The sequence below is a fragment of the Streptomyces griseosporeus genome, assembly GCF_014656055.1.
In the GTDB taxonomy this organism is placed as follows: Bacteria; Actinomycetota; Actinomycetes; order Streptomycetales; family Streptomycetaceae; genus Streptomyces; species Streptomyces griseosporeus.
Genome location: NZ_BNBR01000001.1, coordinates 1,987,851 through 2,045,521 on the forward strand (window position 1 = coordinate 1,987,851; position 57,671 = coordinate 2,045,521).

The 57,671-nt window shown below is 72.5% G+C and carries 46 protein-coding genes (2 of these 46 cut by a window edge); 10 read left to right on the top strand and 36 right to left on the bottom strand.

The window, feature by feature from the left end; translation table 11 throughout:
• Together IE308_RS08580 and IE308_RS08585 are read left to right on the top strand one after the other, a co-directional pair.
• Positions 1–757 carry the final stretch of an ATP-binding protein gene (locus IE308_RS08580; protein WP_190217238.1) on the top strand. The gene continues 914 nt to the left of window position 1, outside the view, so only the last 757 of its 1,671 coding nucleotides appear in the window; the start codon falls outside the window, past its left edge; its stop codon occupies positions 755–757.
• Complete coding sequence (locus IE308_RS08585) at positions 754–1,434, top strand: response regulator (RefSeq protein WP_190217239.1); 681 nt, start codon at positions 754–756, stop codon at positions 1,432–1,434. Before IE308_RS08580 ends, IE308_RS08585 begins: the two co-directional genes overlap by 4 nt.
• Positions 1,435–1,461: 27 nt before the next feature.
• Here the strand turns inward: IE308_RS08585 and IE308_RS08590 are convergent, their stop codons facing one another.
• From IE308_RS08590 to IE308_RS08600, 3 genes are read right to left on the bottom strand one after another with little or no spacing between them, the layout of a single operon-like run.
• On the bottom strand, positions 1,462–2,523 hold the full coding sequence (locus tag IE308_RS08590) for an ABC transporter substrate-binding protein (RefSeq protein ID WP_190217240.1): 1,062 nt from the start codon (positions 2,521–2,523) through the stop codon (positions 1,462–1,464).
• Positions 2,524–2,565: 42 nt separating this feature from the next.
• On the bottom strand, positions 2,566–3,432 hold the full coding sequence (locus IE308_RS08595; RefSeq protein ID WP_190217241.1) for an ABC transporter permease: 867 nt from the start codon (positions 3,430–3,432) through the stop codon (positions 2,566–2,568).
• Positions 3,422–4,237 carry an ABC transporter ATP-binding protein gene (locus IE308_RS08600; RefSeq protein WP_190217242.1) on the bottom strand — a complete coding sequence of 272 codons (816 nt, stop codon included), beginning with the start codon at positions 4,235–4,237 and terminating at the stop codon, positions 3,422–3,424. The genes IE308_RS08595 and IE308_RS08600 overlap by 11 nt, the downstream gene beginning before the upstream one ends.
• Before the next feature lie 163 nt (positions 4,238–4,400).
• Between IE308_RS08600 and IE308_RS08605 the strand changes: the two genes are divergently transcribed.
• Positions 4,401–5,093: a response regulator gene (locus IE308_RS08605; RefSeq protein WP_190217243.1), complete on the top strand. Its 693-nt coding sequence runs from the start codon at positions 4,401–4,403 to the stop codon at positions 5,091–5,093.
• 79 nt (positions 5,094–5,172) lie between these two features.
• Here IE308_RS08605 and IE308_RS08610 read toward each other — a convergent pair whose 3' ends face one another.
• From IE308_RS08610 to IE308_RS08635, 6 genes are all read right to left on the bottom strand, one after another.
• Positions 5,173–6,765: a monocarboxylic acid transporter gene (locus IE308_RS08610; RefSeq protein WP_190217244.1), complete on the bottom strand. Its 1,593-nt coding sequence runs from the start codon at positions 6,763–6,765 to the stop codon at positions 5,173–5,175.
• Entirely contained in the window at positions 6,762–7,307 is a 546-nt protein-coding gene (locus IE308_RS08615; protein ID WP_190217245.1) for a DUF485 domain-containing protein, read from the bottom strand. Before IE308_RS08615 ends, IE308_RS08610 begins: the two co-directional genes overlap by 4 nt.
• A 68-nt stretch (positions 7,308–7,375) precedes the next feature.
• Positions 7,376–8,059 (bottom strand): response regulator transcription factor, encoded by a 684-nt coding sequence (locus IE308_RS08620; protein ID WP_110631659.1) that lies wholly within the window; start codon positions 8,057–8,059, stop codon positions 7,376–7,378.
• Complete coding sequence (locus tag IE308_RS08625; RefSeq protein ID WP_190217246.1) at positions 8,056–9,216, bottom strand: sensor histidine kinase; 1,161 nt, start codon at positions 9,214–9,216, stop codon at positions 8,056–8,058. Before IE308_RS08625 ends, IE308_RS08620 begins: the two co-directional genes overlap by 4 nt.
• Positions 9,213–9,767 carry a DUF1453 domain-containing protein gene (locus IE308_RS08630; protein WP_190217247.1) on the bottom strand — a complete coding sequence of 185 codons (555 nt, stop codon included), beginning with the start codon at positions 9,765–9,767 and terminating at the stop codon, positions 9,213–9,215. Before IE308_RS08630 ends, IE308_RS08625 begins: the two co-directional genes overlap by 4 nt.
• Before the next feature lie 207 nt (positions 9,768–9,974).
• On the bottom strand, positions 9,975–12,098 hold the full coding sequence (locus tag IE308_RS08635) for a DNA gyrase/topoisomerase IV subunit B (RefSeq protein ID WP_190217248.1): 2,124 nt from the start codon (positions 12,096–12,098) through the stop codon (positions 9,975–9,977).
• A gap of 443 nt (positions 12,099–12,541) precedes the next feature.
• Here IE308_RS08635 and IE308_RS08640 point away from each other — a divergent pair, with 443 nt between their 5' ends.
• Positions 12,542–12,772, top strand: a complete 231-nt coding sequence (locus IE308_RS08640) for a DUF7455 domain-containing protein (protein ID WP_110631647.1) — start codon at positions 12,542–12,544, stop codon at positions 12,770–12,772.
• Positions 12,773–12,937: 165 nt separating this feature from the next.
• Here IE308_RS08640 and IE308_RS08645 read toward each other — a convergent pair whose 3' ends face one another.
• From IE308_RS08645 to IE308_RS08680, 8 genes are all read right to left on the bottom strand, one after another.
• Positions 12,938–13,765 carry a serine protease gene (locus IE308_RS08645; protein WP_190217249.1) on the bottom strand — a complete coding sequence of 276 codons (828 nt, stop codon included), beginning with the start codon at positions 13,763–13,765 and terminating at the stop codon, positions 12,938–12,940.
• Between the two features lie 180 nt (positions 13,766–13,945).
• Positions 13,946–15,484 (bottom strand): RNA polymerase sigma factor, encoded by a 1,539-nt coding sequence (locus IE308_RS08650; RefSeq protein ID WP_190217250.1) that lies wholly within the window; start codon positions 15,482–15,484, stop codon positions 13,946–13,948.
• Positions 15,485–15,925: 441 nt separating this feature from the next.
• Positions 15,926–16,813 carry a FadR/GntR family transcriptional regulator gene (locus IE308_RS08655; RefSeq protein ID WP_110631642.1) on the bottom strand — a complete coding sequence of 296 codons (888 nt, stop codon included), beginning with the start codon at positions 16,811–16,813 and terminating at the stop codon, positions 15,926–15,928.
• Between the two features lie 163 nt (positions 16,814–16,976).
• Positions 16,977–18,908: an ABC transporter ATP-binding protein gene (locus IE308_RS08660; protein ID WP_190217251.1), complete on the bottom strand. Its 1,932-nt coding sequence runs from the start codon at positions 18,906–18,908 to the stop codon at positions 16,977–16,979.
• 67 nt (positions 18,909–18,975) lie between these two features.
• A complete protein-coding gene (locus IE308_RS08665; protein WP_110631640.1) occupies positions 18,976–19,734 on the bottom strand; it encodes an NUDIX hydrolase in 759 nt (252 codons plus the stop codon).
• A 131-nt stretch (positions 19,735–19,865) separates the two neighbouring features.
• On the bottom strand, positions 19,866–21,782 hold the full coding sequence (locus IE308_RS08670) for a glycogen debranching N-terminal domain-containing protein (RefSeq protein WP_190217418.1): 1,917 nt from the start codon (positions 21,780–21,782) through the stop codon (positions 19,866–19,868).
• Between the two features lie 760 nt (positions 21,783–22,542).
• Positions 22,543–24,294: a DUF4192 domain-containing protein gene (locus tag IE308_RS08675; protein WP_190217252.1), complete on the bottom strand. Its 1,752-nt coding sequence runs from the start codon at positions 24,292–24,294 to the stop codon at positions 22,543–22,545.
• 113 nt (positions 24,295–24,407) lie between these two features.
• Positions 24,408–26,567: a RecQ family ATP-dependent DNA helicase gene (locus tag IE308_RS08680; RefSeq protein ID WP_190217253.1), complete on the bottom strand. Its 2,160-nt coding sequence runs from the start codon at positions 26,565–26,567 to the stop codon at positions 24,408–24,410.
• A gap of 367 nt (positions 26,568–26,934) precedes the next feature.
• Between IE308_RS08680 and IE308_RS08685 the strand changes: the two genes are divergently transcribed.
• Positions 26,935–27,555 carry a hypothetical protein gene (locus tag IE308_RS08685; protein ID WP_190217254.1) on the top strand — a complete coding sequence of 207 codons (621 nt, stop codon included), beginning with the start codon at positions 26,935–26,937 and terminating at the stop codon, positions 27,553–27,555.
• Positions 27,556–28,042: 487 nt separating this feature from the next.
• Here IE308_RS08685 and IE308_RS08690 read toward each other — a convergent pair whose 3' ends face one another.
• The 3 genes from IE308_RS08690 to IE308_RS08700 all read right to left on the bottom strand — a co-directional run bounded on the left by IE308_RS08690 (position 28,043) and on the right by IE308_RS08700 (position 30,151).
• Complete coding sequence (locus IE308_RS08690) at positions 28,043–28,675, bottom strand: hypothetical protein (RefSeq protein ID WP_110631628.1); 633 nt, start codon at positions 28,673–28,675, stop codon at positions 28,043–28,045.
• A 68-nt stretch (positions 28,676–28,743) separates the two neighbouring features.
• On the bottom strand, positions 28,744–29,445 hold the full coding sequence (gene rnhB / locus IE308_RS08695; protein WP_190217255.1) for a ribonuclease HII: 702 nt from the start codon (positions 29,443–29,445) through the stop codon (positions 28,744–28,746).
• 82 nt (positions 29,446–29,527) lie between these two features.
• Positions 29,528–30,151, bottom strand: coding sequence for a TetR/AcrR family transcriptional regulator (locus IE308_RS08700; protein WP_110631622.1), 624 nt, complete (start codon positions 30,149–30,151; stop codon positions 29,528–29,530).
• A gap of 224 nt (positions 30,152–30,375) precedes the next feature.
• Here IE308_RS08700 and IE308_RS08705 point away from each other — a divergent pair, with 224 nt between their 5' ends.
• On the top strand, positions 30,376–31,923 hold the full coding sequence (locus IE308_RS08705; protein WP_110631617.1) for an MFS transporter: 1,548 nt from the start codon (positions 30,376–30,378) through the stop codon (positions 31,921–31,923).
• 404 nt (positions 31,924–32,327) lie between these two features.
• On the opposite strand, the gene IE308_RS08710 is transcribed toward IE308_RS08705, so the two are convergent.
• The 3 genes from IE308_RS08710 to IE308_RS08720 form a co-directional block, all read right to left on the bottom strand.
• The gene (locus IE308_RS08710) at positions 32,328–33,233 is read right to left on the bottom strand and encodes an ADP-ribosylglycohydrolase family protein (protein ID WP_190217256.1); all 906 of its coding nucleotides are present in this window, start codon (positions 33,231–33,233) and stop codon (positions 32,328–32,330) included.
• A 64-nt stretch (positions 33,234–33,297) separates the two neighbouring features.
• Positions 33,298–33,957 (bottom strand): histidine phosphatase family protein, encoded by a 660-nt coding sequence (locus tag IE308_RS08715; protein ID WP_110631611.1) that lies wholly within the window; start codon positions 33,955–33,957, stop codon positions 33,298–33,300.
• Between the two features lie 92 nt (positions 33,958–34,049).
• Positions 34,050–34,655: a YdbC family protein gene (locus IE308_RS08720; RefSeq protein ID WP_110631608.1), complete on the bottom strand. Its 606-nt coding sequence runs from the start codon at positions 34,653–34,655 to the stop codon at positions 34,050–34,052.
• A gap of 170 nt (positions 34,656–34,825) precedes the next feature.
• On the opposite strand from IE308_RS08720, the gene IE308_RS08725 reads away from it, so the two are divergent.
• Entirely contained in the window at positions 34,826–35,359 is a 534-nt protein-coding gene (locus IE308_RS08725) for a TerD family protein (protein ID WP_190217257.1), read from the top strand.
• Positions 35,360–35,380: 21 nt separating this feature from the next.
• On the opposite strand, the gene IE308_RS08730 is transcribed toward IE308_RS08725, so the two are convergent.
• From IE308_RS08730 to nrdR, 3 genes are all read right to left on the bottom strand, one after another.
• A complete protein-coding gene (locus tag IE308_RS08730; RefSeq protein WP_190217258.1) occupies positions 35,381–36,169 on the bottom strand; it encodes a DUF2785 domain-containing protein in 789 nt (262 codons plus the stop codon).
• Positions 36,170–36,250: 81 nt separating this feature from the next.
• The gene (locus IE308_RS08735; RefSeq protein WP_110631599.1) at positions 36,251–39,142 is read right to left on the bottom strand and encodes a vitamin B12-dependent ribonucleotide reductase; all 2,892 of its coding nucleotides are present in this window, start codon (positions 39,140–39,142) and stop codon (positions 36,251–36,253) included.
• A 167-nt stretch (positions 39,143–39,309) separates the two neighbouring features.
• Positions 39,310–39,876, bottom strand: a complete 567-nt coding sequence (nrdR, locus tag IE308_RS08740; RefSeq protein ID WP_110631596.1) for a transcriptional regulator NrdR — start codon at positions 39,874–39,876, stop codon at positions 39,310–39,312.
• A gap of 652 nt (positions 39,877–40,528) precedes the next feature.
• Here nrdR and lexA point away from each other — a divergent pair.
• Complete coding sequence (gene lexA, locus IE308_RS08745) at positions 40,529–41,308, top strand: transcriptional repressor LexA (RefSeq protein ID WP_110631594.1); 780 nt, start codon at positions 40,529–40,531, stop codon at positions 41,306–41,308.
• A gap of 120 nt (positions 41,309–41,428) precedes the next feature.
• Here the strand turns inward: lexA and IE308_RS08750 are convergent, their stop codons facing one another.
• The 4 genes from IE308_RS08750 to IE308_RS08765 all read right to left on the bottom strand — a co-directional run bounded on the left by IE308_RS08750 (position 41,429) and on the right by IE308_RS08765 (position 47,545).
• A complete protein-coding gene (locus IE308_RS08750; protein ID WP_190217259.1) occupies positions 41,429–43,411 on the bottom strand; it encodes an ATP-dependent DNA helicase in 1,983 nt (660 codons plus the stop codon).
• 158 nt (positions 43,412–43,569) lie between these two features.
• Positions 43,570–44,214: a GNAT family N-acetyltransferase gene (locus IE308_RS08755; RefSeq protein WP_373314474.1), complete on the bottom strand. Its 645-nt coding sequence runs from the start codon at positions 44,212–44,214 to the stop codon at positions 43,570–43,572.
• A 14-nt stretch (positions 44,215–44,228) separates the two neighbouring features.
• Positions 44,229–46,076 carry an IucA/IucC family protein gene (locus IE308_RS08760; RefSeq protein ID WP_190217260.1) on the bottom strand — a complete coding sequence of 616 codons (1,848 nt, stop codon included), beginning with the start codon at positions 46,074–46,076 and terminating at the stop codon, positions 44,229–44,231.
• Positions 46,073–47,545 carry an aminotransferase class III-fold pyridoxal phosphate-dependent enzyme gene (locus IE308_RS08765; RefSeq protein ID WP_308440085.1) on the bottom strand — a complete coding sequence of 491 codons (1,473 nt, stop codon included), beginning with the start codon at positions 47,543–47,545 and terminating at the stop codon, positions 46,073–46,075. The genes IE308_RS08760 and IE308_RS08765 overlap by 4 nt, the downstream gene beginning before the upstream one ends.
• Before the next feature lie 282 nt (positions 47,546–47,827).
• Between IE308_RS08765 and IE308_RS08770 the strand changes: the two genes are divergently transcribed.
• On the top strand, positions 47,828–49,057 hold the full coding sequence (locus IE308_RS08770) for a trypsin-like serine peptidase (protein ID WP_190217262.1): 1,230 nt from the start codon (positions 47,828–47,830) through the stop codon (positions 49,055–49,057).
• A 94-nt stretch (positions 49,058–49,151) separates the two neighbouring features.
• On the opposite strand, the gene hflX is transcribed toward IE308_RS08770, so the two are convergent.
• From hflX to miaA, 6 genes are all read right to left on the bottom strand, one after another.
• On the bottom strand, positions 49,152–50,645 hold the full coding sequence (hflX, locus tag IE308_RS08775; protein ID WP_190217263.1) for a GTPase HflX: 1,494 nt from the start codon (positions 50,643–50,645) through the stop codon (positions 49,152–49,154).
• Between the two features lie 169 nt (positions 50,646–50,814).
• A complete protein-coding gene (locus tag IE308_RS08780) occupies positions 50,815–52,323 on the bottom strand; it encodes a M1 family metallopeptidase (protein WP_190217264.1) in 1,509 nt (502 codons plus the stop codon).
• A 91-nt stretch (positions 52,324–52,414) separates the two neighbouring features.
• The gene (locus IE308_RS08785; protein ID WP_190217265.1) at positions 52,415–54,562 is read right to left on the bottom strand and encodes a RelA/SpoT family protein; all 2,148 of its coding nucleotides are present in this window, start codon (positions 54,560–54,562) and stop codon (positions 52,415–52,417) included.
• Positions 54,563–54,909: 347 nt separating this feature from the next.
• Positions 54,910–55,779, bottom strand: coding sequence for a diaminopimelate epimerase (gene dapF / locus IE308_RS08790; protein ID WP_190217266.1), 870 nt, complete (start codon positions 55,777–55,779; stop codon positions 54,910–54,912).
• 121 nt (positions 55,780–55,900) lie between these two features.
• Positions 55,901–56,419 (bottom strand): hypothetical protein, encoded by a 519-nt coding sequence (locus IE308_RS08795; RefSeq protein WP_190217420.1) that lies wholly within the window; start codon positions 56,417–56,419, stop codon positions 55,901–55,903.
• Positions 56,420–56,527: 108 nt separating this feature from the next.
• A complete protein-coding gene (gene miaA, locus IE308_RS08800; RefSeq protein ID WP_110631568.1) occupies positions 56,528–57,466 on the bottom strand; it encodes a tRNA (adenosine(37)-N6)-dimethylallyltransferase MiaA in 939 nt (312 codons plus the stop codon).
• A gap of 180 nt (positions 57,467–57,646) precedes the next feature.
• On the opposite strand from miaA, the gene IE308_RS08805 reads away from it, so the two are divergent.
• Positions 57,647–57,671 carry the 5' portion of a hypothetical protein gene (locus tag IE308_RS08805; protein ID WP_110631565.1) on the top strand. It continues 215 nt past the right edge of the window, so the window shows 25 of its 240 coding nt (coding positions 1–25); it begins with the start codon at positions 57,647–57,649; its stop codon lies beyond the right edge, outside the window.

The following is a 57,671-nucleotide window of genomic DNA, read 5'->3' on the forward strand; positions in this document are numbered from 1 at the left end:
CACCGAGGACGGCGGCGCGGTGGCCACGCTGCGCGACCGGACCGAGCTGGAGCAGCTCGGGCGGGAGCTGGACTCCACGCGCGGGCTGATCGACGCGCTGCGCGCCCAGGACCACGAGCACGCCAACCGGATGCACACGCTGCTCGGGCTGCTGGAGCTGGAGATGTACGACGACGCCGTGGAGTTCGTCGGGGAGGTGGTCGGCGACCACCGGGCCACCGCGGAGCAGGTCACCGAGAAGATCGAGGATCCGCTGCTCGCCGCGCTGCTGGTCGGCAAGGCGACGGTCGCCGCCGAGCGCGGGGTGGCCCTGTGGGTCTCCGACCGCACCCGGCTGCCGGACCGCCTGGTCGATCCGCGCGGGCTGGTCACCGTCGTCGGCAACCTGGTCGACAACGCGCTCGACGCCGTCGCGGGGACGCCGCACGCGCGCGTGGAGGTCGAGTTGCGCGCCGAGGGGCGTACGGCCGTACTGACCGTGCGCGACACCGGGCCCGGGATCCCGCCGGCGCAGCGGGAGCTGGTGTTCACCGAGGGCTGGTCCACGAAGAAGCCGCCGGCCCACGGCAAGCGGGGCATCGGTCTGTCGCTGGTGCGGCGGCTGGCCGAACGGCACGGCGGCAGCGCCACTGTGGGCGAGGCGGAGGGCGGGGGCGCCCAGTTCACCGTCGTTCTGCCCGAGGCGCTGGCCGAGCCCGAGCCGGCGCCCGCCCTGACCCTGTCCGCGACGGCCGCAGCCGAGGAGGAAACCCGATGATCGAGGTCCTGGTCGTGGACGACGACACCAGGGTGGCGCAGGTCAACGCCGCGTACGTGGAGAAGGTGCCGGGCTTCCACGTCGCCGGGGAGGCGCACAGCGCGGCCGAGGCGCTGCGGCAGATGGAGCTGCTGCCGCATCTGGACCTGGTGCTGCTGGACCACTATCTGCCGGACGAGACGGGTCTTGAGGTCGTCTCCGAGATGCGCCGCCGCGGCCACCAGACGGACGTGATCATGGTGACGGCGGCGCGGGACGTCTCGACGGTGCAGGCGGCGATGCGGCAGGGCGCGCTGCAGTACCTGGTGAAGCCGTTCGCGTTCGCCGGGCTGCGCGCGAAGCTGGAGGCGTACGCGGAGCTGCGGCGCACGCTGGACGGCGGCGGCGAGGCCGAACAGGCCGATGTGGACCGCATCTTCGGCGCGCTGTCCGCGCCGTCGGAGCCCGGGCTGCCCAAAGGGCACTCCCCCACCACCGCCGAACTCGTCCGCCAGGCGCTGATGAACGCCGAGGGCCCGCTGTCCGCGCAGGAGATCGCCGAGCGGACGGGGGTGAGCCGGCAGACCGCGCAGCGGTATCTGAAGCTGCTGGAGCGCACGGGCCGGGCCCGGCTGACCCTGAAGTACGGCGACGCGGGCCGCCCGGAACACCGTTACGTGTGGGCGACCCGCGCCTGAGCGGGGGCGGGGGCGGGGCTGGGTTGATCAGCCCGTGGCCTTCTTGACGAACTCGGTCGTGTAGGTCTTGCTCAGGTCGACGTCGGCGTTCTTGATGTTGGGGTTGAACGCCTTGAGCACCTTCTCAACGGTTTCCGGGCCGTTCGCGGGCATCACGCCGTCCTTGGTGAACATCGGCAGGGTGCTCTGGATGGCCGCCGCGTAGAGGGTCTTGTCGCCCTGGGAGTAGTCGGCGGGCATCTTGTCGGCGATCTCCGCGGCGCTGTGGGTGGACATCCACTTGAGCGTCTTGACGAATGCATTGGCCAGCTTCTGGACGGTGTCCTTGTGGTTGTTCACCCAGTCCGTCTGCATGTACAGACTTGACGAGGGGTACGGCCCGCCCAGTGCCGCGTCCGAGCCCTCGGGGGTGCGCATGTCGATCAGGACGCGGCCGGCGTTCTTGGCGAGGATCGTGGCCACGGTGGGGTCGGTCGTCATGCCGGCGTCGATGGAGCCCCGCTCCAGAGCGGAGATGAAGGTCGGTCCGGCGCCGACGGCGACCGGGGTGATGTCACTGGTCCGCACGCCGTTCTTGACCGCGAGGTACTCGGTGAGGAAGTTGGTGGAGGAGCCAAGGCCGGTGACGCCGAGCTTCTTGCCCTTGAAGTCCTTGGGCGACTTGATCTCGTCGGCGGCCTTGTTGGAGACGATCTCGACCTCGCCGGGCGCGTGCGAGAACTGCACGACGGACTCGACGGCCTTGCCCTTCACCTGGAGGTCGAGCGTGTGGTCGTAGAACCCGACGGCCCCCTGGACCTGCCCGGAGACCAGGGCGGTCTCCGCCTGGACGCCGGCGGGTTCGCTGAGCAGCTCCACGTCCAGGCCCTCGGCGTCGAAGTAGCCGAGCCGCTGGGTGAGCATCGCCGGCAGGTAGATGACCTTGTCGAGGCCACCGACCATGATCTTGACCTTGGTGCCCTTGCCGTCGCCCTTGGCGGCGGAGCCGGCCGACGCGGTGGTGGAGGCGTCGTCGGCGCAGGCGGTGAGCGAGGACAGGGCGAGGAGGCCGGAGGCGGCGAGAGCGGCGTATCTGGCGGACTTGCGCATGGGTTCACGTCCTTGTGAGGGTGCGAGGGAGGTCAGGAGGGGTCAGCTGTCGGAGCCGGACGGCTTCCAGCGGAAGATGCGGCGCTCGGCGAAGGTCAGCAGGCCTTCGGCGACGAGTGCGACGACGGCGAGGATGACCATCGCGGCATACACGCCGGCCGCGTTGAAGGTGCCCTGGGACTGGGCGACGAGCAGGCCGATGCCCTTGGTGGCGCCGATGTACTCGCCGACGATGGCGCCGATGAGGGCGAAGCCGAAGCTCACGTGGAGGCTGGTGAAGATCCAGGAGGTTGCCGACGGGATGACCACCTGGAGGGTCACCCTGCGGTCGCTCGCGCCGAGGATCCGCGCGTTGGCGACGAGGTTGCGGTCGACCTCGCGGGCGCCCTGGAAGGCGTTGAAGAACACCGGAAAGAAAACCAGGACGACGGCGGAGGCGACCTTCGAGGCGGGGCCGAGTCCGAACCAGATCACGAAGATCGGGGCGAGGACGATCCTCGGGATCGAGTTGAGCACCTTGATGTAGGGACCGAGGATGTCGGCGAGGAAGGTGATCCTGCCCAGCGCGATGCCGAGGACCACGCCGGCCAGGACGCCGACGAGCCAGCCGAGCAGGGCCTCGTAGAGCGTGAACCAGATCTGCTCGCCGAGACTGCCGAGCGCGGTCCCGTGGGTCACCCAGGTGGCGATCTGGTCCCAGATCTTCGAGGGCATCGAGAAGTTGAACGGATCGATGGTCTGGGTGCGGGCCAGCAACTCCCACAGGCCGAGTACGGCGACCAGGAGGAGCACGCGAGCGGCGGTGACGACCGCCTTGCGTCTGCGGGCGGCACGCGCGCGTGAGTGCGCGCGGTCCGCCGGTGTCTTCGCCGTGTCCACGACGGGTGTGCTGAGCAGCTCAGGCGACATGGGCGGCACCCCTCTCGCGGGTGATGCGGACCTCTTCGCCGAGGGACTCCCAGATCTCGCGGTAGATCTCGATGAACCGCGGCTCCAGGCGCACCGACTCGACCTTGCGGGGACGGGGCAGGTCGATGTCGAAGACGTGCTTGACCGTGGCGGGTCCGGCCGTCATGACGACGACCTTGTCGGCCAGGGCGATGGACTCCTCCAGGTCGTGGGTGACGAAGACGACCGAGGCGCCGGTGCCTTCCCACAGCTCCAGCAGTTCGTCGGACATCAGGGCCCGGGTCTGCACGTCGAGCGCGGAGAACGGCTCGTCCATGAGCAGGATCTGGGGGTCGTTGACGAAGGTCGCGGCGAGGGCGACGCGCTTGCGCTGGCCGCCGGAGAGCTGGTGCGGGTAGCGGTCCTCGAAGGCGGCGAGGCCGACGCGGGCCAGCCACTCGCGGGCCTTCCGCTTCGCCTCGGCCTTGGGGACGCCGCGGAACCGGGGGCCGGCCATGACGTTGGACAGGACCGTGCGCCAGGGGAAGGTGGCGTCCTGCTGGAAGACGAAGCCGACCTTGTCGCCGACGCCGCGCACCGGTTCCCCGGCGACCAGCACCTCGCCCTGGGTGGGCTCCTCCAGCCCGCTGACCAGCGTCAGCGTGGTCGACTTGCCGCAGCCGGTGGGGCCGACGACCGCGACGAACTCACCGCGCCCGATCGTGAGGTCCAGTTCCCGGACGGCCGTGTGCAGGCCGCCGGACGGGGTCCGGAACGTTTTGCTCGCGCCCCGCAGCTCGATGGCGGGGCTGGTGTCTGCGCTCATGGGGCGGGACCGTAGATGTGGCCCGTGCCACAGCAGCAGTCTTGTGAGCACATGCGCTTCTTTTGCTTGCAACGGCCTGTTGTGCTCGTTTTGCTCGCGCTACAACAGCGGAGCCGAAACACGGGCGTAGCCGGCCCGGCTGGCCTTGAGGGAAAGAGGCCCGATGATTGACGTCCTGGTCGTGGACGACGACTTCCGTGTCGCCGAGATCAACGCCAAGTACGTGGGAAAGGTTCCCGGTTTCCGGGTGGCCGCCCGCGCGCACAGCGCCGCCCAGGCGCTGGCGGCCGTCGAGCGCGGCGGCATCGACCTGGTGCTGCTCGACCACTACCTGCCCGACGGGACAGGCCTGCAGCTGGTCCACCGGATGCGGGAGCAGGGGCACGGCACCGACGTCATCATGATCACGGCGGCCGGCGATGTCACCACCGTCCAGACCGCGATGCGGCTGGGCGCCCTGCACTACCTGGTGAAACCGTTCACCTTCGCCGCCCTGCGGGTCCGCCTCGACTCCTATGCCGCCTTGCGCCGCACGGTGGACCGAGTCGGCGGCCGGGGAGTCGCCGGTCAGGAACAGGTGGACCGGATCTTCGGCGCCCTGCGGACCGCGCCTGCGCCGTCCTCGCCCGGGCTGCCGAGCGGTCACTCGGAGCCGACGACCGATCTGATCTGCTCGGTGCTGCACCGCGCGGACCATCCGCTCTCCGCCCACGAGGTGGCCGCCGAGACGGGCCTGAGCCGCTCCACCGCCCAGCGCTACCTGCGCCACCTGGAACAGGCGGGCCGCCTCAGCCTGTTCCTGAAGTACGGCGACACGGGCCGCCCGGAACACCGGTACGCGTGGGTGGCGCCCTAGCTCTCGGCAGGCGCGGCCCACGGACCGGCGTGACCGGCGAGCCCCCCCCGACCGGCGTACGTCCGTGCGGGCGCCCTTCCTACACCGCCCCCGCTCCCGTCAGCGAGCGCACCTCGGTCTCCGCGTGCTTGGCCTCGTCGGGTTCCTCGGCGGAGGTGACGGTGCCGAGCCAGCCGGCGAGGAAGCCGAGCGGGATGGAGACCAGGCCGGGGTTCTGCAACGGGAAGTACTGGAAGTCGACGCCCGGAAACAGCGATTCGGGGCTGCCCGACACCACCGGTGAAAGGGCGACGAGGGCCAGCGCGGGCACCAGCCCCCCGTACACGGCCCACACCGCGCCGCGCGTGGTGAAGCCGCGCCAGAACAGCGAGTAGAGCAGCACCGGCAGGTTGGCCGAGGCCGCGACGGCGAAGGCCAGGCCCACGAGGAAGGCGACGTTGAGGTCGCGGGCGAGCAGGCCGAGGGCGATCGCGGCGACGCCGATCCCGACCGCCGCGGTCCGCGCCACGGTGACCTCGCTGCGCGGGGTGCCGCGCCGGCGCCGCAAGGAGGCGTACAGGTCGTGCGCCACGGAGGCCGAGGAGGCGAGGGTGATGCCGGCGACCACCGCGAGGATCGTGGCGAAGGCGACCGCGGCGACCACCGCGAACAGCACCGTCCCTCCGGTGGAGTCCGCGCCGCCGCCCAGGTCGAGCGCCAGCAGCGGAACCGCCGTGTTCCCGGCCGCGTTGGACCCCCGGACCGCGTCGGGTCCGACGATCGCCGCGGCACCGAAGCCGAGGACGATCGTCATCAGGTAGAAGCCGCCGATCAGGCCGATCGACCAGACCACCGAGCGGCGGGCGGCCCGCGCCGTGGGCACGGTGTAGAAGCGGGACAGGATGTGCGGCAGCCCGGCCGTGCCCAGCACGAGGGCGAGCCCCAGGCTCATGAAGTCGAAGCGGGCCGTCCAGTCGCCGCCGTACTTCAGCCCGGGTGCCAGGAACGCGGCGCCGTGTCCGCTGCGGTCGGCCGCCGTCAGCAGCAGCCGGTCGAAGTCGCCGTGGAAGCGGACCAGGACGAGGACGGTCAGCGCGACCGTGCCGCCGAGCAGCAGGACCGCCTTGACGATCTGGATCCAGGTGGTCGCTCGCATCCCTCCCAACGACACATAGACGATCATGAGCGCGCCCACGCCGATGACGGTCCAGGCCTGTGCCGCCTCGCTCGTGCGCCCGAGGAGCAGGGCGACCAGGCTGCCGGCGCCCACCATCTGCGCCACCAGATAGAGAACGGACACGGTGACCGAGGAAGTTCCCGCCGCGATCCGCACCGGCCGCTCCCGCATCCGGGCCGCGACCACGTCGGCGAGCGTGAACCTCCCGCAGTTGCGCACGAGTTCCGCGACGAGGAACAGCACTACGAGCCAGGCCACCAGGAAGCCCACCGAGTACAGCAGGCCGTCGTAGCCGAAGAGTGCGATGAGCCCGGAGATACCGAGGAAGGAGGCGGCCGACATGTAGTCGCCCGCGATGGCAAAACCATTTTCCAGGGGCGAGAAGAGCCGCCCGCCCGCGTAGAACTCCTCCGCCGACCCGTGCCGGTTGCGGCTCACCCAGGTGGTGATGCCGAGGGTGACGGCGACGAAGGCGCTGAACAGCAGCAGCGCCAGTGACTGGTGGTTTCCGGTCACGAGGCACCGCCCCGGGCGCCGCGGGTCAGCTCCTGGGTGTCCCAGCGCAGTTCGAGCGCGGCCCGGTCCCGGCGCAGCCGTGCGTGCCGGGCGTAGGCCCAGGTCAGCAGGAAGGTGCTGAGGAACTGCCCGAGCCCGGCGAGCATGGCCACGTTCACCGCGCCCACCACGGGGTGGGCCATGAGGCCGGGGGCGGTGGTCGCGGCCACCACGTACCCGACGTACCAGGCGAAGAATCCGGTGACGGCCGGGACGACGAACCGCCGGTACCGGCTGCGCACCTCCTGGAAGGCCTGACTGCGCTGCACCTGGAGGTAGACGTCGGCCGCGGCCACCTTCTCGGGCGCCGGACGCGCGGGCGGCACGGCGCCGGCCGGACCTCCCCCGGGAGACTCGCCCCATCCCGAGGCGAGGGCGTCGTACCAGGGGTCGTCGTATCCCGCGCCGTCGGGCGCACCGAGGGCGGACGGGGTGGGGGGTTCCTGGCTGCCGGCGGGGCTCTCGGGGCCGCCCCCGCGCGGACGACCGTTGCTTGACTGCATGCCCAAGGATGGACAGAACGGGAAGATCCCTGCTCTTCTTCCCCTGTCGCTTCACCCCATCAGGTGACTCAGCGCACCGGCGGCCGTGCCAGCCCCTTCGCATAGGCGTAACGCACCGCCTGCGCGCGGTCCTTGAGGCCGGCCTTGGCGAAGAGATTGTTGATGTGCGTCTTCACCGTGGCGACGGAGACGTGCAGGCGGCGGGCGATCTCCGCGTTGCTCAGCCCCTCGGCGATGAGCACCAGCACCTCCTGCTCCCGCGCGGTGAGGCCGTCCGGCGGCTCGTCGGGCGCGGCCCTGGGCGGCTCGGACTCCGACAGCCGCTCCAGCAGCCGTCGCTGGATGCCCGGGGAGAGCCCGGCGTCGCCGGACAGCACGCTGGTGACGGCCCGCGCGATCTCGTCGCCGCCGGCGTCCTTGGTGAGGTACCCGCGGGCACCCGCGCGCAGCGCCGCGAACAGCGAGTCGTCGTCGGCGAAGGTGGTCAGGACGACGACCTGTGTGCCGGGGTACTCGGCACGGATCCGCCGGGTGGCCTCGACGCCGTCGCAGCGGGGCATGCGCAGGTCCATCAGCACCACGTCGGGGGCGAGTTCGGCGACGAGCTTCACCGCCTCGTCGCCGTCGCCGGCCGCGCCGACGACCTCGATGCCCGGCAGCAGCCCGAGCAGCATCACGATGCCCTCCCGGACGACGGTCTGGTCGTCCGCGACCACGACACGCGCGGTCCGTGTCTGCTCGTCCTCGCTCATCCCGGAACCTTCAGCGTCACCACGAACCCCTTCTCGCCCGGCCCCGCCTCCAGCGAACCGCCGAGCAGTTCGGCGCGTTCCCGCATCCCCAGCAGACCGTACCCGCTGCCGGCGTGGGCGAGTTCGCCCGGCGTCCCGCCCGAGTCCCGTACCTGGAGGGCCACTTCGTGGGCACCGTAGTCCAGCCGGATCTGCACCTTGGCGCCCCGCGCGTGCTTGCCGACGTTGGTCAGGGCCTCCTGGGCGACCCTGCGCACGGCCTGGGACGCCTCGGCCGGCAGGGCGCGGCGTTCACCGGTGACGGTGACCTCCGCGCCGTCGGTCCGGCTGACGAGGTCCCGGAGGAAGTCCTCCACCGGGGTCAGCTCCCCGCGCAGCGCGGAGATGGCCTGGCGGGTCTCGGCGAGGCCGTCGCGGGCCATGCCCCGGGCCGCGACCACTCGCTCCAGGATCTGCTCGCGGTCCGCGTCGCGCTCGATGAGCAGCCGGGCCGCCTCCAGGTGCACCAGCTGGGCGGAGAGGCTGTGGGCGAGGACGTCGTGGATCTCCCGGGCGATGCGCGCCCGCTCGGCGAGGGCGGCCGACTCCGCCTCGGCGGCCCGCGCGGCCCGCTCCTGGGCGAGCAGCCGCTGGGCGTTGCCGCGGGCCTCGGCGTCCAGGCGCAGCGCGTAGCCGCCGAGGGCGAGGCCGAGCGTGGTGGCGACGGTGGTCAGCCAGGGGTCGTCGTTGACGGTGGCGTACGCCTGGAAGGAGACCCAGGTGACGGGCAGGGCGGCCGCCAGCGGCAGGCGCTCCAGCGCGCCGACGCCGCAGGCGCACCAGATGACCAGGGCAGGTACGCGGAATCCGGCGAGGTGGGCGGCGACCGCGACGGCCACCAGGGCGAGGGCCAGGACCAGAGAGGGCACGAGCCGGTGGGCGAGGGTGGTGCGGAAGAACCCCCAGGCGGCGAGGGTGGTGACGGTCACCACCGTCGCGCCCGCGGCTGCGGCGCTCCAGCCGTGGACCTGGCCGCTGGTGGCGGCGGTCCACAGCAGCGCGCCGAGCGCCACGAGCCGTACCGCCCAGGCGAGCAGGCGGCGCGGCCGTGAGATTCCGTCCCGCCCCAGGGCCTCGCGGGAGGGCCAGCGCGTCCAGGCGTTCTCCGTCCCTGTCACACCCGCTCCTTCCTCGCCGGCCGGGTGGCGGCGTCCGCTGCCCCCGCCCAGCCCGCGGTGCGGTCACCGTACGCGGTCGCCGGCCCGGCCGCCCCGGACACGGTGCCGGCTCGCAGCACGAGGATCCCGGAGCGGACAAGCAGGGTCAGCGCGAGGGCGAGCAGGAGTGCGGAGCTGTCCTGGTGGATACCGAGGGCCGTGCCGAGCCCGAACAGGCTCAGCCGGAGGGCGATGCCGCCGGCCCACACGGCCGCACCGGCGCGGGTGGTTCTGCTCCACACCGCTCCGTCGGCCTCCACCCATATGCGGGTGGTCCAGGCCCAGCCGGCGCCGGTGGCGACGGCGATCAGCAGTTCCGCGGCGAGGAGGGAGGCGCTCGCGGCCCGGTGCTGGGCGTCGAGTATCCCGGGCGAGCGCACGGCCATGACCGTGAGGATCGCGGGCATCAGCCACCAGCGGCGGTCGTCGTCGATGCGGCGGGCGGCGAACTGGCGGGTGATGACGAGCGCGGCGACGGCGACGATCACCAGCGCGTTGACGAGCCCGGGCATCGGGACCTCCGTGAGCGGCGGGAGCCGGCGGCGAGCGCTGCCGACGCCTTCGACGGTACGGAAACGCCCTGGTCACGGGATCGGAGCAGGGGTGGAGCCCGGGTGGATTCATGGCCCGGGGCCGCCTCCACCCTGAGGTGGAGACGGCCCCGGGCCGTCGTCAGGGGCCCGGCCGGTGACCGGGCCTAGGAGGTGTCCCCCTGGCGCTCACGCGTCGATGCGCGAGCGGTCCAGGGTCGCCGCCGAGCCGGAGATGAACTCCTTGCGCGGCGCCACGTCGTTGCCCATGAGCAGATCGAAGACCTGTTCGGCGGCCTCGAGGTCCGTGAGGTTGATGCGGCGCAGGGTGCGGTGGCGCGGGTCCATCGTCGTCTCGGCCAGCTGGTCGGCGTCCATCTCGCCGAGGCCCTTGTAACGCTGGATGGAGTCCTTGTAGCGGATGCCCTTGGTCTGGAACTCCATGAGCTTGTCGCGCAGCTCGCGGTCCGAGTACGTGTAGACGTACTTGTCCTGCCCCTTCTTCGGCTGGACCAGCTCGATGCGGTGCAGCGGGGGCACCGCGGCGAACACGCGTCCTGCCTCGACCATGGGCCGCATGTAGCGCTGGAACAGGGTCAGCAGCAGGCAGCGGATGTGGGAGCCGTCCACATCGGCGTCCGTCATCATGATGATCTTGCCGTAGCGGGCCGCGTCCACGTCGAAGGTGCGGCCGGAACCGGCTCCTATGACCTGGATGATCGCTCCGCACTCGGCATTCTTGAGCATGTCCGTGACGGACGACTTCTGCACGTTGAGGATCTTGCCGCGGATCGGCAGCAGCGCCTGGAACTCGGAGTTCCGGGCGAGCTTGGCCGTGCCGAGCGCGGAGTCGCCCTCGACGATGAACAGCTCGCTGCGCTCGACGTCGTCGCTGCGGCAGTCGGCCAGCTTGGCGGGGAGCGAGGAGGACTCCAGGGCCGTCTTGCGGCGCTGCGCGTCCTTGTGCTGGCGGGCTGCGATGCGGGTGCGGGCGGCGGCGACGGCCTTCTCCATCACGACCCGGGCCTGGGCGGCGGCGTCGCGCTTGGTGGAGGTCAGGAAGGCCTTGAGTTCCTTGGAGACCACGTTGTTCACGATGCGGCGGGCCGCGGACGTACCGAGGACCTCCTTGGTCTGGCCCTCGAACTGCGGCTCGGCGAGCCGCACGGTCACCACCGCGGTGAGGCCCTCCAGGGCGTCGTCCTTGACGATGTCGTCCTCGGCGACGCGCAGCAGCTTCTTGGCGCGCAGGACCTCGTTCATCGTCTTGGCGATCGCCTGCTCGAAGCCGGCGACGTGGGTGCCGCCCTTGGGGGTGGCGATGATGTTGACGAACGACCGCAGTGTGGTGTCGTAGCCGGTGCCCCAGCGCAGCGCCACGTCGACGCCGAGTTCGCGGGTGACCTCGGTCGGGGTCATCTGGCCGTGCTCGTCGAGGACCGGGACGGTCTCCTTGAAGGAGCCCTGCCCGGTGAAGCGGAGGATGTCGCAGACGGCCTTGTCCTTCGCCAGGTACTCGCAGAACTCGCTGATGCCGCCGTCGAAGCGGAAGGACTCCTCACCCTTGCTGCCGCCCTCGCCGAGGCCGAACTCGTCGCGCACGACGATGGTCAGCCCGGGCACCAGGAACGCGGTCTGGCGGGCGCGCTGGTGCAGATTCTCCAGCGAGAGCTTGGCGTCCTTGAGGAAGATCTGGCGGTCAGCCCAGTAGCGCACGCGCGTGCCGGTGCGGGTCTTGGTGATCTTCTTGGCCTTGCGCAGGCCGCTCTTGGCCTCGAACTTCGCGTCGGGGCCCTCGCCGGTGAACGCTCCGGGAACACCGCGGCGGAAGCTGATCGCGTGGGTGTGGCCACCGCGGTCGACCTCGACGTCGAGGCGGGCGGACAGGGCGTTCACCACGGAGGCGCCGACGCCGTGCAGACCGCCGGAGGCGGCGTAGGAGCCGCCGCCGAACTTGCCGCCGGCGTGCAGCTTGGTCATGACGACCTCGACGCCGGACAGGCCGGTCTTGGGCTCGACGTCGACGGGGATGCCGCGGCCGTTGTCCCGGACCTCGACCGAGCCGTCGTCGTGGAGGATCACCTCGATGTGGTCGCAGTACCCGCCGAGGGCCTCGTCGACGGAGTTGTCGATGATCTCCCACAGGCAGTGCATCAGACCGCGGCTGTCGGTGGAGCCGATGTACATACCCGGGCGCTTGCGTACGGCCTCGAGCCCCTCGAGGACGAGCAGGTGCCGCGCGGTGTAGTTGGAACCGTCCCGCTCTGCTCCTGCCAGCAGCGCTGTGGACGACACGGACGTCTCGGCGGTCACGCGGTTCGCTCCTCGCTGAATTTCAGATGGGGCCCTGGTGGGTAAGGGCGCGGCTTCGGTCACCGGTGAGAGGGTACCGAGGCCTGGTAGAGCCGTTGTAACGCCACCCTCGTGCTCCCCCACAGACTAGTCCAGGGTCGCATGTGTGTTCGATCCCTCGATGGGGTGAAGTGCACATCACGTTCCCTTGGAGGCATGAACCATTTAGGCTCCGGGCACGTCCTCATGAACAACCGGCAACCCGGCCGGGAGGATCCGACCATGACCGACAGCGCGAAACCGTAAGCAAGACAGACACGCAATACGGCACATTCGCCGCCAAACCGGCAGCAGCCACCCGCCTCGGAGATTTTTTTCGAGGAAAAGCCACGAGCGGGAACGTTTTGAGGCTGGTTGGATGTTGACCCTGGTACGACAGCTCGTCGAGCTAGAGAAGAGGCGACGTGACTACTGTTCTGACCCCCGCGAGCCCGCTGACGGCCGCCGATCGCTGCGACCGCTGCGGCGCCCAGGCATACCTGCGCGTCGTCCTGCTGAGCGGCGGAGAACTGCTCTTCTGCGCCCACCACGGCCGCAAGTTCGAGCCGGAACTCAAGAAGATCGCCGCTGAGATACAGGACGAGACGGAGCGGCTGACCTCCGTTCCCGGCAACGCCTCCGACGAAGAGCGCTGATCCTGGCACACGACGAGCCAGCACCGGCACAGGCCGGCGCACGGGCGGCCGCCCCCGCGAAAGGGGGGCGGCCGCCCGCACTCGTCGAGTTCTGCCGAAGGAGCTCGCCCCGAGCCGGACACCGGGCAGGTGTCGCCGAAGGCCCTCGTGGCCCCGTCGGCCCCGTCAGGCCCCGGACAGGCGCGTGACGACGTCGGAGACCCGCGTGTACACGCCCGGGCTGCCCGGCCGTCCACAACCGCTCCCCCAGGACACCAGGCCGATCAACCGGCCTTCCGCGACCAGCGGCCCTCCGCTGTCGCCCTGGCAGGCGTCCCTGCCGCCCTGCGTCTCGCCGGCACACAGCATGCTCTCGGCGAGATACGCGCCCTCCTCACCCCCGGGATAGGCCCGCCGGCACTGGGCGTCGGACAGCACGTGCACGCGTGCCGCCCGCAGGCCGGTGGTGTAGTCCCCGGCGCCACTGGTGTCCCCCCAGCCGTAGACCAGCGCGGACGTCCCCGGTGTGTACGCCGGGTCGCCCGCGGCGGCCATCGCGATGACGTCCTGCTGCGGCAGGGCTTCGGCCAGGGTGAGCACCGCGAAGTCGCCGGCGTTGCCGGCGGCGTCGTAGGCCGGGTTCACCCGGACCTCACGCACCGGGATCTCCCGGCCCTCCCCGGACAGCAGGTGGGTGCGTTCCGCGATGACCTTGAGATCGCGCACCTTGGCGGGCGGTCCCCCCAGGACCTCCTCACCCATGCAGTGGGCCGCGGTGAGCACGGTGGTCGGCCCGACCACGGCGCCGCCGCAGAACTGCCCTGCCCGCGTACCGCCGAACCGGTCACGGCTGGACACCGCCACGGTCCACGGGCTCTGTGCCACATCGACCGGGAAGCCGCCCACGACAACGCTGTCCGCGGCGGCGGGGACGGCTGAGACCAGCGGTATCGCGGCGGCGGTGGCGGCCAGCGCCAGCGGCCTGGCCAGTGCACGGACGAACAGACGACGCATGCATGCTCCTCACTCCGGGATGGTCATGAGACACCCAGAGTGATCCAGCCCGCCCGGCACCGCACCCGCGCGCGGGAGCACGCGCGCCCCGCACGCCGCGCGCGACCAGCGCGAAGGCCCGGCTCCCTGACGGGGAACCGGGCCTTCGATGTCGTACGACCGCGACCGGCCGGGACAGGCCTAGTCGAGGTAGTCGCGCAGCACCTGGGAGCGCGACGGGTGGCGCAGCTTCGACATGGTCTTGGACTCGATCTGGCGGATGCGCTCGCGCGTGACGCCGTAGACCTTGCCGATCTCGTCGAGGGTCTTCGGCTGACCGTCGGTGAGACCGAAGCGCATGGAGACGACGCCCGCCTCACGCTCGGACAGGGTGTCCAGGACGGAGTGCAGCTGCTCCTGGAGGAGCGTGAAGCTGACCGCGTCGGCCGGGACGACGGCCTCGGAGTCCTCGATGAGGTCACCGAACTCGCTGTCGCCGTCCTCGCCCAGCGGGGTGTGCAGCGAGATGGGCTCGCGGCCGTACTTCTGGACCTCGATGACCTTCTCGGGGGTCATGTCGAGTTCCTTGGCCAGCTCCTCCGGGGTGGGCTCGCGGCCCAGGTCCTGGAGCATCTGGCGCTGCACGCGCGCGAGCTTGTTGATGACCTCGACCATGTGCACCGGGATACGGATGGTGCGGGCCTGGTCGGCCATGGCGCGGGTGATCGCCTGACGGATCCACCAGGTGGCGTACGTGGAGAACTTGTAGCCCTTGGTGTAGTCGAACTTCTCGACCGCGCGGATCAGACCGAGGTTGCCCTCCTGGATCAGGTCCAGGAAGAGCATGCCGCGGCCGGTGTAGCGCTTGGCAAGCGAGACCACGAGTCGGAGGTTGGCCTCCAGCAGGTGGTTCTTGGCGCGGCGGCCGTCCTCGGCGATGATCTCCAGCTCGCGCTTGAGCTTCGGGGCGAGCTTGTCGGAGTTGGCCAGCTTGTCCTCGGCGAACAGGCCCGCCTCGATGCGCTTGGCGAGTTCGACCTCCTGCTCGGCGTTGAGCAGGGGGACCTTGCCGATCTGCTTGAGGTAGTCCTTGACCGGGTCGGCGGTGGCGCCGGCCGCGGCGACCTGCTGCGCGGGCGCGTCGTCCTCGTCCTCGTCGGAGAGGACGAAGCCGGCGCTCTCGGCACCCTCGGGCTCGTCGGCGACCTTGGTGTCCTCGAGAACCTCTTCTTCGAGGATCTCGGCGTCGTCCTTCTTGGCGGTGGTCTTCTTGGCCGCCGTCTTCTTGGCGGCGGTCTTCTTCGCCGCCGTCTTCTTGGCGGGCGCGGCCTTCTTCGCGACGGCCTTCTTGGCGGGCGCGGCTTCCTCGGCGGGGTCCGCGGGGTCGGCGGGCGCGACCGGAGCGGCAGTGGTGGCGGTGGCCTTCCGCGTGGTCACCGTCTTCGCCGCGACCGTCCTCGTGGTGGTGCGCTTGGCCGGACTCTTCGCTGCGACGCTCTTTCGGGTGCGCTTGGGCTCCGCGGCACTGACCATCAGCGTCACACCCTCTTCCTCGAGGATCTGGTTGAGGCTGCGCAGTACGTTCTTCCACTGAGTGGCCGGGATCTGGTCGGCTTCGAAGGCCCGACGCACATCGTCGCCGGCGATCTGCCCCTCAGCCTTTCCCCGCTCGATGAGCGCCATGACAGAGACGGACTCGGCAATCTCCGGCGGGAGCGTACGGGATGTGCTGGCCGACACGAACAACCTCTCGGAACGTTGGAAAACGGCTTCCGGCCCCGTCCGTGATGGACAGGAGCCGACCGCCGGCTTGGGGATGGGCCGACGGCGCGGGCGGGGGCCGGGAAGATGCACAGCGCCGTCACCGGCGTCCGTATTCCCTCCGCGGCTGTCACCTCTTAGGTCATCGCGTTCTTTCCACGAGCGTTACGCCCAATCTTCGTGGCCCGAGTCACACCCCGTAAGCACTCAAAAACGTTCAGATGTGGGCAAACACGGTCAGCCAGGGCTGCGGTCGGGACCGGACGCGGCCTGCCGTCGTCCGGTCCGCGGCTCGTCGCGCCATCGGACCCCGCAGGCTCGGGACCGACCCTGCGGGGTCCGACGGGGGGACGGTACGCCGGCCGGCGATGCCGCAGGAGGGGGGCGGCATCCCCGGGCCGCGCCGCCCGCGGTGGGTGGTCAGTGCTCGCGCGGCGCGGGAACGACCCGCTCGACCTCGGGGTGGACGGTCAGCAGCTGGCGCATGGCCGCCTCGGCCGCCGCGCCGTCGCCCGCGGCGAGCGCGTCGACGATCCGGCCGTGGTGGACCAGGCAGGCCTCGCTCGGCCGGTCGCAGCCGGTGACCGGGCCGCCGGACACCTGGAGCGCGGCGGAGACGATGCCGGAGAGGTGCTCCAGCATGCGGTTGCCCGCGACCTGGATCAGGAGCGCGTGGAACTCGGCGTCCGCGCGGGAGAAGGTGAGCACGTCGCCCTGAGCGAGGGCGTGCCCCATGATCTCGACCAGGTCGGCCAGCCGCTGCTGGACGTCCTCCCGCCCGTGCCCGGCCGCAAGGCGTGCGGCGAGGGGCTCGATCGTCCAGCGCAGCTCGCTCAGCTCGCGGCGCTGGTCGTCGCGCTGCGGCCCGAAGGCGCGCCACTCGATGATGTCCGGGTCGAGCAGATTCCAGTCACTGACGGGACGCACGCGCGTGCCGACGTTCGGACGGGCGCTGACCAGGCCCTTGGCCTCCAGGACGCGGAGCGACTCACGGACGACGGTCCGGGAGACCTCGAAGCGCTGGCCGATCTCCTCGGGCACCAGTGGGCGGTCGGCCCCCAGATCGCCGGAGACGATCATCTGTCCCAGCTGCTGGACGAGTTGGCCGTGCAGCCCACGGCCACGGCTGCCCGCGGCGCGCCGGCCGACCCGCCCGAGCTCGGGGTCCGCGGCCTCCCAGACGGGAGCGCCGACGCGGTCGGCGGCCGGGGCCTCGGCGTAGGGGTAGCGGTCGAGTTCGCCCGGGCCGGCGAGACCGGAGTCTGCGGAGCGGGCGGCGGTCATCATGGTGTGCGCAAGGGTACTCACGCATCCTTTGTCGGCGCTGTTCCCAACTCCCTTGAGGGCTTTGGTGAAAAGCACACGAAAGGGTGATCGCTCACCCCGTCGCAATTGACGCCTTATCGGAAAGAAATGGGCTTCCCATGAGGGAGTTGTGCACAGTGCGCGACCGTGCGGGCGCGTTCGATCGTCAGCGGACCCTCCCGCGCACCGTCATGAGCAGATACGTACAGAGCAGCGCCGTCACCGACAACGCCAGCGCACCGCCGACAGGTTGGGCGATCACCCGTGCCGCGGCGGTCAGATAGCGCTCGCCGCCGAAGGGCCAGCGCAGCAGGAACACCTCACGCATCCGCGCGGGGAACCCGGCCGCGGCTCGCACGTTCGCTCCCACGAGGAGCTTGTGTACGAGCGGAACGACGGCGACGGGTACGGCGACCACCGCGGCGAGCCCGGCCGTGGTGGACCGGAAGACACCGGCGGCCAGCACCCCGGCCCAGGCACAGCCGACCACGAGCCCGAGCCAACTCGCGCCGAGCGACAGCCAGTCGGCGGGAACTTCGGCGAGCTCCCGGCCGTATACGAGATAGAGCACCTCGGCGTCGCAGCCGAGGGTGAGCAGCGCGAGCAGCAGCGCGGTGGCGGCGGACACGAGCAGCTTGGCGGCGAGCAGTCCGAGCCGGCGGGGCACGGTGCCGCGGTCGGCCGCCAGGGCGGGGTGGCGGAACTCGTCCCCGAAGGCCAGCGCGCCGAGCAGCCCCGCTCCGAGCGCCGCGGGCGGCAGGGGCACCTCCTGCGGCCATGCCGCCAGCAGGCGCGGCTGCGGGGTGTGGCCGATGCGGGCCAGCAGTACGGCGGTCAGCGCGGAGACGACGAGCACGGCGGCGGCCGTGACGAACCCCGTACCGATCCCGGTGGCCCGGCGCAGCTCGTAGCGCAGGGGGCGGAGGGGGCTGGGGGCGGGGCGGACGGAGATGGGGGGCGGGAGGGGAGGGAGGGGGGCGGTGGGGGGCGTTGCGGGGGCGACCTCAGGGGCTGTCGCCGGGGCGACCTCGGGGGTTGTTGCCGGGGCGACCTCCGGAGCTGTCGCCGGGGCAACATCCGGAGCTGTTGCCGGGGCGACCTCCGGAGTCGGTGCAGTGGCGCCTTCAGGAGGCGGCGCGGTGACTTGGGGGGCCGTCGGGGCAGACGCGGCCACTGAGACCTGCGATCCGGTCGGGTCACCGTCGGCCGTGGCCCCGGCGCCGGGCCCCATGTCGCCGGTCTCGTCCGCGAGTCGGTGGACGAGGATGCCGTTCCGGAAGGCCGTCTCGCCGACGTGGGCGCAGGTGCTGCCGTACACGGAAAGGTGGTTGCCGCTTTCCTGGACGACCTCGACGGAGCGGTGGCCGGTGCGGGCCTCCTTGGCGAGGAGGGCGGCGAGGCGTGCGGCGTGGGGGGTGCGGACGGCGACGCGGGGGCGCAGCCGGGTGCGGGCGAAGGCGGCCGCGTCCTGGTCGGCGACGAGTCTGCCCCGCTCCAGCGTGACGACCCGGTCGGCGGTGCGGGCGGCCTCCTTGGGGTCGCTCGTGGTGAGCAGGACGGTGCCGCCCTGGGCCGTGTGGGCGCGCAGCATGCCGTACAGCCACTGGCTCTCGCGGGCCGAGAGCCCTTCGGCGGGTGCGTCGAGCACCAGGGTGTGGGGGTCGGGGAGCAGGGCGCAGGCGAGGCCGAGGCGGCGGTCCATGCCGCGGGAGAGGGTGCCGAGCCGTTCGTCGCGCAGGCTGACCAGGCCCACCGCTTCGAGGACTTCGTCGGCTCTGCGCACCGGCACGCCCGCCGCGGCGCACAGCATGCGCAGATGTCCGCGGACGGTGCGGGCCGGGTGTCCCGGGACGTCGCCCAGCAGGACGCCGACCTCCCGGGACGGGTGGGCGATGCGGTGCAGCGGACGCCCTCTGAAGTAGGTGACGCCGCGGCCCTGTTGGAGTTCGAGCATGAGTCTGAGGGCCGTGCTCTTGCCCGCGCCGGGAGCGCCGAGCAGCGTGGTGATGTGGCCCGCGCGCGCCTCGAAGGAGACGTCGTCCACGGCGGGCGGGAGGTCCTTGCGGGGGGTGCTGGTCAGTCCGAAGGCCTGGATCACCCGTAGCAAGATAGCGCGCTATGCCCGATTTCTAAGCGTTCGCCCTGCGGTGGTTCGGGGGCCGCTGTCATACCTCGGGGCGCAGCATCGGCGGGTTGAGGTAGGTGGCGCCGCCGGCGCGGAAGAGCTGGGCGGGGCGGCCGCCCTGCCGGGTGGTGGTGCCGCCGGTGGGCACGAGGAAGCCGGGGGTGCCGGTGACCTTGCGGTGGAAGTTGCGCGGGTCGAGGGCGACTCCCCACACCGCTTCGTAGACGCGGCGCAGCTCTCCGACGGTGAACTCGGGCGGGCAGAACGCCGTGGCCAGCGAGGAGTACTCGATCTTGGAGCGGGCGCGTTCCACGCCGTCGGCGAGGATCTGCGCGTGGTCGAAGGCGAGCGGGGCGACCGGCTCTCCGTCGCGGCCGTAGCCGCCCTGCTGGAGCAGTTCCTCGACCGGGGCCCAGCGGGCGTTGCTGGCGTCGCCGCCCGCCCGGGGTGCGGGCAGGTCGGGGGCGAGGGCCAGATGGGCGACGCTGACCACGCGCATCCGCGGGTCGCGCTTGGGGTCGCCGTAGGTGGCGAGCTGTTCGAGGTGGGCGCCGTTGTCCTGGACGGGGACGGACGGGTCGTGCGCGCGCAGCCCGGTCTCCTCCGCCAGCTCGCGTGCCGCGGCCTGCGCCAGGTCCTCGTCGGCCCGCACGAAACCGCCGGGGAGCGCCCAGCGTCCCTGGAACGGCGGTTCCCCCCTGCGGACCGCCAGCGCGCACAGTGAATGGCGGCGCACGGTCAGCACGACCAGGTCCACGGTGACGGCGAAGGGCGGAAAGGCTGACGGGTCGTAGGGCATGCGGCGATCATAGTCGTCTGCCTGACGATAAACACTCCCTTCGTCGGTCGCTTCGGTGGCTGATCCAGCTCGCTCGGGCGTGCGGGCGGCGGTGAGGCGGTGCCGCCTGGCCGGTGTGGTGTCCGGCGAGGTCAGGTGCGTAGTTGGAGTCCGTCGGCCGCCTCTTCGACCATGGCGAGGCCGAGGCGGCTGACCCGTACGGCGAACGGGGCGCCCGCGACTCTCAGGCCGGTGAAGCCGATCTCACCCAGGGGCGCGCTGCGCAGCGGGCGCAGGGTGACCGTCCCGGCGGGCGTGTCGGGGCGGATCCCGGCGAGCGTGGTCAGCAGCAGCACTCCGGCGGCGGCTGCTGTGGCCGCCGGGCGGCAGGCCGCCGGATGCGGCAGGGGGGCGGCACCGTCGATGCGCTGCTCGCCCCCGTACATCTCGGGCAGCCGGTGGCCGAAGTGTCCGGCGGCGGCCAGGGCGCCCCGCAGCAGGGAGCCGGCCTCCTTGTCGTAGCCGGCCGTGGCCAGGCCGGCCACCGCGAGGGCCGTCTCGTGGACACGTACGGCGCCGCTGCGGTGGCCGAACGGGTTGTGTCCGGCCTCTTTGGCGCCGAGTCCGCGCAGCCCCCAGCCGCTGTCCAGGGCGGGTCCGCCGAGGAGCCGAGCGAGCTGTTCGGTCCGCACCTTGTCGAGCAGGCCGGGGGCCATGGTTCCGCTGCCGAGCAGTCCGGTGTCGAGGAGGTGGACTGCGGCGGCGCCGAGGTGCGGGACGAGGCGGCCGTCCGGGGCGCGTGCGGCGGCGGGCCGGCCGCCGCCGAGGTCGTCGATCCAGAAGTCCTCGCGGAACGCCGCGCGCATCCGGCGCGCCCAGAGGCGTAGTTCCTCTCCCCCGGGTCTGCCGCAGGCGTCGAGCAGGTCGGCGCCGAGCAGGGCCGCGCGGTGGGCGTGGGCCTGGGTGTCGCAGCGGGCGGGGCCGAGAGGCTGCGGGTCGGGCAGATACGTGCCCTTCCCCACGGTGGTCAGCAGCCAGGTCAGGCACCGCTCGGCCGCCGGGAGCAGTTCGTCGAGGTCCCGCTCGGGCAGGCCCCAGCGGCGGGCCTCCGCCAGCAGGACGGGGAAGAGCAGCGTGGCCTCCGTGCCGGTGCAGCCCGGCGGCAGGTGGGGGCCCGCGTCCCGGAGCGGTCCCGGGATCATGCCGCATCGCGGCCCCGGTTCCCGCATCTGGGTGCGGGCGAGGGCGCGCAGGGTGCCGGCGGCGAGCCCGGTGCCCAGGGGGAGGGTCATGCGGGCGGCGGCGAGCGCCTCGGCCGGGGCGAGGCCGCACCGCCAGGGCGCGCCGGCGGCCAGGTAGGTGTCGGTGGGGTGGGCCGGGTCGCGCAGCAGCAGCGCCCGGAGGTCCTCGACGCTGGTGCGCAGCAGCGCCGGTACGGCGGGGTCGTCGCCGGTGGCCTCGGCGGTCGCCAGCGGGCTGGTCGCCGTACGGCCCGCGCTGCGCACCGGGGCCGCGCCGTCGGCCCGCACCCGCAGCTCGATGGTCGCGCTGCCGCCGGGAGGCAGCGCGAGGTCCCAGCGCAGCAGCCCCGCCGAGGCCAGCGCGTCCGAGGGCGGTGGATCGGCGGTGACCGAGGCCGCTCCGGCGGGGCCGGACCAGCGCAGGCCCGCGGCGCGGACGGTGGCGGGCAGTTCGGGGCCCGCGCTGCCCGCCGCGATCGCCGCCAGGTCCGCCAGATCGGTGCCCAGGGCGACCTCCACCGGCAGACGCAGGGGGCGGCGGGCCGCGCTGTGCAGGGTGATGCGCTCCGTCCCGTCCGCACACCTATGGCGTTCCACGACGAGGTCCGGGTCCGGTCCGGCGTCCGGGGAGACGCGCAGGGTCCCCACGAAGCGGGTCGTGTCGGCGCCCGTCGTCCGGGCCTGCAGCGGGAGCGGTTCGCGCCCTGCGACCCGGAGCCGGCAGCGGGCGAGGAGGCGCCGGCCCGCACGGTAGAACCCCTCCAGCCCCCGGCCGGTCAGTTGTCCGTTGTCGGGGGAGATGGCGAGGCCGGGCAGGGCGATGCAGATCAACGCGTCGTGTGCGGGTGGGAGTTCGCCGTGGCGACGCGGTGGCGGGATCGGTGCCGGGGGTGGGGCACCGCGGGGTGGGGCGGGGGCCGGGCGGTGGGCGGAAGCCTGGGGCGGGGTGGGGGCTCGGTCGGACGGGGAGGCCTGAGGCGGGGCCGGGCGGTGCGCGGATGCCTCGGGGGGAACCGGCGCCCGGTCGTACGCGGAAGCCTCCGGCGGGGGCGTGAACCGGTCCCCCGGCACCGCTGTGCGCCGGGCGCCGCGCGAGGCCGCTCCCGGCCCCGGAACCAGCCCCTGCGTCGGCCCTGGCGGTGCCTGACGTACGCCACCAGGCGCGATTGGGGGCAGGTCGCTGTCCGCGCCCGGAGGCGGGGCGGGCCGGCCGGTGCCGGGGCGGTCGTCGCGCCGGAGGGAGGGCGGATCGGGCTGCTGCATGCGGTGACTTCCTCGGCGCGCCGCACGCCTCGGGCGTGGTCGGCGCCGGGTCGAGGCCTGCGGCGGACAGGGGCGGTGCGGCGGCACGCCCGGTCCGGGCGCTCCGCCACTCAGGTGAACGGGGCGGGCCGCCTCAGGGTCACGCCCCTGCGGTGACGGTCCCACCGTTCGGCGGGACGGCGCCGGCGGACGGAGCGTGTGCGGCGGGTGCGGTACGGAGGCGCCTGTGGCGGCGTGGGGAGTCACCACGTCCGCACCCCCTGTCCTTGCCGGCCGCGCCTCTCCTCGCCGTCGGCCGCGCGCCTTGCCCGGTGGTGGGCCCAGGTCATGCTCCTTCGCCTCCCTCTCCGGTCGCGGGAGGGGTGCCGTCCACGCCCGGGGAAAGCGGTCCCGGCCGACGTGCACCGCGTCGGCCGGTGCTCTTGCCCGAGGTGCGCGGCCCCGTGGGCTCCGGCCGCTCGGTGGAGGCGCGCCTGCCGGGTGCCGTCGACCGGGCGGAGGGGCCGGACTTTCCTCCGGACCTTCCTGCCGTATCCGCGCGCGAGGTTGCGGGACGCGGCGGTGCGTCCAGCATCTGTCCGCGCGGGCGGCGTCGACGGCGGGCCGGGGTCTCGGGCGCGTCGGCGGGGGACGGCGCGGGGGCCGTCGGGGGTTCGGGGCTGGGTTCGCAGGGGGGCTCGGCGATGGGCAAGGCCATGGGTTCGGCGCTGGGCTCGCCACTGGACCCGGCAACAGGATGGGCGATGGACCGGGAGTCGAGTTCCAAGCGGGACTCGGAACCGGGCCCGGAGGAGGGTTCCGCCGCCGTCCCCCGCCCTCGCGTCCGGCGCTCCGTGCGCAGGCAGCGGCGCACGGACTCCGGGTCGAGGCCCTGGTTGAGGGCCTGGTGCAGGAGGCGGGCGAAGAGGTAGTCGGGGTCCGCGCCCAGGGCCATGGCGAGGGCCTCCCGAGCCTCGATGTCGTCGCCGGCCGACCAGGCGACCCAGCCCGCGAGGGTCAGGGGCGCCGCTGCGTGTTCGGCGTACGGCCCGACGCAGCGGCGGGCGAGGGCCCGCCAGAGGCGAAGGGCGGGGCCGGCCTCGGCGCCTTCCATCCACTCGGCGGCGCGGTCCCGGGTGGTGCGGTCCTGGAGGCCGAGAATCAGCCGCGCGGCCTCGTCGTGGGTGAGGAGGCCGTCGTCGCGCCGGTCCGCGGTGAGCGTGCCGGAGACGGGCGGGGCCTCGGCGTAGCGCCGGAGGATCCGCTCGGCCAGGGCGAGTGTCTCCTCTGCGACCCGTGCGCCCTCGGTCTCGTCGAGCATCCGCCGGACCAGCGCCAGGCCGGCGGTGTCGAGGGCGACCTCCTGCTCCAGGGCGGCGGTGTGCTCCCAGGGGAGCAGGCGGGCCCGCAGCTCGCGGAGGGTGCCGCGGACCTGGATGCCCGCGTAGGCGGCGGCCGCGGCCAGCACGGACGTGCCCGGCAGGCCCATGGGGAGGCCTTCCGGCGGGCAGCAGGCCTCGCCGGAACAGCAGTACGACCAGAAACGGCCGTCCGAGATGCACAGGGCCTCGACGACGGGTACGTCGAGGAGGCCGCACTCGACGCGGAGCTGGTGGGCGAGGGGTCCGAGCCGTTCCCTGACCTGTCGGCCGGTCTCCCCCTCGGCCGGTTCCTGGCAGACGTACGCGACCAGTTGCTCGGGGCGGGCGCCCCGGCGTTCGCTGCCGGTCACGAGTCCGTGCGCGAGCTGGCGGACGGCGGCCGTCCAGTCGGCGGGGTTCGGCGGGATGCCGACCCGCGCCCGGCCGCCGAACCGGCCACGGCCGTCGTTGTTGTGGAGCGCGACGAGGACGATGCTGTCCTCGGGTCGGTAGCCGAGCAGGTAGGGCAGGGCGTCGGCCAGCTCGGAGGCGGTGCGCAGGGTCACCTGACAGGGTTCGGCCGGGCCCGGCAGTCCCGGGAACGCGTCGTGCGCCGGGAGGTCGGCCGCGTCGGCGACACCGCTCCGGTGGTAGTAGCCGGTGCTGTCGCCGCTGTCCACATACCCGGCGCTTTCGCCGTTTTCGAAGGAACCAGTGGTTTCGCCGTGATTCGTCATGCCCCGACGATCTCGCGGAAGCGAATCTTCCGCTTGGGCCTGTGGATAACTCCCGTCGAGGGCACGTCAAACACCCCGCTCACACCCACGGCTCACGCCGCTCACACCACGCCTCATCCCGCCGACGCGAGCACCAGGGGCAGGACGGGTCCGCTGCCCGCCCGGCGGAGCAGGCGGGCCGCGACCGCGAGGGTCCAGCCGGAGTCGGTGCTGTCGTCGACGAGCAGCACGGGGCCCTGGGCGCGGGCGAGGGCCTCGGCCAGTTCCCCTGAGACCGCGAAGGCACCGGAGAGCGCCTTGAGCCGCTGGGCGGAGTTGCTGCGGCGGGCCGCGTGCGCTCCGTCAGGGCCGGTGTACGACAGCGTGCCCAGGAAGGGCAGCCGGCCGACCGTCGCGATGCCCTGGGCGAGCGAGCCGACCAGTTGCGGGCGGGTCAGGGACGGTACGGCGACGACCCCGGCCGGGCGGGCGGCGGCGTCCGGGGCGTTCGACGCCCAGCCGCCCGGGGAGCGGGCCCAGTCGGCGAGGACCGCCACCGCGGCCCGCAGCACGTCGTCGGGAACCGGCCCGTCGGGCGCGTCGTCGGCCAGCAGCGGACGCAGCCGGTTGCCCCAGCCGATGTCCGAGAGCCGGCCCAGTGCCCGCCCCGGGGAGCACTGCTCTCCGGCCGGGATCCGTCCCTTGAGGTCGACGCCCAGCGCGGGCATGCCGGTCGGCCACATCCGGCGCGGCTCGATCTCGACCCCGGGGCGGTCCAGTTCCTTCACGGCCCCGGTCAGCGCGTCCGCCGAGACGGAGGCGTCGATCCAGGGGCCGGCGCAGTTGTCGCAGCGGCCGCACGGGGCCGCGCCCTCGTCGTCCAGCTGGCGGCGGAGGAACTCCATGCGGCACGCGCGCGTGGCGACGTAGTCGCGCATGGCCTGCTGTTCGGCCGCGCGCTGCCGCGCCACGCGCGCGTAGCGTTCCGTGTCGTAGACCCAGTCGGCTCCGGTGGACGTCCAGCCGCCCTTGACGCGGGTGACCGCCCCGTCCACGTCGAGCACCTTGAGCATGGTCTCCAGCCGGCTGCGGCGCAGGTCGACCATGGCCTCCAGGGCCGGCACGGACAGCGGCCGGCCCGCCTCGGCGAGGGCGGAGAGGGTGCGGCGTACCTGCTCCTCGGCCGGGAAGGCCGTATCGGCGAAGTAGCGCCAGATCGCCTCGTCCTCCTTGCCCGGCAGCAGCAGCACGTCCGCGTGGGCGACACCGCGCCCCGCACGGCCCACCTGCTGGTAGTAGGCGATCGGCGAGGACGGCGAGCCCAGGTGCACCACGAAACCCAGGTCCGGCTTGTCGAAGCCCATGCCGAGCGCCGAGGTCGCCACCAGCGCCTTGACCCGGTTCTCCAGCAGGTCCGCCTCCGCCTGGAGCCGGTCCGCATTCTCCGTCCGGCCCGTGTACGAGGTCACGGTGAAGCCGCGCTGCCGCAGGAAGGCGGTGGCTTCCTCGGCGGCGGCCACCGTCAGGGCGTAGATGATCCCGGAGCCCGGCAGCGCCTCCAGGTGCTCGGCGAGCCAGGCCAGCCGGTGCGCCGCGTCCGGCAGCTCGACGACGCCGAGGCGCAGGCTCTCGCGCTCCAGGGAGCCGCGCAGCACCAGGGCCTCGCCGCCTCCGGTGCCCAGTTGCTCGGCCACGTCCGCGGTCACGCGCGCGTTGGCCGTGGCCGTCGTGGCCAGGACGGGTACGCCCGGCCGCAGCTCGGCCAGCATGGTGCGCAGGCGGCGGTAGTCGGGGCGGAAGTCGTGGCCCCAGTCGGAGATGCAGTGGGCCTCGTCGACCACCAGCAGCCCGGTCGTCGCGGCGAGGCCGGGCAGGACCTGCTCGCGGAAGTCGACGGAGTTGAGGCGTTCCGGGCTGATGAGGAGGACGTCGGTCTCGCCGCGCTCGATCTCCCCGTGGACGGTGTCCCACTCCTCCGGGTTGGCCGAGTTGATGGTGCGTGCCCGGATGCCGGCCCGCTCGGCGGCCTCCACCTGATTGCGCATCAGGGCGAGCAGCGGCGAGACGATCACCGTGGGGCCCGCGCCGCGGCGCCGCAGCAGGGCGGTGGCAACGAAGTACACCGCCGACTTGCCCCAGCCGGTGCGCTGCACCACCAGGGCCCGCCGGTGCTCGCGCACCAGTGCGGCGACCGCCTGCCACTGGTCCTCGCGCAGCCTGGCACCGCCCGCCGGAGCCCCGACGAGCTCGGCGAGGACGGCATCTGCTTCGGCCCGGAGCTCCACGTTGTCCATGCCCCCATGCAACCCGATACCGGGGGCCACCGCCCAATCGCGCCGGCCGAGGCGAGCCCTTACGGTCCTGGGCGCGGCCCGCGCGCGAAGGCGGCCCTCTGTACGCACGCGGTCCGCCGGGGTAGAACGTGCGGTGCGCTGTCGCCGCACGCATCACCGGGCGTCTCACCGGGCAGGGATATACAACACCGACCACCGCATACCGGTCGTCGGCCCCAATTGCTCGTTGCCGCATCCCAGTTCGGCAGGAAGAATTGAGGTCCGCTCCCCCGCGCGGTTCCGCCCGTGATCAGGCAGGGCTCCGCTGTGGTGCGCTCCCCCGAATCCGACCCGCCCGCTGCGCGGGCGCGTAGCCGAAGGGAGGAACGTGACCTTCGGATTCGCTCCGTCCTCGGCGGCATCCTTGTCGACGTCCGCGTCCGCCGCTTCCGCCAGCCGCCTGCTCGAACCCGCCGAATGGGCCGCCGCGGGAATCCCTCTGCTGCGCAACCCCCGCGAGGTGGTCAGCGGGCTGCACACCCGGCATCATCCGAAGCCGGCGACCGCCGTGGTGGCCGTCCTCGACCCGGAGGAGCGACTGCTGGCGAGCGCGTCCTTCATCCGGCGCCCGGCCCCGGCCGACGGCTGGATGTTCCGCAACGCGCTCCTGTCCCAGCTGCGCCGGGTCATCCCGCACGACCTGCGGCGCCGCACACCCGTGCGCACCGCCGTACTGCTCTACTGCCGGGAGGGCGACGCGCGCTGGACGGAGGAGGACGGCGCGTGGATGTGGGGGCTCCGAGACGCCTGCACACTGCACGGGCTGCGCTGCGGGGCGTACATCACGCTGACCCGGGACGGCTGGCAGGTGCTCGGTGAGGGCCGCGGCGGCCGACGGCCCCACGCGGACTCCGCCCCCGAGCCCTTCGCCACGTCGCAGTCCCCGGCGCCGCTGCCGCGCACCGGCGGTGCCGCGTCGGAGGTACTGCGCCGCGCGGCCGCCCGCTGACCGCGTCCACGCGGGCTGCCACGCCGATACGCCTCCGGCGGAACGTTTCGCCAGCCTCGCGCCGAGCCTCGGATTCCGCGCTTCCACGCTTCCGCCTTCCACGCTTCCGCCTTCCGCGGTTCCGCCTTCCGCGCCTCCGTGCCGGACAGCCGTCCCGCCGAGCGCCGACTCCCCAGGCACGCGCCAAGCGCACGCCGGGCACGCGCCGCCGGCGACGCCAAAGGCCGGGCCCAGGCCAGGCCACCTGCCCGCCCGCCGACCGCCCGGCGACTCAGCCGTACGGCAACCCAGCCGTCACCGCGACCCAGCCGTCACGACGCACCCGTACGGCCTCACAGACGCCGAACCCCCGAACGGCACGCACGCGCACACGCCGCACCACCACCGCACGACCTCCGGCGGCGCTCACCGGGCCCCTGCAGGCATGCCCGGACGGGCACCCCGCGGAGAACCGCGGAGAACCGAACGCCTCTGGGGCAGGAACGCCTCAGACGCCCGCGCCCAGCACCGAGTTGATCTGCTGCGGGTCACCGCAGACGATCAGCAGGGCGCCGGCCTTGCTGTGGGCGAGCGACAGGGCGGTCGCGGCCGCCGCGTCGCTGCCGCCGTTGACGGCGACGACGACCACGGGGCGGGAGGCGGCACGGCCGGCCACGGCGGCATCGGCGTAGAAGACGTCGTCGCGTGCGTCGTGCTGCGCCCAGTAGGAGGCGTCGCCGAAGGACAGCTCGTGGGTGGCCCAGGGGTGCTGTTCGCCGGTGGTGACGACCAGGACGTCACCGGGGGCGCGACCGGAGTCGAGGAGCAGGTCCACGGCTTCCTCGGCCGCGTCCAGCGCGCCCTCGGCGGAGGCCGGGATCAGCTGGATCTGCGCGGACGCCGGGGCGTCGGCGGAGGGAGCGGGGCCCGTCGGACCGGGGTGCGGAGCGGCGACGTCACGGGGCGTGCGCTGCACCGGCGGGGTGGGGCGGAGGGGGCCGGGCCGGCCTGGACGCGGCGGGGCCGCGGGGCGGGGGCCGGGTACGGGGCGAGGGGTCGGCGCGGTGCGGCCACTGGCCGGGGTGGCGCGGGGACCCTGGGCACTCTCGTGAATCTGAGGCTCCTCGGGAATGAGAGGCATGAGCTGATATTTATCAAACGTTGGTGCGGCTCACGTGAACGGGTGGCACGTGAGTGCGGGCGGAACGGTCAGAAATCGAAGCCGAGCTGGCCCTCGATCGCCGGAACGCGTTCTTCCGCCCAGCTGCGGGCCTTCTTGAGGTGCCGCCACTGGGGCAGCGCATCAAGATACGCCCACGACAACCGGTGGTAGGGGGTGGGGCCCCACTCCTCCAGTGCGGCCTTGTGCACCGGCGACGGGTATCCGGCGTTGTCCGCAAAACCGAAGTGTGCATGTTCGCTGCCCAGTTCGGCCATCATTTTGTCGCGTTCGACCTTCGCGATCACCGAGGCCGCCGCGACCGCCACACAGGACTGGTCACCCTTGATCACCGTCCGGACCCGCCAGGGGTTGCCGAGGTAGTCGTGCTTCCCGTCGAGGATCACGGCGTCCGGGCGGACCGGCAGCGCGTCCAGCGCGCGGACGGCCGCGAGCCGCAGGGCCGCCGTCATCCCCATGTCGTCGATCTCCTCGGGCGAGGCGTGCCCGAGGGCGTACGACGTCACCCATGTCTGGAGTATCTCGGCGAGCGCCGAACGCCGTTTGATGGTGAGGAGCTTGGAGTCGGTGAGTCCCTCGGGGGGCCGGCGCAGTCCGGTGACCGCCGCGCACACGGTGACGGGACCGGCCCAGGCACCGCGCCCCACCTCGTCGACACCTGCGATGATCTTCGCTCCGGTCGTGGCGCGCAGGGAGCGCTCGACGGCGTGAGTAGGTGCTTCGTACGGCATGGCGCCCTTAGCGTACGCCGCCCGGATCGGCGCGCGACACCCCGGTTTCCCGCAGCCGGCGCCGACCCCTCGCGCGGGCCGCTCAGGGGCTGTCCGGACGCAGCAGCGGCAGCATCAGGCGGTCGACCATCTCGTCGATCTCCTCGTCACTCCATTCGCTGCCGCACATCTTTGAGCGGTACATCATCATGGCTGGGGCGGCATCCAGCACATAGCTGTTCAGGGCGTCCGGCCGCACTTCTCCCCGCTCGATTCCCCGCTCTATGACGTCCCGGAGCAGTTTGATGGTCGGCTCGACGACCCCTTCGACGATCACGCCATGGAAGCGCTCGACCTGCACGGGATCGCATTCGTGAATGACGGAGCGGAGTGCGAAACCGGGGCGTGAGTACATCGCGTCACGCGCCCTCCGGCACAGCGCCACCAGGTCCGCGCGCACGCTGCCCAGATCCGGTGCCGCCTCGAAGGAGGGCAGCCCCGCCTGCAACGCGTCGGCGACGAGGTCCTCCTTGGAGGGCCAGCGCCGGTAGACCGCCGCCTTGCCGGTCTGGGCGCCGGCGGCGACGCCCTCCATCGTCAGGCCTTTCCAGCCGACGGTGCTGAGCTGCTCCAGGGCGGCATCCAGGATCGCGCGCTCGAGGACGGCGCCGCGCCGGCGGGGGGAGGCCGCCTGAGCGGAGGCGGGCGTCCAGCGCGAAGTAACCATCTGAGTGTCTCCTGCGGACGGATACAGCGGATGTCCGGGGGAGCGGACTTCCGGGGCGGACTTTCCGGGACGGATTTCAGGGGATCGGACCAGGACGCGAGGGCGGCGGGGGACACGCCGGACCATCACATCTAAGTGAACGGTTGCGTTCACTAACGAGGCTCACTACCGTGGTCGTGACAGTGAACGCGAGCGTTCACTAAGCAACTCGTGGGGGATCCATCGTGACAACCTCTCAGCTCATACAGGACAGGAAGCCGGGTGCGGCCCGCCGGGAAGGGCGCCCCGGCATCGCACTCGCCGTCATCGCGGCGTGTCAACTCATGGTCGTACTCGACGCGACGATTGTGAACATCGCACTCCCGCACATTCAAGCCGCTCTCGACTTCAGCACGACCGACCTCACCTGGGTCGTCAGTGCCTACACGCTCACCTTCGGCGGTCTGCTGCTGCTCGGCGGACGGGCCGGTGACATTCTCGGGCGCCGCCGGGTCTTCATGACCGGCATCCTGCTGTTCACCCTGGCCTCGCTGCTCGGCGGACTCGCTCAGGAGCCCTGGCAGTTGCTGGCCGCCCGGGTGCTGCAGGGCATGGGTGGCGCGATCGCGTCGCCCACCTCGCTGGCGCTGATCACCACCACGTTCCCGGAGGGCCCGGAGCGCAACCGGGCCTTCGGCGTCTTCGCCGCGGTCTCGGCCGGCGGCGGTGCGATCGGCCTGCTCGCGGGCGGCATGCTCACCGAGTGGCTGGACTGGCGCTGGGTGCTGTTCGTGAACGTGCCCATCGGCCTGCTGATCGCCGTGCTCACGCCGCTGTACATCAACGAGTCGGAACGGCACACCGGCCGGTTCGACATCGCGGGCGCCGCCACCTCGACGGCCGGCATGGCCCTGCTCGTCTACGGCTTCATCCGCGCGGCCGACGAGGGCTGGCGGGACAACCTGACCATCGGGTCCTTCGCCGCGGCCGTGGTGCTGCTGCTCGCGTTCGCCTTCATCGAGTCGCGTGCCAAGGAGCCGATCACCCCGCTGCGGATGTTCGCCGACCGCAACCGCTCGGGCACCTATGTGATCATGCTGAGCCTCGCCGCGGCGATGTTCGGGATGTTCTTCTACATCGTGCTCTTCGTGCAGAACGTGCTCGGCTACAGCCCGATCGAGGCGGGCCTCGCCTTCCTGCCGGTCACGGTGGTGATCGCGGTGGGCGCCGGTCTGTCGCAGCGGTTCCTGCCGGTCCTCGGCCCCAAGCCGTTCATGGTCGCGGGCTCGACGCTGGCGCTGATCGGGCTGGCCTGGCAGGCCCTGATCAGCTCCGACAGCACCTACGTCGGCGGGGTCCTCGGACCGATGCTGGTGTTCGGCTTCGGCATGGGCCTGAACTTCGTCACGCTGACCGTCACCGCGGTCTCCGGGGTCGCCCACCACGAGGCAGGTGCCGCCTCCGGTCTGCTCAACACCACCCAGCAGGTGGGCGGCTCGCTCGGCCTGTCGATCCTGACGACGGTCTTCGGCTCGGCCAGCAGGAACGAGGCGGAGAAGCAGGTGCCGCGCTTCCTGGCGGAAGGCTCGCCCGAGCAGAAGGCCGAGTTCGCAAAGACGCACCAGCTGCCCGCGCCCTGGGGACACGAGGTCCTCGCCCAGGGCATCTCCATGGGCTTCGTCGCGGCTGCCGCCATGGCCGTCCTGGCCCTGCTGACGGCCGGCCTGGTCATCAAGGTCCGCAAGAGCGACCTGGAGGCCCTGTCGGGGACGGCGGGCCCGGCGATCGGCTGATCCCGCGCGGAACGCGCGGTACCGCGGATGACCGGACCCTGTCCGGAGGACCGACGGCGAGGACGCCGGTCCGGTCATCCACACCAAGCCCGCGACGACCGACAGCAGCACCCCGCACACCGCCCAGAACAACACGCTCCGCATCCGGCCCACCGGACCACCACCCCCTGCCGTTCCGCCCGCATCAGCGCCCGGCCACCGGCCGACGCAGTCCTACGCGACTCCGCCGAGCACCTGTTGCACAGCGGATACCCGGGCAACGGACGGTGGTCACGGAGAGTTCCCAGCGACCACACACGGCGACCACACACGGTTTCCGAGGCCGGCTACGGAAAGCGCTCATCCCCGAAGCGCTCCACCCGGCCGGCACACGATCGCCCCCGATCGGCAGGCACGGCTGAGGCTCAGACCGCCCCGGGCACCCACTCCGGCAGCGCTTCCGTCCGCTCCGCCCACTCCGCGGGCGGAGCCCCCGCCTTGCCCGCGGCCAGCACGCCGCCGACGATGGCGCAGGTGGTGTCGACATCGCCGCCGACCTGCGCGGTCGTCCAGAACGCCGCCTCGTAGTCCCCGAGGGAGCGTGCGGCCGACCACAGGGCGAAGGGCACAGTGTCATGGGCGGTCGTACGGCGGCCGCAGCCCAGCACGGCCGCCACGGTGCCCGGGTCGCCGTAGTCGAGCATGTCCCGGGCGCGCCGCAGGCCCGCGCCGACGGCGCTCTTCGGGACGAGAGCGATCACACCGTCGAGCAGGGCCTCGGGCGCGGGTGGCCCGCCGGGCGCGGCGGCCAGGGAGGCGGCCGCGGCCACGGCCATGGCGCCCACGACGGCCTCGCGGTGCTGATGGGTGGGGTAGGCGGAGATCTCGGCCTGGTGGGTCGCCTGCTCGGGGTCGTCGGCGTACCAGGCGCCCAGCGGGGCGATCCGCATCGCCGCGCCGTTGCCCCAGGAGCCCTGCCCGTTGAACAGGGCCGCGGCCAGCTCGCGCCAGTCGCCGCCCTCGCGGACGAGGCGCAGCAGCCGGTTGACGGCGGGGCCGTAGCCGCGGTCGAAGTCGTGGTGGTCGGCGAAGGAGCGGGCCAGGGCGTCCTGGTCGATGCGGTGGTGGGCGGCGAGCACCGCGACGACGGAGCAGGCCATCTCCGTGTCGTCGGTCCACTGCCAGGGGCCGGAGGGCAGCTCGCGGCGCTTGAGCAGCGGGTAGTTCACCGGGACGAAGAACTGGGAGCCCAGCGCGTCCCCCACCGCGAGTCCGCGCAGGCTGGCGAGGGCGCGCTCGAGGCGCCCTTCGGAGGAGGAGTCAGCGGTCATCGCCCTGCCACTCTAGTTCGTCGCCCGTCTCTCCAGCACCCGCCACTGTCCGGTGATCCCGTGGCTACCCGGTGATCCCGTACGGTTCCGGGTCGCGCCAGCGGTCGAAGGGCCGGTCGAGGGTGTACTTGCCGTCGTCCCCGAGAACGAGCATCCGCATCTCGGCGTTCCCGGGGTTGGACAGCGACTCGAACTCCGCGACCGTCCAGTGGAACCAGCGCATGCAGAACAGCCGCATGGCGAGTCCGTGGGTGACGAGCAGGACGTTCGGCGGATGGTCGGGGGCCTCGAAGCTGCGGAAGAGGCTTTCCAGGAAGTTGCCGACCCGGTCGTAGACGTCGGCGCCGGACTCGCCCTGGGCGAAGCGGTAGAAGAAGTGGCCGTAGGCGTCCCGGTAGGCCTTCTGGAGGCGTACGTCGTCGCGGTCCTGCCAGTTCCCCCAGTCCTGTTCGCGCAGCCGCGGCTCCTCGCGTACCCGTATCAGCTCGGGGTCGAGGTGGAAGGCCCGCAGGGTTTCGTGGGTGCGGCGGTAGGGCGAGACGTACACGCTGACGCGTTCGCGGCCGAACACCTCGCGCAGGGTCTTGCCGGTCTCCTCGGCCTGCCGCCGGCCCCGCTCGGTCAGTGCGAGGGCGTGGTCGGGTTCGCGTTCGTAGACGGTGTCATCAACATTGCCCGTTGACTCCCCGTGCCGGACAAGGACGATGCGCCGTGGTCGTGCCATGCCGAAACCCTAGATCGGGTGACGGCCGGTCGAGCACTCGTACGGGCTCCATACGGCGTATGTCACACGGAACACGTCAAACCGGCCGCACGTCAGACCGTCCAGCTCGGCTCCAGTTCCACGATCTCGCCCGACAGGGAGGCCACGTCCGCCTCCGTCTGGGCGCGCAGCGCGAGCCGCTCCACCCGCTCGGTGCGGTACTTGCCGTGCTCGGCGGCCGACCGCCACATGGACAGCACCAGGAACTCGTGGCCGGGCGCCTCCGCGAACAGGCCGCGGATCATGCCGGGCGAACCGGCCATCGCCGGGTTCCAGACCTTCTCCTGCATCAGCGTGAAGTGCTCGACGCGCTCCTCGTGGATCCGGCACAGCGCGACCCGGATCAGGTCCGCGTCGGTGAACCGCGGCTCGAAGCCGGTCTTCACGTCGAAGCGGTAGTCGAAGAGCCTGACCTGGGCGTCCTTGAACGTGCCGGCCTGGGCCGCGGCCAGCCGGTCGTGGGAGCGGGCCATGAAGGAGTCGTAGAAGGCGCGGCTCTCCCAGAAGGCGAAGATGTTCGCCACGGAGGGCCGCTCCCGGCTCCAGCCACCACCCTGCCCCCGAAACCCCGGCTCCCCCGGAAGCCCCGCCCACTTCCGCTGCCCCCGCTCGAAGCCTCGGCGGTCCACCACGGTGCAGCGAATCCACTTGACCAGCACCGCGCCATCGTAAGGCCCGGGAACGCGGCACGGGCCGCCTCGGCGACAGACCACCCGGGCGAGCGGGCACGCGCGCGTGGCAGGATGGACAACCGGCCCTGACGACCGGGCAGTTCGGGCGAGGGGCGCGCGCAGGCGGGGAAGACTCAGGGAAAAGAGGGGGGAGTCCGGTGAACGGCCTCAGCAAGGGAATCCAGAAGGTCGAGGTCTCGCTGAGGTGGGACCCGAGCCCGGCCGGTGAGCCCGCGACCGACCTGGACCTGGTCGCCGCGACGTACGCGGCCGGCGATCCGTACGGCGACCCCGTCTATGTCGTGCACTTCGACAGCCGCTCGCCGGACGGCACGATCACGCTGAACCGGGACAGCACGGACGGCAGGGGCTTCGGCTGGGACGAGGTCATGACGCTGGAGCTGAACCGGCTCGACGGCCGGTACGCGCGCGTGGTGGTCGGTGTCGTCATCCAGCAGCGCACCGCGCCCCGGACGTTCGTGGGCGTGCGGGGTCCGGGGCTGCGGATACGTGAGGGTTACACCGTGCTGTTCGAGGACGATTTCGGCGGTGTGCTGGGCGCGACGGCGGCGACGGTCGCGGAGTTCAGCCGGGACGGCTCCGGCGGCTGGCAGTTCCGCCCCGGTGTGCACGGCTTCGAGGAGGACCCGGCGGAGTTCACCCGCGCGATGGGCCAGGTCCACCAGCCCTGACGGGCCCGCTCTGCGGCGGCGTCACCCCGTCCACGGCGCCACGATCGCCAGTGTCCCGGCGAGTGCCTCCAGCACGGCCGGCCGGTGGGTGAAACCCCGCGCCGGCTCGTCGGTGTTGCGGGTGCGTACGCCCCGGTCGGCCAGGACGTAGAGCATGCGCAGGGTCCGCATGGTGTTGGAGGCCCAGACGGGTACGGGCCCCGGTTCGCCCTGCCGGAAGGCGTCGGCCACCGGGGTCAGCCAGGCGACCGACGCGGCCTCGGTGAGGTCGGGGTGGCACAGGACGCGGGCGAGCGCGTACGCGATGCGGTCGTCCTCCTGCGCGTCGAAGAGATGGTCCGTCGGGGCGAGCAGGCGGGCGACGGCCAGATCGGCCAGCGGCCGCGGATCCTGCCCGGGCCGCGCCGCCAGCGCGGCCAGCAGGTCGGCGCCGTGGGCGGCGGCGTGCAGCCAGCCGAGCCGAGGGTCCCAGCCGCGCAGATCCGTTTCCGCCGGGTACCAGGCGGCGAAGGCCTCCCACCACGGGACCCGCCACTCCCCCGCGTCGGCGATGCGGGCGAGGATCAGCGGGGCGAAGGTCCGGGCCTGCACGGCGGGATCGGTGAAGCGTACGGCCATACGGTCCCCGAGGTTCCGCCGTTCCTCCTCGTCCAGCTGCGGTATCCAGCGCACGGCCGTGAGATAGGCACCGTCGTCGCGGACCGCGGGGTCGGGTGAACTCAGGTCCTCCGCAAGGGCGTCGAGGGCCGCGGCACGCGCCGCGCCGGTCAGCTCGCGGATCTCCCCGGAGTACTGCCGCACATCGCTCATGCGCGAAGCCTACGGATGCGCTCGGGAACGAGGCGAGGGGCGCCGACCCGTGGCCGGCGCCCCTCTCAGTCACTGCTCAGGTCAGCTGCAGCCGCTGGTCGAGCCGCAGCCCTCGCAGATGTAGCAGGAACCGGCCCGCTGCATCTTCGTACCGCAGGAGAAGCACAGCGGGGCGTCGGCCTGGATGCCCAGCTGCATCTCCACCAGCTCCGCGTTGGTGTGGGCCTGCTGCGGGGCCGGCTTGGTGGCGCCGGTGTCCGCCTTCGGCGTGGCGACGGCCTTCAGCTCCTGGGAGCGGGGCGCCGACTGGGCCAGGCCCTCGACGTCGACCTCGTCGTCGGCCGGCTCGTAGGAGCCGGTCTCCAGGTGGCGCTGGCGCTCCTCGGCGGAGTGGATGCCGAGCGCGGAGCGCGTCTCGAAGGGCAGGAAGTCCAGCGCCAGGCGGCGGAAGATGTAGTCGACGATCGACTGCGCCATCCGCACGTCCGGGTCGTCGGTCATGCCGGCCGGCTCGAAGCGCATGTTGGTGAACTTCGAGACGTACGTCTCCAGCGGCACGCCGTACTGGAGGCCGACCGAGACGGCGATGGAGAAGGCGTCCATCATGCCCGCGAGGGTCGAACCCTGCTTGGACATCTTCAGGAAGACCTCGCCGAGACCGTCGTCCGGGTAGGAGTTGGCGGTCATGTAGCCCTCGGCGCCGCCGACGGTGAAGGACGTGGTGATGCCGGGACGTCCCTTCGGGAGGCGCTTGCGGACCGGGCGGTACTCGACGACCTTCTCGACCTTGGTCTCGACCGCGGCGGGCTCCTCGGCCTTCTTCTCCTCCGTCTCCTTCTTCTTGGCGGAGAGCGGCTGGCCGACCTTGCAGTTGTCGCGGTAGATGGCGAGCGCCTTGACGCCCAGCTTCCAGGCCTCGAAGTAGATCTCCTCGACCTCCTCGACGGTCGCCGACTCCGGCATGTTGACCGTCTTGGAGATGGCGCCGGAGATCCACGGCTGGATCGCGGCCATCATGCGGACGTGGCCCATCGGGGAGATGGCGCGCTCGCCCATGGCGCAGTCGAACACCTCGTAGTGCTCGGTCTTGAGGCCGGGGGCGTCGATCACATTGCCGTGCTCGGCGATGTGGGCGACGATCGCCTCGATCTGCTCCTCCTGGTAGCCCAGGCGGCGCAGGGCCTGCGGGACGGTGCCGTTGACGATCTGCATCGAGCCGCCGCCGACCAGCTTCTTGAACTTGACCAGGGCGAGGTCGGGCTCGACACCGGTGGTGTCGCAGGACATCGCCAGGCCGATGGTGCCGGTCGGGGCGAGGACGGACGCCTGGGCGTTGCGGAAGCCGTTCTTGTCGCCGATGCGGACGACGTCCTGCCAGGCCTCCGTGGCGGCGGCCCAGACGGGGGTGTCCAGGTCGTCCATGCGGACGGCCTTGGAGTTGGCGTCGGCGTGCTGCTTCATGACGCGCTTGTGGGCGTCGGCGTTGCGGGCGTAGCCGTCGTACGGGCCGACGACCGCGGCGAGTTCGGCGGAGCGGCGGTAGGCGGTGCCGGTCATCAGGGAGGTGATGGCACCGGCGAGGGCGCGGCCGCCGTCGGAGTCGTAGGCGTGGCCGGTCGCCATCAGCAGGGCGCCGAGGTTGGCGTAGCCGATGCCGAGCTGGCGGAAGGCGCGGGTGTTCTCGCCGATCTTCTGGGTCGGGAAGTCCGCGAAGCAGATCGAGATGTCCATCGCGGTGATGACCAGCTCGACGACCTTCTGGAAGCGCTCGGTCTCGAAGGACTGGTTGCCCTTGCCGTCGTCCTTCAGGAACTTCATCAGGTTCAGCGAGGCGAGGTTGCAGGACGTGTTGTCCAGGTGCATGTACTCGCTGCACGGGTTCGACGCGGTGATCCGGCCGGACTCGGGGCAGGTGTGCCAGTTGTTGATGGTGTCGTCGTACTGGATGCCGGGGTCGGCGCAGGCCCAGGCGGCCTCGGCGATCTTGCGGAAGAGCGCCTTGGCGTCGACCTCCTCGATGACCTCGCCGGTCATCCGGGCGCGCAGGCCGAACTTGCCGCCCTGCTCGACGGCCTTCATGAACTCGTCGTTCACGCGGACCGAGTTGTTGGCGTTCTGGTACTGGACGGACGTGATGTCGTCGCCGCCCAGGTCCATGTCGAAGCCCGCGTCGCGCAGGACGCGGATCTTCTCCTCCTCCTTGACCTTGGTCTCGATGAAGTCCTCGATGTCGGGGTGGTCGACGTCGAGCACGACCATCTTGGCGGCGCGGCGGGTGGCGCCACCGGACTTGATGGTGCCGGCGGAGGCGTCGGCGCCGCGCATGAAGGAGACCGGGCCGGAGGCGTTGCCGCCGGAGGAGAGCAGCTCCTTGGAGGAGCGGATGCGGGACAGGTTCAGGCCGGCGCCCGAACCGCCCTTGAAGATCATGCCCTCTTCCTTGTACCAGTCGAGGATCGACTCCATGGAGTCGTCGACGGACAGGATGAAGCAGGCGGAGACCTGCTGCGGCTGGGGCGTGCCGACGTTGAACCAGACGGGGCTGTTGAAGCTGAAGATCTGGTGCAGGAGGGCGTAGGCCAGCTCGTGCTCGAAGATCTCGGCGTCGGCGGGCGAGGCGAAGTACTTGTAGTCCTCACCGGCCTTCCGGTACGTCTTCACGATGCGGTCGATCAGCTGCTTGAGGCTGGTCTCGCGCTGCGGGGTGCCGACGGCACCGCGGAAGTACTTGCTGGTGACGATGTTGACCGCGTTCACCGACCAGAAGTCGGGGAACTCGACGCCACGCTGCTCGAAGTTGACCGAGCCGTCGCGCCAGTTGGTCATGACGACGTCACGGCGCTCCCACTGGACCTCGTCGTACGGGTGTACGCCGGGGGTGGTGTGGATGCGCTCGATGTGCAGCCCCTTGTTACCCGCCTTGGTGCCCTTGGATCGGGAACCTCGTGCCGGACCGCTCGCCGTCTCTGTCATGCCGCCTCCCTGGTACGGGCGAAAACGCCCTGAAGTGCCCCGATGTTCCCGTGGCACGGTGTTCTGTCTGGTGTTGCGGGCACCCTCTGCCTGCCGCCCGCAACAGGTCTTCTCATCGCCGCCGCCCGGCCGGACCCGGTCCTCGCGATCCGGTTCCGGCCCGCCGGTCAGTCGGCGGCGTGGGCGGGCTCGGGGACCTGGACCGTCCCGTCGGGCCCGCGCTCGTCTTCCTGGCTCCCCGCGGCCGCGCCTTCGTCCGCGCGGTCGCCCTCGGCCGCGGCGGGGCGCCCCGTCTGTTCCCTGAGTTCCGCGATCGCGGCCTCGAAGTCCTCCAGCGAGTCGAACGCCTTGTAGACCGAGGCGAACCGCAGATAGGCGACGAGGTCGAGCTCCTGCAGCGGACCGAGTATGGCCAGGCCCACGTCGTGGGTGGTCAGCTCGGCGCTGCCGGTGGCCCGCACCGCCTCCTCGACGCGCTGGCCGAGCTGGGCGAGCGCGTCCTCGGTCACCGGCCGCCCCTGGCACGCCTTGCGCACGCCGTTGATGACCTTGGTGCGGCTGAAGGGTTCGGTGACTCCGGACCGCTTGATCACCATCAGTGAGCACGTCTCCACCGTCGTGAAACGACGGGAGCAGTCAGGACACTGGCGGCGCCTGCGGATCGACGTGCCGTCGTCGGTCGTACGGCTGTCGACCACACGGCTGTCGGGGTGCCTGCAGAAGGGGCAGTGCATGGACTCCAACCCTCCTCACAGCAGACTCAATAGCCTCGTCGGGCCTCATGGGCCCCTCGAAGCAGGCACCAGCATAGGCGATCGCTGGCGGTCCGGAGACCGGGGGGACCACAACTTCTGGGCCGCTGTAGCCATCCAACCACTAGATGTGGGGATTGGCTCATACATGCACGCCACGCGCGCGTGTCGCGCACGGACTCCGTAGACGCACGGCCGGGCTCCGCGCAGGACACGGGCCCGGTCTCCGCGGAGACCCTGGCGCGGGCTCCGGGGAAACACGCGCGTGCACGGCCGTATCGCCGCCGCGCGGGACGCCGTATCGTTCCGGCACATCACGGAGAAACCGTGGGCGCCCGACGGAGATCGCGTGGGACTCCGGCAGAGAGCGGTACCCGCTGCCGGGCCGACGGGGATCCGGGTGGCAGACTGGGGCCCGCCCCGGACGGTTCGCGAGGTCGGCGCCCCGGCGGTGAAGAGTACAACAATGGGCCCTTTTGTCCGTGCATCGCCCGGGCGACGCAGGGTCGGCCATACACCTCATCACCTGATCACGTCAGGCGAAACGCGTTTTTTCACTCGAACGTGTGTTTGGCGCAACCTTTCGAAAGCAACTACCGTTGTGCTGGCAGGGAGACCACCGAGAGGGGCCGACGTGACCACCACCGCAGACAGTGCCACCATCACCGCCCAGGACCGCTCCCAGGGCCGACTCGAGCCGGTACACGTGATGAACGAGACCACGAATCCGGAGGGGCACAAGCGCTCCCTGCCGGGCCGACCTCCAGGGATCCGGGCGGACAGCTCCGGACTCACCGACCGGCAGCGCCGGGTGATCGAGGTCATCCGGGACTCGGTGCAGCGGCGGGGATACCCGCCGTCGATGCGCGAGATCGGCCAGGCCGTGGGCCTGTCCAGCACCTCCTCCGTGGCCCACCAGCTGATGGCACTGGAGCGCAAGGGCTTCCTGCGCCGCGACCCGCACCGCCCGCGCGCGTACGAGGTGCGCGGCTCCGACCAGGCCGCCTCGGTGCAGCCCACGGACACCGCCGGCAAGCCCGCCGCATCGTACGTGCCGCTGGTCGGCCGGATCGCCGCCGGTGGCCCGATCCTCGCCGAGGAGTCCGTCGAGGACGTCTTCCCGCTCCCCCGGCAGCTCGTCGGCGACGGTGAGCTGTTCGTCCTCAAGGTCGTCGGTGACTCCATGATCGAGGCCGCGATCTGCGACGGCGACTGGGTGACCGTCCGCCGCCAGCCCGTCGCCGAGAACGGCGACATCGTCGCCGCCATGCTGGACGGCGAGGCCACCGTGAAGCGCTTCAAGCGCGAGGACGGCCATGTCTGGCTGCTCCCGCACAACGCCGCCTACGAGCCCATCCCCGGCGACGACGCGACCATCCTCGGCAAGGTGGTGGCCGTCCTGCGCCGCGTCTGACGACCGCCGCGCAAGCAGCCACACCAGCACAACGGGCGGTCTCGCCGCCCCGCTCCCTGACTGGGCCCCGGGACCCCTGCGCCGGTTCCGGGGCCCTGGGCTGTCCGGGCCCCGCTCCCCCTACGCCTTCTCCGCCTCCGTCTGCCGGGCCGTCGCGTCGATCGCGGCCAGGGACCTGCGGACCTGGTTGCGGTCCGTCGTGTACCAGAAGTCCGGCAGCGAGGCCTTCAGATAGCCGCCGTAGCGGGCCGTCGCGAGACGCGGGTCGAGTACGGCGACCACGCCGCGGTCGCCCGAGGCGCGGACCAGACGGCCCGCGCCCTGGGCCATGAGCAGCGCGGCGTGGGTCGCGGCGACCGCCATGAAGCCGTTGCCGCCGGCGTCCTCCACCGCCTTCTGGCGCGCGCTCATCAGCGGGTCGTCCGGGCGCGGGAACGGGATCTTGTCCATGACCACCAGCTGGCAGCTCGGGCCCGGGACGTCGACGCCCTGCCAGAGCGAGAGCGTGCCGAACAGACACGTCTTCGGGTCGGCCGCGAAGTTCTTGATCAGCTCGCCCAGGGTCTCCTCGCCCTGGAGGAGGATCGGGAACTCCGGGATACGGCCGCGCAGCTCCTCCGCGGCGAGCTGGGCGCCCCGCATCGAGGAGAAGAGGCCGAGCGTGCGCCCGCCGGCCGCCTGGATCAGCTCGGTCAGCTCGTCCAGCATGTCGGCGCGGTCGCCGTCGCGGGCCGGGCGCGCCAGGTGCTTGGCGACGTACAGGATGCCCTGCTTGCGGTAGTCGAACGGGGAGCCGACGTCGACGCCCTTCCACTGCGGGACGTCCTCGCCCTCGGTGCCCTCGGGCGCGAGGCCCAGGGAGGCACCGACGCCGTTGAAGTCGCCGCCCAGCTTCAGCGTGGCGGAGGTGAGGATCACCGAGCGGTCGGCGAAGAGCTTCTCGCGCAGCAGGCCTGAGACGGACATGGGGGCGACGCGCAGGGAGGCGCCGAAGCGGTCGTGCCGCTCGTACCAGACGACGTCCCACTCGGAGCCGTTGACGATCCGCTCCGCCACGTCGTGCACGGTCTCCACCGAGGCGAGGGCCTGCTTGCGGACCGCGTCCTCGTCCTGGACGGACTTGTCGCGGGTGGCGCCGATCGCGGAGATCACCGTGCGGGCGGCGTCGCGCAGCGCCATGAGCGCGTACCCGAGGTCCTCCGGGATCTCCTCCAGTCGGCCCGGCAGGGCCAGCTCCATCAGCTTCTCGAAGCCCTCGGCGGCGGTCTGGAGCTGGTCGGCGGCCTTCTCGTTGACGAGCTTGGCGGCGCGGCGCACCGCGCGGTTGACCTGGCCGGGCGTCAGCTCGCCGGTGGCGACGCCGGTGACCCGGGAGACCAGCTCGTGCGCCTCGTCGACGATCAGCACCTCGTGCTGCGGCAGGACCGGGGCGCCCTCGATCGCGTCGATCGCCAGCAGCGCGTGGTTGGTGACGACGACCTCGGCGAGCTTGGCACGCTCGCGGGCCATCTCGGCGAAGCACTCCGCGCCATAGGCACACTTCGAGGCGCCCAGGCACTCCCGGGAGGACACCGACACCTGGGCCCAGGCCCGGTCGGACACGCCGGGGGTGAGGTCGTCGCGGTCGCCGGACTCGGTCTCGTCCGCCCAGTCGCGCATCCGCAGCAGGTCCTGGCCCAGCTTGCTGGTGGGCGCGGCGGCCTCGAACTGGTCGAACAGGCCCTCCTCCTCGTCCTGCGGCATGCCCTCGTGCAGGCGGTGCAGGCACAGGTAGTTCGACCGGCCCTTGAGCATCGCGAACTCCGGGCGGCGGCGCAGCAGCGGGTGCAGCGCGTCCACGGTGCGCGGCAGGTCCCGCTCCACGAGCTGGCGCTGCAGGGCCAGCGTGGCGGTCGCGACGACCACCCGCTCGCCGTGCGCCAGCGCCGGGACGAGGTAGCCGAGCGACTTGCCGGTGCCTGTGCCGGCCTGCACGAGCAGGTGCGAGCCGTCGTCGATGGCCTCGGCGACGGCCTGGGCCATGGCCACCTGGCCAGGGCGCTCCGTACCGCCGACGGCGCCGACGGCGGCATGGAGGAGTTCGGGGAGTGAGGGCTTCGTCATAGCCCGACCACCCTACGGCCCGGCACTGACAAACGGGTGATCACAGGGAGGGAGAGGGGTGGGTTCAAGACCAGGGTGTTTCGGACGGGAACGGGACGTGGCGAGAGGGATACGCCGTACGACCATTCTGCGCCCGGAGGTGACCGGCGGCCCGCGTCCTACAGCAGGGCCCGCAGCGACCGGTCTCGGATCATGAGCGCGGCCCGTTTCCCGGGCAGCTCGGCCTCGGCCGCAAACCGGAACCCGGCGGTGAGGAAGGCGGCGACGGACGGCGTGTTCCGCACGTCGGGTTCGGCGACGACCCGGGCGCAGGCGGGACGGTGGTCGAGGACCAGGTCGGCAACGGCGCGGATCAGCGTGCCGCCGAGGCCGCGCCCCCGGTCGGCCGGGCCGCCGATGAGCAGATGGATGCCGGTGTCGTCGGTGCGGGCGGGGTAATGCCGGGCCAGCGGATCGAGATCGGCCCGGTAGATCTCCCAGTAGCTCATGGGCGTGCCGTCCAGGACGCCGAGGCAGGGGACGCTGTGCCCGTCGCCGTCGAGCTGGGCGCGTACATGCCGCTCGGTGACGGCGGCCGGGCCGGCCAGCTCCCAGAAGGCGGCGACCACCGGGTCGTTCATCCAGCGGACCAGCAGGGGGAGGTCCCGCTCGACGCGCACGGGGACGAGGCGGAGGGTGCCGACGGGGGTGGAGACCGGGGCCCACGCGCCGATGTCGTCCAACACCGACGCACCCGCACTCCCCCCGCGCACGCCGTCCAACACCGACGCACTCCCCCCGCGCACGCCGTCCACCACCGTCATGCTCCTCTCCGCCCTCACCCGTGCAGGGGATTGGCGATCGTGACGTAGACGGACTGGGTGTCGACCGGGCCGACGAGTTCGTCCAGCCCGTGCAGGCGCGTGAGCAGGTTGGCCTTGCAGCGCAGGACCGGCGAGTCCAGCAGCCGCCCTGGCACGGAGCTGCGCATCCGGCCGGGCCCCGAGGCGGCGCCGGCGAGGAAGCGGCGGAACGCGGCGAGCAGCAGCCGTTCGTCGGCGAGGCGCTGCGCACCGAGCGCGCCGATGAGCCCGAACACGTTGTTGATCGCGAGGTAGTAGGTGAAACGTTCGTCGGTGACGTCGTCCGGGACGAACGTGTCGCTGCGGATTCCGATGCCGGGCAGCCGGGCGTCGAGGTCCGCGCGCCGTGACGCGCGGAAGTAGTAGCCCTGGTTGTCGCGGTAGCGGCCGCCCGCGGGCCAGCCGTCGGCGTCCAGCAGGAGCAGGGTGTTCTGCTGGTGTGCCTCCAGGGCGATGCCCGCCTCGCCGTCCAGCCACAGCACGGGCCGGACCACCTGCTCCAGGTAGCGCAGGAACCACTCGGCGGCCACGGCCCCGCGCGGGCGCCCGCTCCGGGCGGCCAGCCGGGTGAGCACGGCGGCCAGCCGGGACCCGGACGGCGTCCGCTCGGGCGCGACGAGCCCGGCGACGCAGGAGACGTCGTCCGCGGGGGTGAAGGGGTTGTGCCGGATCACCACGTCCAGGCCGGGTACGGGGCCGCCGTCCGGGGCGTCCACGGCGACCCAGGCCGGGTCGCGGACGATGTCGAAGCCCGGATGGGCCGCGTGCCACTCCCGGGCCAGGCCGGTGCGCAGCAGGCGGTGCACCTCCACGCCCCGGTGCAGTTCCTTGCGGAGGTTCTCGCGGCGCGAGTTGGTGATCCGCAGGGCCAGCGACAGCTTGAGCATGGCCGGTGCGCCGGACCGGTACACGGTGCGCACGGAGGAGGTGGGGTGCCAGGGGGCGCCGCACGGACCGAGATCGCGCAGGAGGCCCGCGTCGAGCAGGGCCGCGGTTCCGGGGCGGTGCCGTACCTCGCGCCATTGCCACGGGTGCAGCGGCAGTGGCGCGTACCCGTCGGGCACGGGCAGCCCGGCGCCCGCGAGCCGGGCGGTGAGCCGGTCCGCCGGGACGGGCCGGCCGCGCTCGGTCCACGCGGAGTCGGCGGCGAGCACGGAGGGGGCCACGGCGACCCAGTGCAGGGGGAACGCGCCGCGCGTCTCCGGCGAGTACACCCGTTCCTCGGCCTCCGTGAGCCCCTCGCGGCTCTTCGGGGCCGGGTGCAGCGGGTGTCCAAGGAGCAGCGCCTGTTCCGCCGAGAGGAAGTGGACCGGTCCGTCGGCCGGGTGCTGCCTGCGGTCGTGCAGGAAGACGGCGGTACGGCGGACCGAGTCGGCCACCCGTGCGACGAGGTCGGTGGTGTGGGCGTCGGCGGCGCCCTCGGCCGCCTCCCGGCCGAGCATGGCCGCGACGGTGACCGCGTCGACCGGCCCCGACCGGGCGGGGGCGCCGGCGAGCCGGGCGCGGCCGAAGCGGTGCAGGCCCACCGGGGACCAGTGGCGGACCGGGACGATCAGCGCCGTACCGCCGGCGGGCAGCGCGATGCGCAGCTCGCCGTCGGCGGGGGCGGGGAGCCCGGTCTCGCGGACCCAGCAGCGCAGCAGGTTCTCCACCGTGGCGGCGTCGGCCGCGGTGTGCGGATCGGGGTGGTGGAGCGGATCCGGCCCGAGGCCGTCGGCGGCCTCTTCGTACGGCAGCGGTGCGGCGGATACGCGCTGCCGGGGGACGGTGGCGTCCGGGGCCGGGTGCTGGGGGCCGGCTTCGGTCCGGGGGACGGTGTTCACGGTGCTTCCTCGGAGGGGGTGCGCAGGGCGGCGGCCTGGACGGCGTCGGCGAGCCGGTCCAGTACGGCGGTGGCCTGTTCGTCGGTGATGGTCAGCGGCGGCAGGAGGCGTACGACGCTCGCGTGCCGGCCGCCGAGCCCCACGATCAGGCCGCGCCGCAGACACTCCCGCTGGACGGCCGCGGCGAGTTCGGGGGCGGCGGGCCGGGGCACCGGCCCCGAGCCGGGCGCAAGGGCGGCGTCGCTGGAAGTCACCCCGCCGCCGGGCGCAAGGGCGGCATCCGCGGAAGCCACTCCGCCGCCGAACGCAAGGGCCGCGTCCTCTGAGGTCACCCCACCGCCGGACACGGCGGCGCCGCCCGAGGCACCCGCGCCTGCGCCCTCCCCCTGCACCAGCTCCACGCCGATCATCAGCCCGCGCCCCCGCACCTCCCCGACGCAGGGGAACGCGTCGGCGAGGGCGCGGAGAAGGGACAGCATGCGGGTGCCGAGGTCCGCCGCGCGTTCGGGCAGGCGGTTCTCGCGGACGTACGACAGGGTGGCGGCGCCCGCCGCCATGGCGAGCTGGTTGCCGCGCGGGCCGGGGGCGCGGTCGCCGGGCCGCGCGGTGGCGAGGTCGTCCCGGTAGACGATCGCGGACAGCGGAAGGCTGCCGCCGATCGCGTCGGACAGGACCATCACGTCGGGGGTCACGCCGCTGTGCTGGACGGCCCAGAAGGCGCCGGTGCGTCCGACGCCCGTGTGGATCTCGTCGGCGATGAGCGGCAGGGAGCGCTCGGCGGTGATCCGCCGCATGCGCCGCAGCCAGGCGTCGGGGGCGGGCAGCACACCGCCCTCGCCCTGGACGGCCTCGACGATCATCCCCGCGGGCCGCGGCAGGCCGGACAGCGGGTCGTCGAGGAGCGACTCGGCCCAGCGGGCGGCGAGTTCGGCGCCCTGCGGGCCGCCGATGCCGAACGGGCAGCGGTAGTCCTGCGGGTAGGGCAGCCGGAGAGTCCCGGCTCCGGAGGCAGACCCGACAGGGTCGGCCGCGGCGCCGTGATGGGCGCCCGTGAAGGCGAGGATGCCGGGACGGCCACTGGCCTCGCGGACCAGCCGGAGCGCGGCGTCGACGGCGTCCCGGGCGGCCGGGCCGCAGAACTCCACGCGCGCGTGGCGGGCGAGTCCGGGCGGCAGCGTGCGGACCAGCTCGGCGACGAACGCGTCCTCGACCGGGGTCGCGACACCGAGGACGTGCAGGGGCGCCCCGGAGTCGAGCACCTTGCGGACGGCTTCCAGGACGACGGGGTGGTTGTGCCCGAGCGGCAGCGTGCCCGCCCCGGAGAGGCAGTCCAGGTAGCGGCGGCCGTCCGCGCCCTCGATGGTCAGCCCGCGCGCCCGCACCGGGACGACCGGCAGCGAGCGCGCGTAGGTACGGGCCGCCGGCTCACGGACCGGCTGGCGCCGCGGAATTTCCTCGATCACGGTCACGTTCTCTCTCCTCCCGCCGCAGGACACGGCACCCCGCCCCCGCCCGCGCACCGCCCGCGGGCCCCACCGCTACCAACCACGCACCACCCTCCGGGTTACGGGTCACCAGAAGATCGAATCCCGCACCCTCCGGCACGCTCTCCGCCGGCGCGGCCGCGCGGAGTTGCCCCGGACCCTGCCTTGTAGCCGAACCGTTGCGGACCCGTCGGTGGCCGCCCACAGCGACCGCATAGTGTGTGGTGCCGTTCGCCAAGTTCGTTCGTCCCAGGGGGAGTCACCAGCATGCGATCCACACGTCCGTCGTTCACCGCCCGCCGGGAGCGGGGCGCGCGCCGCGGGACCTCCTCCCGGCTGGCCGCCGTCGCCCTCGTCTCGGCGCTCGCGCTCACCGCGACCGCCTGCGAGTCGGGCGACGACACGAACGCGGACGGCCAGGCCTCCGCGTCCGCGTCCGCGGCGGGCGACGGGAAGATCCGGATCCCGGACGACATCAAGGACCGGCTCAAGGAGCACGGGATCGACCTCGACAAGTGGCGGAACGGCGCCTGGAAGAACTGGGACAGGGACGACTGGCTGCGCGAGGCCAAGGACTTCGTCAACCCGATCATCAAGGGCCTGTGGAACCCGGACCGGATGCGGGACGCCGACGACCCCGACCGCGGGGTCGACGACAGCGACCTCTCCGACGACCAGGGCGTGACCGACCCGGAGCCCGCGCCGGTGCGGGCGAAGGCCGTGCCGCCGAGCTACCACGCCAACGCCCCCGAGGCGGGCAAGGTGTTCTTCGACTCGCCCGAGGGCACGATGGTGTGCTCGGCAACCGTGGTGCAGGACCCCGCCCACCCGGGCAAGTCCAACCTGGTGTGGACGGCGGGCCACTGCGTGCACGCCGGCAAGAAGGGCGGCTGGTACCGCAACCTGGCGTTCGTGCCGTCGTACAACGACTCCGGCCTGTCGACGGAGAAGATCCAGAGTGCCACCAAGGAGCAGGTCGCGCCGTACGGCGTGTGGTGGGCGGACTGGGCGCAGACCTCGGACCAGTGGATCGAGCAGGGCGGCGCGAGCGGCGGTGACGGGGCGTCGTACGACTTCGCGGTGATCCATGTGACGCCGGAGGAGGGCAACGGCGGCAAGTCCCTGGAGGAGACGGTCGGTTCCGCCCTGCCGGTGGACTTCAAGGCCCCGGCCGTGGGGAAGATCCAGAACCTCACGGCGACGGGCTACCCGGCGGCACCGCCGTACGACGGGCAGACCCTGTACCGGTGCCAGGACAAGCCGGGCCGGCTCTCGCTCAACGCCTCCGACCCGACGATGTACCGGATCGGCTGCACCATGACCGGCGGTTCCTCGGGCGGCGGCTGGGTCGCCACGGGCGCGGACGGCAAGCCCGCACTGGTCTCCAACACCTCGATCGGCCCGGTGACTTCGGGCTGGCTGGCCGGTCCGCGGCTGGGTGAGGTCGCGAAGGGCGTGTACGACGCGGTGAGCAAGAAGTACGCGGCCGCCAACTGACGTCACCAACAGACGACGGCATGACGAAGGCCCGCCTCCTGCGCGAGACAGGGGGCGGGCCTTCGCTATGGCTGCCGGTGGGCCGGTCAGCGGGTCAGAGCGCGGCGGCCGGCACGTATGGTGCCAGGTCGGCCGCCAGCTCCTCGTGGACCCGCGCCTTGAGCAGGGTGCCCTCCGCCGTGTGCTCCGCGGAGATCACCTCGCCCTCATCGTGGGCACGCGCGACCAGCTTGCCGTGCGTGTACGGCACGAGCGCCTCGATCTCGACGGCCGGCCGCGGCAGCTCGTCGTCGATCAGGGCGAGCAGCTCGGCGATGCCCTGGCCGGTGCGGGCCGAGACGGCGATGGACCGCTTCTCGATCCGCAGCAGCCGCTGGAGCACCAGCGGGTCGGCCGCGTCCGCCTTGTTGACCACGACGATCTCGGGCACGTCGGTGGCGCCGACGTCCCGGATCACCTCGCGCACGGCGGCGAGCTGCTCCTCCGGGTTCGGGTGCGAGCCGTCCACCACGTGCAGGATCAGGTCGGACTCGCCGACCTCCTCCATGGTGGAGCGGAACGCCTCGACCAGGTGGTGGGGCAGGTGCCGGACGAAGCCGACGGTGTCGGCCAGCGTGTAGAGCCGGCCACCCGGGGTCTCGGCCCGGCGCACGGTCGGGTCCAGGGTCGCGAACAGGGCGTTCTCGACCAGCACGCCCGCGCCGGTGAGCCGGTTGAGCAGAGAGGACTTGCCCGCGTTGGTGTAGCCCGCGATGGCGACGGACGGCACGCGGTGGCGCTTGCGCTCCTTGCGCTTGATGTCGCGGCCCGTCTTCATCTCCGCGATCTCCCGGCGCATCTTCGCCATCTTCTCGCGGATCCGTCGCCGGTCCGTCTCGATCTTGGTCTCACCGGGGCCACGGGTGGCGAGGCCGCCGCCCTTGCCGCCGCCCATCTGCCGGGACAGCGACTGACCCCAGCCGCGCAGTCGCGGCAGCATGTACTGCATCTGCGCGAGCGCGACCTGCGCCTTGCCCTCGCGGGACTTCGCGTGCTGGGCGAAGATGTCGAGGATCAGGGCCGTACGGTCGATGACCTTGACCTTGACGACGTCCTCGAGGTGGATCAGCTGGCCCGGGCTCAGCTCACCGTCGCAGATGACGGTGTCCGCGCCCGACTCCAGGACGATGTCCCGCAGCTCGTCGGCTTTGCCGGAGCCGATGTAGGTCGCCGCGTCGGGCTTGTCCCGGCGCTGGATCACGCCGTCGAGCACGAGCGCGCCCGCGGTCTCCGCGAGGGCCGCCAGTTCCGCGAGGGAGTTCTCCGCGTCCTGCACGGTGCCCGAGGTCCACACACCGACGAGCACGACCCGCTCCAGGCGCAGCTGCCGGTACTCGACCTCGGTGACGTCCTGGAGTTCGGTGGAGAGGCCCGCGACGCGGCGCAGAGCCGCGCGCTCGGAGCGGTCGAGCTGGTCGCCGTCCCGCTCGCCGTCGATCTCGTGGCTCCAGGCGACGTCCTCTTCCATCAGGGCATCGGCCCGAAGGCCCTCGGGGTAGTCGTGCGCGAGACGCTTGGTGTCCTGGGAAGGGGAAGAAGAGGAGGTCATTGGGTCCTTACGTCGATGGGAATCCGTTGCCGGTGTTCATCTTGCACAACGCACGAGTACCCCGGGAGATTCCCGTACCCGGTACCCGGGGTGCCGAGTACCGCGGAGCCCGTGCCCGTGCCGCGCCGACCTCACGATGGTCGCACGGCACGGCCGTCCCGTCACCGCTTTATCCGCGGCCCCCGGCGGCCTTGGCGGGGGCGACGGACGTCCAGTCGGGGTGCCCCGGCATGGGCGGGGTCTTCTCGCCGTACAGCCAGGCCCGGAAGAAGCCGCTGAGGTCGCGGCCGGTGATGTCGGAGGCCAGCTCGGTGAAGTCGGCCGTGCCGGCGGTGTCGTCCTGGTGTTCGCGCAGCCAGACGCGTTCCAGGCGGGCGAAGGCGGACGCGCCGATCTCCTCGCGCAGGGCGTAGAGGACGAGCGCGGCACCGTCGTAGACGTTGGCGCGGAAGATGCCGATCTTCTGGCCGGGGACGGGCGCCTTCGGGGCGGCCGGGGGTCCGCCGGCGGCGCGCCAGCGGTCGGAGGCGGCGTACGCGGCCTTCATCCGGGCCTGCATCGGCCGGTCGCCGTGCTCCTCGGCGTACAGGGCCTCGTACCAGGTGGCGTGGCCCTCGTTCAGCCACACATCGGACCAGGTGCGCGGGGTGACGCTGTTGCCGAACCACTGGTGGGACAGTTCGTGGACCATGATCGAGTCGACGTACCACTCGGGGTAGGCGGGCTCGGTGAACAGGTCCTTCTCGAACAGGGAGAGCGTCTGGGTCTCCAGCTCGAAGCCGGTGTCGGCGCCGGCCATGAGCAGGCCGTACGTCTCGAACGGGTAGCGGCCGACCTTGCTCTCCAGCCAGGCGATCTGGTCGGGGGTCTTCTTCAGCCAGCGTTCGAGCCTCGCCGCGTCCGCCGCGGGCACGACGTCCCGCACCGGCAGTCCGTGCGGGCCGGCGCGGTGCAGGACGCGGGAGCGGCCGATGGAGACCTGGGCCAGCTCGGTGGCCATCGGGTGTTGGCTGCGGTAGGTCCAGGTGGTGGTGCGGCCCGCCCGCTCGGTTCCCGCCGGCAGACCGTTGGCGACGGCCGTGTAGCCGTCGGGGGCGGTGACGGTGATGGTGAACATCGCCTTGTCGGAGGGGTGGTCGTTGCAGGGGAAGACCAGGTGGGCGGCGTCGGCCTGGTTGGCCATGGCGAGGCCGTCGGCGGTGCGGATCCAGCCGCTGTCCCGGTCGGTCGCCGGGGTGGGGTCGCTGGTGTGCCGCACGGTGACGCGGGTCCAGCTGCCCCGGTCGAGCGGCCGGGCCGGGGTGACCACGAGATCTTCGCCGACGGCGGCGAAGGAGGCCGGTTCGCCGTCGACCTCGACGGACTCGACGTCGCCGTACGCGAAGTCGAGGTTGATCCGCTCCAGGGGCGCGGTGGTCCAGGCGTCGATGGTGGTGACCGCCTTCAGCGGCTCGGTGTTCCTGCCGCTGTAGGTGAAGGACAGGTCGTACGACGCCACGTCGTAGCCGGGGTTGCCGAGGTACGGGAAGAGGCGGTCGCCGACGCCCAGCGCGGCCGGTGGCGCGCTCGCGGCGACGAGGCAGACGGAGACGGCGGAGGCGACGAGCGCCGCCGCCGCTCGGCGGGCGCCCTGGACGCGCCGGGACGGGGCACGAGAGTCACGCGGGGTGAGCAGCATGCACCACCGCTACCAGCGCCCCGGCCCCGTCCGGCGGCGACGCGCGCCCGCCCCACCCGAACGGGTTGCGCACGCGCGCGTGGGCGCCTTCTCAGAGGCTCGGGGTGTGGTGCTGGGCCCGGCTCACGTCGTAGACGCCGGGGACGTTGCGCATGGCGCGCATGAGGGCGGGGAGGTGGGCGGCGTCAGGGAGCTGGAGGGTGTAGGTGTGGCGTACGCGCTGCTGGCTGGGGGGTTCGACGGTCGCGGAGACGATCTCGGCGCCCTCCAGGGCGATGGCCTCGGTCAGGTCGGCCAGCAGATGGGGGCGGCCGAACGATTCGGCGACCAGCGTGACCCGGCACTCGGTGGCGTCCCCCCAGCGCACGCCGACCTCCGCGCGCCCCGCCTCCTTCATCCGTGCCACGGCGGCGCACTGCACGCGGTGCACGGTGACCGCGCCGCCGCGTACGGCGAAGCCGGTGACCTCGTCGGGCGGTACGGGCGTACAGCAGCCGGCGAGCCGGACGGTGGCCCCGGGGCGGTCCACCACGGCGTTGGCGCCGGGCCGGGCGGTGGGTGGCTGTGGCTCGGCGGAGGGGTGGGGGGCCGTCTGTCCGGACGCCCGGGCCGTGTCCGCGGTCGCGGGGGTGTCCTGTGCCGGCCCTTGCTGAGGCGCGGGAGCCGGGTGGGTGGCCAGCCACCGCTGGATGGCGATGCGCGCGGCGGGGGTGTGGGCGTGGTCCAGCCACTCGCGGGACGGCTCGGCGGCCGGGTCCTGGCCCATGAGCAGCTCGACGGTGTCGCCGTCGCGCAGCACGGTGCTGAGCGTGGCCAGCCGGCCGTTGACGCGGGCGCCGAGGCAGGCGTGGGCGTCCTCGCCGTACTGCGCGTACGCGGCGTCGACGCAGGTGGCGCCCTCGGGCAGGCCGAGCGCGCCGCCGTCGGGCCGGAAGACGGTGATCTCGCGGTCCTGGGCGAGGTCCTCGCGCAGGGTGGACCAGAAGGTGTCGGGGTCGGGCGCGGCCTGCTGCCACTGCAGGAGGCGGGAGAGCCAGCCGGGGCGGGTGGGGTCGGCGCGCTCGCCGTCGGCCGGGTCGTCGGGCGCGGGCGCGTAGGGGTTGCCGAGGGCGACGACGCCTGCCTCGGCGACCTTGTGCATCTGGTGGGTGCGGATGAGGACTTCGGCGATCTGGCCGTCCTCACGGGCGAGCGCGGTGTGCAGCGACTGGTACAGGTTGAACTTGGGGACGGCGATGAAGTCCTTGAACTCCGAGACGACGGGCGTCATGCAGGTGTGCAGCTCGCCGAGGACGGCGTAGCAGTCGGCGTCCTCGTTCACCAGCACCAGCAGCCGGCCGAAGTCGGCGCCGCGCAGCTGTCCGCGTTTGCGGGCGACGCGGTGGACGGAGACGAAGTGCCGGAGCCGGATGACGACTTCGGCGGGGATGTCGGCCTCGCGCAGCACGGTGCGCATCTCGTCGGCGAACTCGGCGAGCGGGTCGTCGGCGCGGGAGGCGTTCTCGACGATCAGTTCGCGGGTGTGCTCGTACTCCTCGGGGTGCAGGATCGCGAAGACGAGGTCTTCGAGTTCGGTCTTGAGGGCCTGCACGCCGAGCCGTTCGGCGAGCGGGATGAGGACGTCCCGGGTGACCTTAGCGATGCGGGCCTGTTTCTCGGGGCGCATGACGCCGAGGGTGCGCATGTTGTGCAGCCGGTCGGCGAGTTTGATCGACATGACGCGGACGTCGTTGCCGGTGGCGACGAGCATCTTGCGGAAGGTCTCGGGCTCGGCCGCGGCGCCGTAGTCGACCTTCTCCAGCTTGGTGACGCCGTCGACGAGGAAGCGCACCTCCTCGCCGAACTGCTCGCCGACCTGATCGAGCGTCACCTCCGTGTCTTCCACGGTGTCGTGGAGCAGGGAGGCCGTCAACGTCGTGGTCTCCGCGCCGAGTTCGGCGAGGATCAGGGTGACCGCGAGGGGGTGGGTGATGTACGGCTCGCCGCTCTTGCGCATCTGGCCGCGGTGCGAGGACTCGGCCAGCAGGTAGGCGCGGCGCAGGGGTTCGAGGTCGGCGTCGGGGTGGTGGGCGCGGTGGGCGTCCACGACGTGGCTGATGGCGTCCGGCAACCGGTCGCGCGCGGCGGGGCCCAGGAGCGCGGCCCGGCCGAGGCGGCGCAGATCGATCCGGGCCCGCCAGCGTGCTGTGGGCCCGGTGACCGGACCCGGGGTGGCAGGGTTCGTGGCCTCCGCACTCATGAGCACCTCCGGCTGCGTGGACCGGCGGACGGGGTGCCCCATGGCGGACACGGCTCAGGGGATGGCGACATTCCCCCGTCCGAGCCGGTGCTTGATGCTACCGAGCCCATCACGCGCGGCTGACCGCCTCTCGCCGAGCGTGAAACGGATCACCCATTCGAGCGAAGGGGAGGGGGTTTGCGGTTTGGGCGCGACCGCCACGCGAGGGGTTTTTCCCCCGGCGTCCCCGAGGGGGTTTTCCTCCGGCGTCCCCGAGGGGGTTTTCCTCCGGCGTCCCCGAGGGGGTTTTCCTCCGGCGTCGCCGAGAGGTCCTTCAGACAGCCCCCTGTGACGGAGGCCCCCGTGTCTCAGCGGACGGCCCCGGCCAGCCACTCCGCGTCGATCTCGCCCTCGGCGACGATCACGGCGGGGCCGGTCATCTCGATCTGGCCGTCGGGCAGCTCGGTGATCACCAGACGGCCGCCGGGGACGTCCACGGTGTACGTCGCCGGGGTGCCGGTGGCGGCGGGGTCGACGCCGTCGCGGCGGGCGGCGGCCACGGCGACCGCGCAGGCGCCGGTGCCGCAGGAGCGGGTCTCGCCGGAGCCGCGCTCGTGGACGCGCATCGCGACGTGGGCGGGGCCGCGGTCGACGACGAACTCGACGTTGACGCCGTCCGGGTAGACGGATGCGGGGCTGAACGGCGGGGCGTCGTACAGGGTTCCGGCGTGCGCGAGGTCGTCGACGAAGGCGACGGCGTGCGGGTTGCCCATGTTCACGTTCCGGGCGGGCCAGCTGCGCTCGCCGACGCTGACGGTGACCTCGCCCTCGGGGAAGGCGGCCCGGCCCATGCCGACGGTGACGTCGCCGTCCTTGGCGAGGTGCACGGTCTTCACGCCGCCGCGGGTGGCGACGGTGAGGTCGCCCTCGGTGGCGTGCCCGGCGTGCTGGAGGTAGCGGGCGAAGACGCGCACGCCGTTGCCGCACATCTCGGCGACGGAGCCGTCGCCGTTGCGGTAGTCCATGAACCACTCCGCCTCGGCCGCCATGTGCCGCGCCTCGGGGTGGGCGGCGGACCGCACGACGTGCAGCAGGCCGTCGCCGCCGATGCCCGCGCGGCGGTCGCACAGGGCGGCGACGGCGGCGGGGGGCAGGTCGATGGCGTTCTCGGGGTCCGGGACGATCACGAAGTCGTTCTCGGTGCCGTGGCCCTTGAGGAAGGCGATGCGCGTGCTCACCCCTCGATCGTACGGGAGCCGTCCGGCGGGGGTGCCGTGGGAGGCGGTGCGCGGTCCGGCGGGGGACGGTGGTGCCGGGCGCGCAGTCCCCCGCTCCCCTGAGGGGGCTGGGCTGCGTCTCTCAGCGGAGTCTGGCCACGCGCCACACCGCGAGGACGGCCACCACGGCCACCATCACGACGTAGGCGAGGACGACCCGCCAGTCCGGGCGGCGGCCCGAGCCGCGGGGCGGGAGGCCCGGCAGGGAGTAGCCGACGCGGCGGGCGGCCATCATGCCCCAGCCGGCGGCGCACGAGCAGATCAGCAGGCCCAGCATGGCGATCACGGCGCCGCTGTCGCCGAAGTCGAAGGCGAGCGGGAAGGCGAACATCAGGGAGCCGCTGGCGGCCAGCGCCACGATGGGGGCGAGCTGCCAGATGCGCAGCCGGCGCTGCGGGCGCAGCTCGACCTCGACCTCGGGGCCGGAGGCGAACATCTCCTCCGGCTCGGGGCCGTCGGCGGTCATCCCGCCCTCGGTCTCGTCGAGCCCGTCCGGGCTCAGCGGACCTCCGTCCGGCTCCGGTGCACCGCTGTCCTCGCTGATGCGTTCGGCAGTGACGGGTTCGGTGTCTTGTGCGGTGTCGCGAGGGCCGGCCTCCATCGCCACGCGCCCTCCCAACTCGGACTCCACTTGGTCGATCGAAGCTCGATGATGGCACGGCGCCGGAGGCCCGGATGACGGGCTGGGCGTCCCGATGCCATGACGTGATCAGGCTGTAACCGGTCGTTCGATCAACGCCAGCGCAAGCCGCGGAAGTTCCGCCAGATCCTCCGCGGCCCCACTCAACCAGTGCACCCGCGGATCGCGCCTGAACCATGAATCCTGACGGCGCGCGAAGCGTTTGGTGGCACGGACGGTCTCCTCTCGCGCCTCGTCGAGGGTGCACTCCCCGGCGAGCGCCGCGAGCACCTGCTGGTAGCCGAGCGCGCGCGACGCCGTACGCCCCTCGCGCAACCCACGCGCCTCCAGTGCGCGCACCTCCTCGACGAGGCCGGCCTCCCACATGCGGTCTACGCGGCGCGTGATGCGCTCGTCCAGCTCGGGGCGGGCCACGTCGACGCCGATCTGGACGGTGTCGTAGACGGAGTCGTGCCCGGGCAGGTTGGCGGTGAAGGGCTTGCCGGTGATCTCGATCACTTCGAGGGCCCGGACGATACGGCGGCCGTTGCTGGGCAGGATCGCGCGGGCGGCCTCGGGGTCCGCGGCGGCCAGCCGGGCGTGCAGGGCACCGGAGCCGCGCAGCGCCAGCTCCTCCTCCAGCCGGGCCCGCACCTGCGGGTCGGTGCCGGGGAACTCCAGGTTGTCCACGGCCCCGCGGACGTACAGGCCGGAGCCGCCGACGAGGATCGGCCATCGCCCCTCGGCGAGCAGGGCGTCGATGCGGGCGCGGGCGAGGCGCTGGTACTCGGCGACGGACGCCGTGACGGTCACGTCCCAGATGTCGAGCAGGTGGTGCGGGACGCCGCCGCGCTCCTCGGGCGTCAGCTTGGCGGTGCCGATGTCCATCCCTCGGTACAGCTGCATGGAGTCGGCGTTGACGACCTCGCCGCCGAGCCGCTGGGCCAGGAAGACGCCGAGGTCGGACTTTCCGGCGGCGGTGGGGCCGACGACGGCGATGACGCGGGGGGCGGGGGCTGCGCTGCTCACCGCACCAGTCTCGCAAACCTCACGGTGTGCCCTCGAACGAGTTACGTGACGCGACCGGAGCCGGGTCGTTGCCCGTTCGGGATTCCGCCGCCGGTGCGTGAGGCACGGCGGTCCCGGGCGCAACAGGACGCGCACGGGAGGGGCGGGATGTCGCCCGCACGAGTACCGTATGGAGTTGAAATGGGCGTTTTCGCGAAACTTTTCC

What these genes read in the sequence shown, in the direction of transcription:
- IE308_RS08750 (WP_190217259.1), bottom strand. Translation starts at nt 43,411, where the DNA reads ATGACGAAGCCCTCACTCCCCGAACTCCTCCATGCCGCCGTCGGCGCC.
- IE308_RS08600 (WP_190217242.1), bottom strand. Translation starts at nt 4,237, where the DNA reads ATGAGCGCAGACACCAGCCCCGCCATCGAGCTGCGGGGCGCGAGCAAA.
- IE308_RS08755 (WP_373314474.1), bottom strand. Translation starts at nt 44,214, where the DNA reads ATGACGGTGGTGGACGGCGTGCGCGGGGGGAGTGCGTCGGTGTTGGAC.
- hflX (WP_190217263.1), bottom strand. Translation starts at nt 50,645, where the DNA reads ATGACCTCCTCTTCTTCCCCTTCCCAGGACACCAAGCGTCTCGCGCAC.
- IE308_RS08735 (WP_110631599.1), bottom strand. Translation starts at nt 39,142, where the DNA reads ATGACAGAGACGGCGAGCGGTCCGGCACGAGGTTCCCGATCCAAGGGC.
- rnhB (WP_190217255.1), bottom strand. Translation starts at nt 29,445, where the DNA reads ATGCCGTACGAAGCACCTACTCACGCCGTCGAGCGCTCCCTGCGCGCC.
- IE308_RS08730 (WP_190217258.1), bottom strand. Translation starts at nt 36,169, where the DNA reads ATGAGCGATGTGCGGCAGTACTCCGGGGAGATCCGCGAGCTGACCGGC.
- IE308_RS08785 (WP_190217265.1), bottom strand. Translation starts at nt 54,562, where the DNA reads ATGAGTGCGGAGGCCACGAACCCTGCCACCCCGGGTCCGGTCACCGGG.
- IE308_RS08795 (WP_190217420.1), bottom strand. Translation starts at nt 56,419, where the DNA reads ATGGAGGCCGGCCCTCGCGACACCGCACAAGACACCGAACCCGTCACT.
- IE308_RS08680 (WP_190217253.1), bottom strand. Translation starts at nt 26,567, where the DNA reads ATGGACAACGTGGAGCTCCGGGCCGAAGCAGATGCCGTCCTCGCCGAG.
- IE308_RS08665 (WP_110631640.1), bottom strand. Translation starts at nt 19,734, where the DNA reads ATGCCCTACGACCCGTCAGCCTTTCCGCCCTTCGCCGTCACCGTGGAC.
- IE308_RS08620 (WP_110631659.1), bottom strand. Translation starts at nt 8,059, where the DNA reads ATGAGCGAGGACGAGCAGACACGGACCGCGCGTGTCGTGGTCGCGGAC.
- IE308_RS08690 (WP_110631628.1), bottom strand. Translation starts at nt 28,675, where the DNA reads ATGCCTCTCATTCCCGAGGAGCCTCAGATTCACGAGAGTGCCCAGGGT.
- IE308_RS08630 (WP_190217247.1), bottom strand. Translation starts at nt 9,767, where the DNA reads ATGCCCGGGCTCGTCAACGCGCTGGTGATCGTCGCCGTCGCCGCGCTC.
- IE308_RS08780 (WP_190217264.1), bottom strand. Translation starts at nt 52,323, where the DNA reads ATGCTGCTCACCCCGCGTGACTCTCGTGCCCCGTCCCGGCGCGTCCAG.
- IE308_RS08585 (WP_190217239.1), top strand. Translation starts at nt 754, where the DNA reads ATGATCGAGGTCCTGGTCGTGGACGACGACACCAGGGTGGCGCAGGTC.
- IE308_RS08590 (WP_190217240.1), bottom strand. Translation starts at nt 2,523, where the DNA reads ATGCGCAAGTCCGCCAGATACGCCGCTCTCGCCGCCTCCGGCCTCCTC.
- IE308_RS08605 (WP_190217243.1), top strand. Translation starts at nt 4,401, where the DNA reads ATGATTGACGTCCTGGTCGTGGACGACGACTTCCGTGTCGCCGAGATC.
- IE308_RS08615 (WP_190217245.1), bottom strand. Translation starts at nt 7,307, where the DNA reads ATGCAGTCAAGCAACGGTCGTCCGCGCGGGGGCGGCCCCGAGAGCCCC.
- nrdR (WP_110631596.1), bottom strand. Translation starts at nt 39,876, where the DNA reads ATGCACTGCCCCTTCTGCAGGCACCCCGACAGCCGTGTGGTCGACAGC.
- IE308_RS08715 (WP_110631611.1), bottom strand. Translation starts at nt 33,957, where the DNA reads ATGGCACGACCACGGCGCATCGTCCTTGTCCGGCACGGGGAGTCAACG.
- IE308_RS08675 (WP_190217252.1), bottom strand. Translation starts at nt 24,294, where the DNA reads ATGACGAATCACGGCGAAACCACTGGTTCCTTCGAAAACGGCGAAAGC.
- IE308_RS08595 (WP_190217241.1), bottom strand. Translation starts at nt 3,432, where the DNA reads ATGTCGCCTGAGCTGCTCAGCACACCCGTCGTGGACACGGCGAAGACA.
- IE308_RS08700 (WP_110631622.1), bottom strand. Translation starts at nt 30,151, where the DNA reads ATGGTTACTTCGCGCTGGACGCCCGCCTCCGCTCAGGCGGCCTCCCCC.
- IE308_RS08710 (WP_190217256.1), bottom strand. Translation starts at nt 33,233, where the DNA reads ATGACCGCTGACTCCTCCTCCGAAGGGCGCCTCGAGCGCGCCCTCGCC.
- IE308_RS08645 (WP_190217249.1), bottom strand. Translation starts at nt 13,765, where the DNA reads ATGCGTCGTCTGTTCGTCCGTGCACTGGCCAGGCCGCTGGCGCTGGCC.
- IE308_RS08770 (WP_190217262.1), top strand. Translation starts at nt 47,828, where the DNA reads ATGCGATCCACACGTCCGTCGTTCACCGCCCGCCGGGAGCGGGGCGCG.